The following is a 57,671-nucleotide window of genomic DNA, read 5'->3' as shown; positions in this document are numbered from 1 at the left end:
GCCGCCGATAGGCACGTGCCGCGCCTGATTTTGCAGCCGCTGGTGGAAAACGTGTTCGAGCACGGGATGCGCAGCCTGGCGGAGGAGGGAATCATGCAGGTTGGCTTTAGCGACTTGAATGGAACATTGACCGTGTGCGTTGAAGACAACGGCGTTATTTCCTCCGCGGAAATCGAAGCGATCCGGCAAAGCCTGACGCAGCCCTTCGGGGAAGTGAGCGGCATTGTCAACATCCACAAACGGCTGCAACTGCTCTATGGCGGGAACAGCGGCATCGGCGTGGGCCGAAGCGAACTGGGCGGCTTGAAAATCACGTTAACGATAGGTGGAACCCAACATGTATAAATTGTTGATCGTCGACGACGAACCGTTCATTCTCGACGGATTGGTCGATCTCTTTCAGGAAAATGAAGATCTCGACATATACAGCGCTGCCTCAGGGGATAAGGCACTTGAGTTATTGAGCCGGACTCGCATGGACATCGTGCTGTCCGATATCCGCATGCCGGGTACGAGCGGCCTGGAGCTGCAGAAGGAAATTCAAAAGCAGTGGCCTTACTGCAAACTGGTTTTCCTTACGGCACACAGCGAATTCACGTACGCCTACCAGGCGATTCAAAACAATGCGGTAGGTTATGTGCTCAAAAGCGAAGGCGAGGAGGCCATCGTCGAGGCCGTCAACCGCTGCATCCGGGAGATTCGCCGGGAGCGGCAGACGCAGGAATTCATCAAGGAAAACGAAGACTATATCGCCTCGGCGCTGCCGATGCTGCAAAGCGCCTGCCTGCTGAAGCTGCTGGAAGGCGAGCCGGCGGAAGAGTACCTGCGCGATTTCGGCAAATACCGGATCCGCCTGAACCCGGACACCCCAGCCGTTTTGGTGGCGCTGCGGCTCGACAAAAAAACGCTGCGCGGCACGTCGCACAACCAACTCCATCTTTTCCTGCAGATCAAGGCGGTGTTTCAGAAATATCTTTCGGACATATTTACCGGCTATGAGGCGACCTTCGAGGGTAAAAACATGATCTGGGTGCTTCAACCGAACGGGGAGCGCCAAGGCCTGCTGTATCTGAAGGAAACCCTGGAGATCGTTCAGGCGCATTGCCGCGAGGCGCTGGGCGCTTCGGTTTCCGTTATTTACGACGATTACGCCGAATGGCGGGAACTTCCGGGGCGATTCAGCTCCGTCAAGCTGATCCTGAATCAAATGACGGTAAACGAAGACGAGCTCGTTTTGGCGAACTCCCGGTTCTATTTGGAGCAGAAAGGCGAGGATGACGAACGACCGGAGCAGGATACGGAGCGCAAAAAACGGCTGTCCCTGTTGCGAAGCTGCCTTGAGGAAGAGGAGGATGAGCAATTTTTCCGGACGCTAGGCGAACTGTTGAACGAGGACGCAGGCCCGCGGGATGCGCTGCTGAACAACCTGGAGCTATACCACGCCTTGACCGACATGCTGCTATCCTACATCAACGCCCGAAAGCTGTCCAAAGAGCTGTTTGCCGACCAGGATCATTTCGAGCTGTTCTACCGATTCCGCGACAAAAGCGCCATGGAGAACGGCATCGTCAAGCTGGCCGGCCGGATTTTCGAGCTTCGCCAAAGAAAGCAGGCTACGCACGGGCGGAATTTCGCAGCGAAGATCAAGCACTATATCGCCGGGCACCTGTCCGAGGACCTCTCGTTGGCGGCGCTCGCCGAACGGTTTTATATCAACCCCGTGTATATGTCGCGTTTATACAAACAGACGACAGGCAGCAATTTGACCGACTATATCACCTTCAAAAGGATCGAGCATTCCGAGCGGCTGCTGCGGGAGACCGAAATCAAAATCCATCAGATCGCCAAAGAGTCGGGTTACGATTCGGCGGCTTATTTTACCCGGGTATTCAAGAAGCAAAACGGAATTACGCCTAACGAATACCGGGCGCGTTACGCCCCGTCAAGCCCGGACTAAGCTATAAATGCAAGCGCATTCAATTTGGTTGAGAGAAGACAAGAGAAGTAGATATCTTATTATGTTCAATGCGCTACCTGCGGGATTACACTGAAAGCAGAGGTTAGACATAACTAAAAAAATCAAGGGTGGTGCATGGCAATGAAAAGGATCAAACCTCTTGTTTCGCTGCTCGCGGCAGCGGCGGTGCTTCTCTCTCTGCTTGCTGGCTGCGCGAAAAGCGGGACGAACGATTCGCCGCAGGCGGCGGAAGGAACGCCGCAAAATTCCAATGAAATGACAGCGGTTACGGCGGTGAGACCGATCCCGGACGATTTGAAGTTCAGCGGCTCCGATACCCTGGACAACAACGTATGGACCCGGCTTTACGAATCGGAACTCGGCATCAAAATCAATTATGAATGGATGGTTCCGATCGCTCAATACGAACAAAAACTCAATATTTCGATCGCCTCCAACGATTTGCCGGACATTTTCCAGGTGAACGCCTCGCAGCTCAAGCAGCTGGCGACCGACGGTCAACTGGCGGATCTCACGGCTATCTTCGACGAACAGGCCAGCGACTATACGAAGGACGTCCTGGGTCAGGACGGCGGAAATGCGTTAGCCTCCGCGAAGTTTGACGGCAAGCTGCTGGCAATTCCGAAAATGGCCTCCGGGCTCGGGCAGGCTAACGTGCTGTGGATTCGCACCGATTGGCTCAAGAAGCTCAACCTGGAGGAGCCCAAAACGATCGAGGACGTCAACAAAATCGCCGAGGCGTTTACTAAGAACGATCCCGACGGCAATAAAGCCAACGATACGTTCGGACTTGGCCTGAACAAGGATTTGTGGGGAATGTTCGCGTCTCTGGAGGGGTATTTCAACGGCTACGGCGCCTATCCGAACGTATGGGTGCAAAATGCGGCCGGGCAGTTGGAATCGGGCAATATTCAGCCGCAGGTCAAAGAAGGGCTGCTACATTTGCAGAAGCTGTTTGCGAACGGATATATCGACCCGGAATTCGGAGTGAAGGACTCCTTTAAAGTGAGCGCCGACGCCAGTGCCAATAAAATCGGAATGTTTTACGGCCTGTTCTGGAACATGGGCTGGTTGTCCGAAGCCAAAACGGCCAATCCGGGGATGGAGTGGAAGCCTTACGCCTTGGTCGGCACGGAAGAAGACGGAGCCTTGGTTCAGGTGCCGTTCCCGATCAGCACGTATTACGTGGTCAGCAAAAACGCCAAACACCCCGAAGCGATTATTCAGATGCTTAACCTGCAGCTGGAAAAATGCTTCGGCGAAACGGCGGAGCCGGAAGTATACAACGTGGACGCCGCGGGCAACCCGATCTTTGAATACCCGCTGGTTTATTCCGAACCGCCGATGAAAAATCCGGACGCCCAGGTGAAGGTGACCGCCGCGCTGGAGCAGGACGACACCGGCTCCCTGAACGCGGAGGAGCTCAGCTACTATAACAGCATCAAAGCGTTCCGCGGAGGCGACCTTGCCGGCTGGGGAACGGAGATGATGTACGGCCCGGAAGGATCGCTTGCCGTCATCAATCAATATGCCGAAAACGGCAAGGTGCTGAACGACGCTTATTTCGGACCGCCAACTGATGCGATGACGCAAAAAGGAGCTATTTTGTCCCAAACGCAAATGCAGACCTTCACCGAAATTATCATGGGCGGAGACATCGGCAAATTCGACAAATACGTTTCCGATTGGAAGACGCTGGGCGGCGACCAGATGACGCAAGAAGTCAACGCCTGGTACGCCGATCACCAATAGATAGGCTAACGGTCCGGGCATTTGAGGGGAGGCTGCGCGCGGATCGGATCGGAAGACCCGCTTGCGGCGAGCGTCTCCCCCTGATCGCCCCCGGAGAGGAGGGTTCATCATGGCGCGTTTCAAAAGGAACTTGCCGCTGCATCTCATGATGCTGCCGGGCGTCATTCTCGTGCTGGTTTACGCTTACGGTCCCATGTTCGGCCTGGTGATGGCTTTTCAGGATTTTTCGCCGAGCAAAGGCTTTATTCATTCCGAGTGGGTGGGGCTGGACAATTTCCGCTACATCTTAAGCATCCCGACCATTTCCGAAGTACTTCGCAATACGCTGGTGATTTCGATTCTGAAAATCTTGCTTGGGATCGTCGTGCCGGTCGTCGTTACGCTGTTGCTGAACGAGTTGCGGCTACGCCGGCTAAAGAGGGGCATCCAAACGATCATTTATTTCCCGCATTTCCTTTCGTGGATCATCCTTGCGGGCATCTTTATCGACATCCTTTCTCCGTCGGAGGGGGTCGTCAATAAAATCATTACAGCGCTGGGATTCCAACCCGTTTATTTTCTCGGCGATCAGACCTGGTTTCCGATCAGCATGATCCTGACCGATACGTGGAAAGAATTCGGCTACGGCACCATCGTCTATCTTGCGGCCTTGTCGGGCATCAATCCGACGCTTTACGAAGCGGCGCAAATGGACGGCGCGGGACGTTGGAAGCAAATGTGGCATATTACCCTGCCCGGGCTGATGCCGATGATCATGCTGATGTCCGTGTTGGCTTTGGGGAACATTCTCAATGCCGGGACCAACGGGTTTGAGCAGATTTTCAACATGTACAGCTCCCAGGTTTATAAGACGGGCGACATTCTCGATACGCTGGTGTTCCGGGTCGGCCTGCAAAACGCCCAGTTTAGCGTGGCGACCGCGATCGGCCTCTTCAAAGCCGTGATTTCCTTTATCTTTATTTCCACGGGATACTTCATCGCGAACAAGGCTCTGGGCTATAAAATACTGTAGAAGAAGGGATAACGTGGGGAGAAAAATTTTTAATGCGGCCAATGTGCTTATCCTGACCCTGTTGGCGGTGTCCTGCCTGTTTCCGTTCGTCAATGTGCTGGCCGTGTCGCTCAGCTCCAGCGCGGCGGTGTCCACGGGCAAAGTGTTCCTGCTGCCGGTCGATTTCACGCTCGATTCTTACAAATTCGTCGTCGAGAAGCCGGAGTTTTTCCGGGCGTTTACGATCTCGGTCCTCAAGGTGCTCATCGGGGTGCCGGTCAATATGATCCTGACGATTATGCTGGCCTATCCGCTCTCCAAGACGAACAACGAATTCAAGTCCCGCAGCATGTATATGTGGTTTTTCGTGGTGACGATGGTATTCAGCGGCGGGCTCATTCCCTGGTATATGATCATCAACGCCACCGGTTTGATCGACAGCTTCTGGGCGCTGATCGTTCCCTCGGCGGTCCAGGTGTTTAACCTGGTCATTCTGACCAACTTCTTTCAGGCTTTGCCCAAAGGGATCGAAGAGGCGGCCTATATCGACGGGGCATCCCACTGGAAAATCCTGTGGAGGGTGTTCGTCCCGCTTTCGCTGCCGGCGATGGCTACGTTGATTCTGTTCTGCGTGGTCACGCATTGGAACTCCTGGTTCGAGGGGTTGATTCTGATGAATACCCCGGATAACTACCCGCTGCAAAGCTATTTGCAGACCGTGATCGTCAACCGCGACGTGAAGTTGATGACGATGCAGGACGTGCGCCTGCTGAGCATGGTGTCGGAGCGGACCTCGCGGGCCGCCCAGGTATTCGTGGCCACTTTGCCGGTGCTGTGCGTCTATCCGTTCTTGCAGAAATATTTTGCCTCCGGGATCGTGCTTGGCGGAGTCAAAGAGTAGACAGACTTTACAACAATTTGGAATGGAGCATGCCATATGTGGAAACTTTCATCGCCTAATAGCTCACTTAAACTATCCGTTTACCAGGATAATAATAATGGTCTTTTTTATTCCCTGTCGGCGGGTGCGCAGCCGATTCTTGCCGAGTCCAGGCTGGGGCTGGCCACCAATCTGGGGGACTGGTTCGATGGCTTTCGCTTCGTAAAGGCCGAAGAAGGCCGTATTTCCGAGAGCTACTCCTTGCCCGTCGGCAAAAAGGCCGTTTACGATAACGAGGCCCTTGAGCTGAAGCTGCATTTTACCGTAAACAATCTGGCGTTGTCTGTCAGCTTCCGGCTGTTTGACGACGGACTTGCTTTCCGTTACGGGTTTGAATCGGAACGGGAGCAGCCGCTTCGTGTTTATCGGGAATATACGGATTTCGTTTTTTCCGGCGGCTTCGATGATTTGTGGCTGCAGGATTGGGTGAATACGTACGAAGGCCCCTATAACCGCTGCGATTGGCAGGCGGCCGGGGAACGGGATTACGGCATGCCGGCCCTGCTTCGCGGCACCGGCGGACACTGGGTGATGCTGACCGAGGCGGGGATATTGAACACGGGCGGGGCTTATTGCTCCAGCCACCTGCAAAGCGCAGCCGGCCGGCGGATGAAGCTGGCGTTTGCCCCCGAGCAGATGGGGCCGCTGGAGATCGGGCTCCCCTCCGCAACCCCATGGCGGGTCGTCATGGTTAGCGACACGCTTGACGCTCTAGTGAATAGCCATCTGAACTACAATCTCAACCCCGCCTGCGAATGGGAAGATACGTCCTGGATCAAGCCGGCCCGCAGCATTTGGTCGTGGTGGTCGTTCGAAAACGGGGCCCAATTGTACAGCGAACAGAAGAAATACGTTGATTTCGCCGCGGCGACGGGGTTCGAGGCGGTGACCGTGGATGCCGGCTGGGACGACAGCTGGGTGAAGGATCTATGCGATTATGCCCGCGAGAGAGGCGTGGACGTCTGGTTGTGGTCGGATATGCAGGCCGTCGATACGCTGGAGAAAGCCCGGGAGAAAATCATCCGGTGGGCGGAATGGGGCGTCGTGGGCCTCAAGGTCGATTTCTTCATGAACGACTCCCAGCACACGATGTGGCAGTACAATATGATCGCCGATATCATGACCGAGCACAAGCTGATGATCAATTTCCACGGCAGCACCAAGCCGGCCGGCGAAGGCCGGACCTATCCGAACCTCATGACGGCGGAAGGCATCATGGGGCTTGAACATTACAAATGGAGCGGTTTGCCGCATGCCGAGCATAACTGCACCGTCCCGTTTACCCGCAACGTGGTGGGGCCGATGGATTATACCGTTACCGGCTTCTCCAATCCGAACCGGAACACGACGCAAGCCCATCAGTTGGCGCTTTCGGTCGTGTTTGAGTCCGGCGTCCAGCATATCGCCGAGTCGATCTACAGCCTGGAGCCGTGGATCGGCCTGGAGTTTCTGCGCCGGCTGCCGGCCCGATTCGCCGGGTTGAAGCTGCTCTCCGGTTTCCCGGGCGACCACGCGGTGATGATGCGCCATGCGGAGGAGCAGTGGTTCGTCGGCGGGATTGCGACGTCGTCCCGGGCCATGACCATACCGCTGGACTTCCTGCCGGACGGCCGGTATGCCGTGGACATCTACAAGGACGGCGCCAACGGAGATATCGTTACAAAAGAAACGCGAATCCTGTCCAACAAGGATAGCGTGCTCCTGCAGCTGCTGGAAAACGGCGGTTTTGCGATGTATATCTACAACGGCAACGTGCCGCTTAAAGCGGGAGCCTGCAGCGGTTACATGGACGATCGTTACCGGGATTATGCTTCCCGGGAGGCGGTTCTTCGGGGCAGCGCGGACCGGATCGCCTGCGAAAACGCTGCGGACGGAGGCATCGCGGTCCTGGGCGGTTCGGGCGAGCTTGGCTTTGAGCGTTTAACGGCGGGCCGGGAAGGGCGGCATACGCTCCGATTGTTCTATCTGTCGGCGATGCCGAGCGGCTTGCAGGTTGCCGTTAACGGGGGACAGCCGCAGCGCCTTGCGCTCGAATCGTCCGGCGGCGACCAAGTGGTACGGACGGCGGATATCGTGGTGAGCCTGAAGCGGGGCGAAAATACGATCGCTTTGCGAAAAGCCGGCGCGGAGGAGGCGGCGCCCGCGATCGAGCGCATCAGAGTCATCGATTACGCGCCCCATGAGGATGCGTATTATCCGGCAGAGGCGGGCGTTCTGTCCGGCGGCGCGGTGTTGTGCCGCGCGGATTCGCCGGACGGCGCTCTTAAAGCGGCGGGCATCGGCCAAGGCGGCGCGATCGCGTTTGAGCGCGTGCCGGCGGAAACGGACGGCGAATATATCCTGAGCATCGACTATTATTCGGGCGAGAACCGGGCGCTGCTCATCTCAGTGAACGGGGCTGCGCCGCTGCGTTCGGTATTGTTCAACAGCGGCGGATGGGGCCCTTCGCGTTGGGATATCGTCGGCACCAAAGAGGTAAAGATCCGGCTCAAACAAGGCGATAACACGATCAAGCTGTATCATGACGAAGAGGCGGCGCCCGAAATCGGCCGGATCGGCATCCGCTTGGAAAGGGCCGACGCATAGATGATTACATATGATCCGGCCGCGCGGCTGTTCCATATCCGTACCGCAAGCATGTCTTACGTCTTCCGGGCGGGGGACTATCTGCAAAACCTGTACTGGGGCAAAGCCCTTGCCGCCGACGATCTAGCCGATTTGCCGGCGGCCCGGTTCCACAGCTCGTTCGATTACGATACGCTGCTGGAACGCGAAGAGTACGGCTGCTGGAACGGCAGAAGCTACAGCGAGCCCTGCTTGGCCATCTCTACGGAGCAGGGCCGCCATCTGGCGACGTGCTTTGCCGGCCATGAAATATCCGAGGAGCGGGAGGGCATCCAAACGCTGCAGGTCTTTTTGTCCGGAAACGAAGGGTCGATTTCGGTCGCCCTGGAATACGAAGTCCATGCGGCCTACGACATCGTGGCGCGCTTCGCGACGGTCACGAATCACGGCGTTCCGGTGACGCTGGAAAACGCGAAGTCGGCGGCGCTCCATCTGCCGGAGCTTCCGCGTTACTCGCTGCGCTACACAACCGGCAAGTGGGCGGGAGAGTTTCAAATCGCGGATATGCCCGTCGAAACCGGCGCATTCACGATGCAATCCAAACGGGGCATCACGGGGCCGCATTTTAATCCCGGCTTTGCGTTGTCGGAGGCGGCGACCGAATCGGACGGCGAGGTTTGGTTCGGTTTGCTGGCCTACAGCGGCAACTGGAGGATCACCGTGGAGAAAACGATTTTCAACAACGTGAAAGTCGTTGGCGGCGTGAGCGATTTCGACTTCGCGTACACGCTGGAGAAAGGCGAGAGCTTTAGGACGCCCTCCTTCGTGTTCGGGTACGCGGAAGCGGGCTTCGGCGGCATGAGCCGCAAGCTGCACCGCTTTGAGCGCGATCGCGTCGCCGCGTCCGCGAAACCACGGCGGGTGCTGTACAATTCCTGGGAGGCGACCGCCTTTGCCGTGGACGTGCGGGAACAAAAGAAGCTGGCCGAGAAAGCGGCGCAAATGGGGGTTGAGCTGTTTGTGGTCGATGACGGCTGGTTCGGCGAACGGCATAGCGACAAGGCCGGACTCGGAGACTGGTACGCGAACGGAGACAAATTTCCGAATGGGCTCGGGGAACTGATCGATCGCGTTAATGGGCTGGGGATGGACTTCGGCATCTGGGTCGAGCCCGAGGCGGTCAACCCGGACAGCGAGCTTTACCGCAAGCACCCGGACTGGATTTACTGCTTCGACGGCATCGAGCCGCTGCAGTTGAGGAACCAATATGTGCTTAATATTACGAAGCCGCCCGTACGTCGGTACATTAAGGAGATGCTGCACAATCTGCTCCGGTCCGGGAACATCAGCTTCCTGAAATGGGATATGAACCGCTCGATCAGCGACCTGTCGGAAGGCGCCGGTACGAAGGACCGACGGCTATGGGCCCGGCACGTCGATGCGCTATACGATATCTGGAGCGAGCTGCGGCGGGATCACCCGGGCGTCGAACTGGAGACGTGCGCCGGCGGCGGCGGGCGCATCGATTTGGGCATTCTCCGATATGCCGCCGAGTGCTGGCCCAGCGATAACACGGACCCGTTCGACCGGCTGTTCATCCAGCACGGGTTCACCCAGTTTTACGCTCCGTCGATCATGATGTGCTGGGTAACGGATACGCCGTCCGGCTCGGCCAAAGCGAACAGGAGCATCGCCTACAAGTTTCACAGCGCCATGTGCGGGGGACTTGGCATCGGTACCGATATCAACCGTCTGACGCCGGAAGAGGCGGTAGAATATGAGCGTTATATCCGGCTGTACAAGGAAATCCGGGAGACGATATTATTCGGGGACCTCTATCGGCTTCGGCCGCCCGGACGATCCGGTTTATCGGCGGTGGAGTACATCGGCCCGTCCGGTGACGAGGTCGTCGTGTTGGCTTTTTTGCACACGCAGCAGTACGGCGATTCCTGCCCGAGGCTCAAGCTGCAAGGCCTGCAGGAGGACGCCCGGTACGAGCTGGTGGGAGACGGCAAGCGATATCACGGCAGCACACTGATGCATTACGGCTTGCCGGTCGGGCTGAAGGGCGATTTCGACAGTGCCTTGTTCCGATTGCGGCGGACGACTGGAGTTTGACGAATCAACGGTGGAACGGATCCGCATCATTCAGCTGTAACTTGGCTTAAGCTTTCGACACTAGTGTCATGGTCAACCCGTTTGTAGACGGCTCATCCGCAATGCGTTATCATTTATTAGAATATGAATCGATGTGGATTGGAGCAGGAAGATGATCGGTACGATTGTGAATACGGTGGCGATTTTGGCGGGAAGCGTCCTCGGCAGCATTTTTAAAAAAGGGCTCAAGGAAAAGTATCAAGCGGCCCTGTTTACCGCGATCGGCTTGGCGGCTACGGTGCTCGGGATCAACTCTGCGGTTACCCATATGAAGGACAGCGAGTTTCCCGTGTTGTTCATTATCAGCCTCGCGGCGGGGAGCTTGATCGGAACGGCGCTGGACATCGACGGCGGATTTCAAAAGTTGGTCGGGCGTTTCTGCAGCTCCAATTTGGGACAAGGGCTCTCAACGGCGATTTTGCTGTTTTGCATCGGCACGTTGTCGATCCTGGGGCCGATCGAAAGCGCGATTCGCGGCGATCATACCTACCTGTACATGAATGCCACGCTGGATTTGGTCACCTCCATGGTGCTCGCCTCGAGCTACGGCATCGGGATCGCCATCACCGCCGGCGTGCTGTTCGTTTGGCAGGGGGCCATCTATATGAGCGCGGATTATTTGGCGCCGTTTCTTACGGCTCCGTTGCTGACGGAAATCTCGATCGTTGGGGGCGTGCTGATCGCCAGCTCAGGATTATCCATCCTGAAGATCATCGATGCCAAGACCTTAAACATGCTGCCGGCGTTATTGGTTCCGGTGGTCTGGTTTTTGCTCAAAGGCTTATTTGGATTTTGACCGCGAGACAGCAGCAACCCGAAAAACCCGGTCCGTTATCGGACCGGGTTTTTCGGCGTTTGGCTTAAGCTTGGCGGGCCGCCGTCGATTCGCGACGGATCAAATTCGTAGGCAACAAAATCTCCTGGTACACTTCGTCGGGATGATCGATCCGCCAGAGCAACTGGACGAACGCTTTATGGGCGAACAAGTGCAGGTCGATTTCCATCGTGGTAATTTTCGGAGTGGCCATTTGCGAAAAATGAGTATTGTCGAAGCCGCAAACGGAAACATCCTCCGGGATCCGCAGCCCCAAGTTCCGCAGCTCGGAACAAACGTAAAAGGCGAAGCCGTCGTTCAGGCAAAACCATGCGTCGGGCTGGTCATCCATTACGCGGAGGGCGTTGGCCACCAAGGTTTCTTCCTCCAACGTATGCACGTGCAGATGATCCTCCCTAGGTTCGATACGATGCTCCCTCAAGGCGAGCATGTATCCCTCCCAACGTTCCTGATAGCTCGGGGAAATATCGACGTTCCCCAGGATGCCGATATCCCGATGGCCCAAATCGAGTAAATGCTTGACCGCGGTGTAGGCGCCAAAGCGGTTATTGGTCAACACTGCGTCCGTGCGGAGCAGCGGGTGGTGATGATCGATCAAGACAGTGGGGATGCCCTGGGCAATGACCTTCTCGATGAAGGCCGTACTGATATGGGAAAGAATGAGGAGCCCGTCCACCTGGTTATCCTCAATAAAGGAAGGCAAAACCAAACGGTCCCGCATATCGGGCGTAATCGATTGGATCAGCAATCGGATCCCGTGATTTTGCGCTTCCCGTTCGATGGAGAGATAGATCTCCCCGAAGAACTTCATGGAGAAGGCAAAATCGGAGGCAATGAGCCCGAACGTCTTCCCGTGCCGGTGCTCGTCGTCGGCTTGCTTCTTGGCATATCGGTAGCCCATGGCTTCCGCGGTTTCGATAATTTTGCGCCGCGTTTCCTCGCTGACTCCGTCCTTGCCGGATAATGCTTGGGAAACAGAGTTTTTGGATATGCTCAAGCGGTCGGCAATATCCTGCATCACGACTTTTTTACGCATCTACAGATCTCCTCATCTATGCTCCGTCATCAAACCTTGTGATTTGTAACGTTACAAAAACAATATACACGATATTTGCGGTAATGTAAATAATTAGTGGTGGATAGCCACTACTAGGCCGATTTTGTGAGATGAATAAAAGACTTGACAGCGCTATCATTTGATAAGATAATCTAATTGTAATCTAAATGTAACGTTACAAAAATTACTGTTTCGGATTGGTCATCTTAATCAAGTAGGGGGTCATTCATTTGAAGAAACGTTTTTCCTTGGCAATGGTCTTGGTGTTGGCGGCTTCCATGGCGTTGTCGGCCTGCTCCGGCAATAACGGAGGCGGCAATAACCAAGGCGGACAGAATGAGAAGAAAGCGGGGCAAAGCGCCGATCCCGCGAAGAAGGTAGAGGTTCGGCTGACGACTTGGGCCGGCGCCGATGAAGCGAAGGAACTGCAGCAGATCCTTGACGAGCTCAACGAGAAATCGACGGCCTACACGATCGTTCAAGACTCCAACCCGGCCGAGTACGACACGCGGCTGATTACCCAACTGACGGGCGACTCGGGTCCGGATCTGTTCTGGATCAGCGCGCAGCGGGCCGCCCAGTTCTCGGCCGAGGGCGCCATGCTGGACATTACCGACCGGCTGAAGGAATCCAGTCATCCGGCTGCCAACATCGAGGACTACTATGAAGCTTCGCTTCAGCCGTTTACCCATGACGGGAAAATTTACGGTTTGCCTTGGCTGCAGCAGCCCGTCATGCTCTACGCGAACAAAGCCTTGTTCGATGAAGCCGGCGTCGGTTATCCGGACGAAACCTGGACTTGGGAGCAGTTCACCGATGCCGCGACGAAGCTGACCAAGGACAAAAACGGCAAACATCCGGGCGAAGAAGAGTTTGACGACAAGTCCGTGGCGCAATGGGGCTTTACGCTGAACGGATGGCCGCCGTCCACCATGTTCATTTGGCAAAACGGCGGCGAAGTGTTGACCGAAGACGGCAAGTCGCCGATCGATTCGCCGGAGGCCACCGCAGCGTTGAACTTTTACTCCGAGCTGGTGAAAGGACCGTTGACCCCATCGCAGCAAATCGTGCGCGACCGCGGCTTCGACAAGATGTTCCGCGACGGACAGGTCGCGATGTTCATGGGCGGCGCCGCCGACGATCTGGATTCGACGGTGGAAAACGTGCAAGCCTTCATGGTACCGGCAGGACCGACGGGCATCCATGCAACGTTCGGCGACGTCCTCGGTATGGGCATCAACGCCAAAACGAAAAACGCCGACGCGGCCTTCGCCGCTTTGGTCGATCTGAGCGACGCGATCCATCATTGGAAAATCATGCCGCCGCGCGTCTCGCTGGCCGATCTGGCCACGCTGCAGGAGCTGCATCCGAAGAAATCGCATTCCCTGGAGGCGATTATCGCCTCGATGGAATACGCCAGACCGTATCGTTACTCCGAGAAATATCCGGAGTGGGACAACATTTTCTGGACGCAGCTGATGGACCCGATCATTAATGCGGGCACGGCTCCGGAGAAGCTGATTCCGGAGGTCAAACCTTTGTTGGAGAAAGCGATGCAATAACTTTAGCTGTAAGCGGAAGAGGAAAAGGAAAGGGAGGCACCGCCTCCTTCCTTTTCTTCATCAGGCTTTCTGGCTAACATGCGAAGAAAGGAGGGAACGGCATGGAGAACCATCTTGCTACCTTTGTCCGATGGCTGGCGGTGCCTATCGTCTTATTTGCCATCGCGGGCCTGCTCTATTTCGTATTCTCGAGGCTCGGCTGGAAGAAGAAACAGGCGATCGGTTTGGCGCTCGTTTCCCCATGGATTGTAGGTTTCCTGATTTTTACGGTGTATCCTTTGCTCGATTCCTTATACATGAGTTTTACAGAGTCCACGATATTCGGCAAAACGGAATGGGTTGGGCTAGGCAACTATATCAAGCTGTTCACGAGCGATATCGAGTTTTGGCCGTCCATACGGATTACGCTGCTTTACGCCGCCTTGTCGTTGCCGATCGGCGTCATCGGTGCTCTGTTGGTCGCGATGCTGCTCAATAACAAAATCAAAGGGATCGGCACGTACCGGACGATCTTCTTCCTGCCGGCCGTCATGCCGGAGGTAGCCGTGGCGCTGCTTTGGAGATGGATGTTCAACAGCGAGTCGGGGATTATCAACTATGCCTTATCGCCGGCATTATCCTTGTTCGGCATCGATAAGCCGAATTGGTTCGGCGATCCGCATTACGTGCTCGGCGCTTTTATCATCATGAGCCTTTGGGGGATATTCGGGACGAACACGGTGGTGTTCCTGGCCGGTCTGCAAGGCGTTCCGGGCTCTTTGTACGAAGCCGCCGAAATCGACGGGGCGGGCCGGTTCGCCAAATTCATCAACATTACGATCCCGCAGATTTCGCCGGTCATTTTGCTCCAGGTAATCATGGGCATGATCGGGGCGTTGCAGATCTTCACGATCGCGATGTTCGTCCGCCCGACTTCGTCCGCCGGCAAATTCATGAACCAGCTGGTATACGAACGCGGGTTCACGCAGCTGCACATGGGTGAGGCTTCGGCGATCGCCTGGGTGCTGTTCATCATCATCCTGGTGCTCACTTTGCTCGTATTCCGTTCCAGTCCGGCCTGGGTTCACTACGAATCGGATGTGCGGCGCTAATAAGGAGGTGTAACACATGGCGAATACTTCATCGGCAAGTTCCGGGGCCATTTCCGGCAAACAACTGAAAAGGTTTAATAAAGCTTTGGTTTACGTGGTCGTTACATTATTAGCCGCCGTCATCCTGGTGCCGTTTTTTTGGATGGTTTCGACCGCGCTGCAAGCAGACGGAGATATCTTTGCTTGGCCGCCGCAGTGGATCCCAAGTCCGCCGCAGTGGCAGAACTTCGCGGAAGCGTGGACGGCCATGCCGTTTAACCGCTATCTGTTCAACACGATCTTCATCGTGGTGCTGGGGATTATCGCCGAACTGGCCAGCGCGACGGTCGTGGCCTACGGCTTTGCCCGCTTCCGGTTTCCGGGAAGCGAGTTGATTTTCCTGGTGCTGCTGGCCACGATGATGCTTCCGTTTCACGTAACGCTTATCCCGACCTTTCTGATTTGGCAGAAGTTCGGCTTGGTGGGGCAGTTCGACCCCTTGGTGCTGCGGGCCTGGACGGCCTGGGGACCGTTCTATATTTTCCTGCTGCGCCAGTTTTTCATGACGCTGCCGCGCGAATTGGACGATGCGGCCGAAATCGACGGCTCGAACTTTTTTCAGACGTTTTTTTACATCATGCTGCCCCAGGTCAAACCGGCCCTTCTGGCCGTGGCGATCTTTGCGTTTCGCGGGTATTGGAACGACTTCTTGGGTCCGCTCATTTATTTATCGGACATGAAGCTGTATACGCTGAACGTCGGTATGTACTTCTTCATGGGCGGAGTCAACGAGGCGCCGCAATGGAATTACTTGATGGCGATGTCCACTTTGGTGGCGCTCCCGGTCATTTTACTGTTTTTCATGGCTCAGCGCTATTTTATCGAAGGCATTACGTTTACGGGAATTAAAGACTAACAGCCGAGGTTCGGATAGGAGGATACAACCAGATGACAATGATGCAGAACATAGAGATGGAACGCTCCGTAAACAATCCGTTGATTACGCCGATGGACGTTGTTCCCTCATTTCCGGATTGGGAGGTGCTTGGCGTATTTAACGCCGGCGTCGCCGAGTATCAGGGCGAGGTTATCCTGCTGCTGCGCGTGGCCGAACGCCCGCTTCAGAGCGATCCGCGGCACGTGCTCGTGCCGGTGCTGGATCTGAACCGCAAAGATGCTTCGCCGGAATCGATCATGGAGATCGTGAAGGTGGACAAGGAGGACCCGAATCTGGACTTTTCCGATCCCCGGGTCGTTCGCGACCGTGACGGCGGCACCGTCTATTTAACTTCGATCTCCCATTTGCGGGTAGCCCGCAGCCGGGACGGCCTGCGATTCGCGATCGACGAATCGCCAAGCATTTGGCCGGAAGGCCCGTTGGAGCGTTGGGGGATCGAAGATCCGCGGATTACGAAGATCGGGGATCGTTATCATATCGCATACAGCGCGATTTCCGAAAAAGGGGTGGCCGTCGGCCGGTTAACGACCGAGGACTTCTCTTCCTTCCGCCGCGAGGGCCTGATTCTGGCCCCCACGAACAAGGATGTGGCGATTTTTCCGGACAGGATCAACGGGCAGTATTATATGCTGCATCGCCCTGTGCCGGAAGGGATCGGGCAGCCGGAAATCTGGCTTGCCGAATCGCCGGACTTGGTCCACTGGGGGAACCACCGGTATCTGATGGGCTTAAGGGAAGGGAAATGGGACGGCACGAGGATCGGAGCGGGCTGTGTGCCGATCAAAACCGACGCCGGCTGGTTGATCCTGTATCATGGCGCGGACCGGACGCATAGATACTGCATGGGCGCCGCGCTGCTGGATCTTCAGGATCCGGGGCGGGTGATCGCCCGCATGGAGGAACCGTTGATCGTGCCCGAGGCCGAATATGAGACGAGCGGTTTTTTCCATAGCGTCATCTTCGCTTGCGGCGCTATCCTGAGGGGAGATCGGATTAGGATGTATTACGGCGCGTCTGACGACTCGATGGCCTGCGCGTCGTTCAATTTCTCGCAGCTGATGGATGCGTTGAAACCCCAAATCTAACAAAATGACGGAAGGGATTGCGAACGATGGGAGAATTGCGTAACAACGGCAGATTGTCGTGCGAAAAGCTGCTCGAAGCTTACCGCGGCAAAGGCAGCAAAACCGGCGAAGCCGTCAAACTGGCATTCGGCGGGGTGGATGGCCGGGACGTTTATAATATTTCGGCCCCGTTCGACGATGAAGGGGAGCAGGTCATAGCGGGACGCGTCGAGAGCCGGGACAGCGAAGAATCGGAGATCCGCTTTTTTGTTCGCCGGGAAGAGCAATGGGTGCCGCGGGAAGGAGCGCCGGTGTTCGTGCTGCAGGATCCGTTCTATACGAGGATCGGCGGCGAATTGGTACTCGGCGGGGTGCAGACCTTTCCTCACCCGGTGCATGAGGGGGCGTTAAGCTGGAGGACGGTGTTTTACAAAGGGCCGAGCCTAAACCGGCTGGATCCGTTTTTTCAAGGACCGGACCAAATGAAGGACCTGCGTCTCGTAGAGTTGCCGGGCGGAGCGATCGGCGTATTTACCCGTCCGCAAGGCGAGAAAGGCGGCCGAGGGAAGATCGGTTTCGCCAAAGTCGCCCGGCTTGAGGATCTGTCCGTCGAGGCGGTGATGGAAGCGCCGCTCCTGGAGCAATTCCTGGACGAGGAATGGGGCGGATGCAACGAAATCCACCTGCTGAAGAGCGGCAAGCTGGGCGTACTTGGCCATATTGCCCGCTTCGACGGGCAGGGGGATCGTCACTATTACCCGATGGCGTTTGGTTATGATCCGGCGACCGGCGAATATTCCGACATGGAGATCATCGCCGAACGCGCCGATTTCCTGCCGGGCCCGTCCAAACGGCCGGACCTGGCCGATGTCGTATTCAGCGGCGGGCTAGTCCGCCAAAGCGGCGGCAAGGCCGAACTGTATGCCGGCATCAGCGATGCCGAAGCGCAGCGGCTGGTCATCGACGATCCGTTTGCGGCAATGGAGAAGTGAACGAAACAAGCCCCTTTCGGATGGAAAGGGGCTTGCGGGTCGTTTAATGATTCATGCCGGCCATTCCGCTGACGAGCTCGGGATTCACCATCCCGAAGATCATGGCGATATGGGCTACGACGAGGAAACCGCTGACGAGGATAAAGTGCAGCTTCAGCTTTCCTTCGGGGGAGCGCTTGCGGCCGATGAGGCCCATTTCAAGCAGCGCGAGAGGCAGCAGGAAGAATACGCCGCTCAAATAAAATCCGACGGCAACCACGTCGACCCAGGTGTGCCATTCGCCATTGACGGTCAAAGGGACGAAGGCCGTGGGAAACAGGTATAAGAAGATACCCGTAAAATAAAGTCCCGCAAGGATGCTGCAGATCTTATTAAACGTTTTTAGGCCGCCTTGAACTCCCCGGTTAAATAGAATGACAAATTCGGTGACGGTGATCGTCTCGGCAAAGATGACGGGGATCGCCATAAAAATGATCAGGTTCCACGGCTGGTTGTCCGCAAGCAGGGACATATAATGCGTCATAGTCATGGTGTGTTCTCCTTTAATTAAGTAATTTCTTTCACAATTGATTTTAATGGGAAAATGTGTGGAAAGTATGTGGGGAGGCGCATCCAATTCCTCCCGATTTTCGTTGAAAAAAAAGGATGAAGAGACTACACTAGCGGTAGTCTCTTAATCTTTTTCTGACATATACGTTTTCTCGTACATAGAATACTCATATACGTAATTTTCTCTTATCATTCCGTACTCGGAGAGGTGGGGCAGGCGATGGGGATTTTTATGGTACTGGCAATCGGATGCTTGGCGGGATTTGCGCTGTTTCGGAGACGGGTGCTTCCCGGCGGAGAAGGTCGTTATGACGGCGGGGAGAAGGTGTCCGTCGTTATCCCTGCGCGAAATGAGGCGGCCAATTTGCCGCACCTGCTGAATTCGCTGCAGCAGCAGACTTATCCGCCCGACGAAATTATCGTGGTGGACGATTTCTCCGACGATGAAACCTATGAGACAGCTTCCGGCTATGGGGTAAAGGTGATTCGAAACGAGGCGCTGCCTCCCGGTTGGACGGGGAAAACATGGGCGGTCTGGAACGGCTATCTGCATGCGACCGGCGACGTCATTGCTTTCCTGGACGCCGATATCCGTCTGGCCCCCCGGGCGATGGAATCGCTGCTCCGCGAGCGGTCCAAAGCGGGCGGCGTCATTTCCGCCGTGCCGTTTCATGTGACGGAGAAGTTTTACGAACGGTTGGCGCTTGTCACCAACGTCCTCGGCGTATTTGCGTTTACTTCCCCGTTTGAACGGAATAACCCGCAGCAAGGGTTGTACGGCTCCTGCATCGTGACGACGCGCCGCGATTACGAGGCGATTCAAGGCCATGACAGTATCCGTTCGGAGCTGCTGGACGATCTGAACCTGGGCGCCAAATTTCGCGCGGCCGGGATTCGGGTGAGCAATTTTCTCGGCGGCGGGCTCGTTTCCTTCCGCATGTATCCGCACGGCATCCGCAGCGAGCTGCAGGGATTCGGTAAGGGCGCTGTGCTGAGCACCGCCAAGCTGTCGGTCGCGACAACCCTGCTGGCAGCCGTTTGGCTGCTGGGGCTGATCGCCTCCGAAAGCGCGATTTTCCTGTGGAACACGACTTGGGCGTATCCGCTGCTGGCCGGGTACCTGCTGTACTCGGCGCAACTTTATTACCTGGTGCGTTACGTGGGCCGTTTCGGCAGGTTCATGCCGCTGCTGCACGTGTTGTCTGCGTTGTTTTTCTTGGTCGTGCTGGCGTATTCCGCCTATCAGGTGACCTTTCGCGGGTCCGTAACCTGGAAAGGCAGGGACGTGCAGGTGGGAGGCAGGGGAGACCGATGATCCTGTTACTGACCGCAGCTTCGTTCCTGTGCGGCTCGCTGATGTTCTCCTACTGGCTTGGGCGCATCGTCCGCAAGGACTTGAAGGCCGTCGGAGACGGCAATCCCGGAGCGTTTAACTTATGGCGCGCCGCCGGCTACCGTTGGGGGATTGCCGGCATTGCGCTCGATTTCCTGAAGGGATATGTGCCGTTGGCGTTTTTGGTGGAAACCGGAATTCTGGGGCAGGATTACGGAATAGCGATCGTCGCCGCGGCGCCGATTTTCGGCCACGCCTTTTCGCCTTTTTTGAAATTCAAGGGAGGCAAGGCGATTGCCGTCACCTTCGGCGTATGGAGCGCCTTGACCCGGTTCGAAGCGGCCCTGGCCTATGCGGTGATTCTGGCGGTGCTGCTTGCGGCGTTTACGTTTTATAAAAAAGGGAAGTATTCGTCGAGGGAAGCGGACGGGTTCCAGGTTGTGGCTGGCATGCTGCTGTTGTCGCTTTACCTCGCAGCCGCGGGCTATCCGTTGGCCCTATGGGGCGTTTGGCTGGCAAACCTGTTGGTGTTGGCTTATACCAACCGGCATGCCATCATGGCGTTCCTTACGGGCAAGGGCGGAGACGTACCTCGTTCCGGCGACGGCGTCGCGATGTGACGCGTACGTTGCGGACGCGGCTTTGGCTGTTTCGGGGGAACCCATGCCATTTGGTATCGCACGTGAAAAGGGGGCAAATCCGCCCTCTTTTTTGTTGTTCCGCCGCTTAGCCAGGCAAACCGGCTGTCGCATCAACGACTTGCCCCATGGTGAACGATACGCAGGGTAGCCGCTCCGAACCTACCGCTTCCTCGCGATCAAACACGTTGAGCAACTCGTATTTGCCGTCTTCCAATACATACTGCTCCAGGGCCTCATGGGCCGGATCGATGATCCAATATTCCGGAATGCGATAAGCGGCATATACCTTGAGCTTCTTTTGCTTGTCCCGTTTTACGGAATGGGGGGACAATATTTCCGCGACCAGGTCGGGAATGCCTTCGATTCCCCGGCGGGTGATGATTTCGAGGTTGCTGCGTCGTACCATGACGAGATCGGGCTGGCGAACTTCCGTTTTGGACAAGATGAGATCAATCGGTGATGCAAAGATAATATACTCTTGCTGGCAACTATTCATCAGCAAATTCTGAATTTGTGAACTGATTGCTTGATGCTTGGGTGTCGGCGCGGGAGACATCAGCTCCAGAACACCGTCCGCCAATTCGTAGCGTGTTCCATCATCGGGCAGCCGGGCGTAATCGTCATAGGTGGCGGGCTGCTCCTTAACGACAGGATTACGTTTATCATCCCTAGCGTTCATATCATGGAATCCTCCTTGATTGCCGGTTTACCCGTATTATACCACAGCGGCGAGAGCCGCAAGGATGCGGATGCCGGGCCGATGAGACTGAAACAAAGCAAAAGCGGACAAAGAATCACAAGTTTAAACAAAGCAATGTAAATAAATGTATGTTAGCATTATCTTTGTAAGCGCTATCAAGAAATTGTCGGAATTTCAGCAAGCCTCATTTTGACCATTATGTTGAAAAGGACGGTGCAGAAAAATGAAACCGCTGCGAAAAACGGTGATCGGATTGATGATCATGCCCTTGGTGCTGGGGGCCTTAGGGTCCGGCAGCGCCGAAGCCGTTTCGCCATCCGGCGCGACGATGATTTCACGGGTTACGGGGACGGCGCCGGAAGGCGAAACGATGCCGAATCCGAACAGGACGGATGTGAATTACCAGATCACGGGAACCGATCTCGGCATCGTGTGGGACAAAGGCGGGGGGCAATATTTCGTGCTGTTCGGAGACACGAACGGGCATGGGCCAAACGATTGGCGCAGCAACACGCTGGCCATCTCATCAGACCAAAACCTGGAGGACGGGCTGGCGTTTGACACGATGATCCAGGACATGCCCGGCCATGCCAAGGAGGTTTTGCCCTCGAAAAAGATCGATTTCGACGAAATCACGGTCATCCCGACGGCAGGGGTGACGGTCGGAAACCGCCATTATATCCATTACATGTCCGTCAATCATTGGGGACCCGCCGGCGTCTGGTACACCAATTATTCGGGCATCGCCTATTCCGACGACAATGGAACCACCTGGACGAAACATCCCACGGCGAGATGGACCAACAATACTACGAATTGGAACAACAAATTCCAGATGGCCGCATTTTTGAAGGACGGCGGGTATGTCTACATGTATGCGACGCCGAACGGCCGATTCGGGGATATCTATCTGGCCCGCGTACCCGAGAACGGTTTGCTCAACATCAACGATTACCGGTATTGGGACGGGAACGGGTGGTCCGCTTCGCAAAGCGCGGCCCGGGCGGTCGCGGGTGGCGTTGCGGGAGAGCTGTCGGTCGCTTATAACCGCCATTTCGGCAGGTACATCATGACATATCTTAACGAGCATCGGCAGGCGATCGTCATGCGCGACGCGCCAACGCCGAGCGGGCCGTGGAGCGGGGAGAAGATTCTGGTTCCCGGCGATTTTACCGGATTAGGGCAATATAACGCCTTTATTCATCCCTTGTCCAATAACGGCACGACGATGTATTTCATCATGTCGACCTGGTACCCCGACTACAACACCCATTTGATGAAAACAACGCTGACCGGCGATATGTTTGAAAATAATCTCGTCAGCGATCCGGGGTTTGAAACGCAGACGGCCACGCCGACGATGGCTCCTTGGTACGTAACGGGCGAAGGCGGGATCGACCGCAATCTGGGGTTTGCCCGGACCGGCCAGGATAACGGTTACGTCAGAAACGGCAGCGGCTGGAACGCGATCAAGCAGCGTGTGGTGGTGCAGCCGAATACGAATTATACGCTGAAAGGCTGGATCAGAACATCGGCGAACAACAGCGACGGGTATTTCGGGGCCAGGGTGCCGTACGACGGCCAGGTGATCGGCGAGGTTCCCTTTGATGCTTTGGCGGACTATACCGAGCATACGGTGACGTTCAACTCCGGGCCGAATAATTTCGTCGAACTGTACGCCGGGTTATGGGCCAACGGCGATACCTGGCTTCAGCTCGATGATATCAGCCTCGTAAAAAATTGAACGTCTATTTCCGTTCGAGGTATATATAGGTAAAAAACACCAATACTAAAAGCAACTTTATACGGAAGGAGCAAAGCTGAATGGATGCTACTCTTGGAGCAGATGAAGTTGTCCGCAGAATCAAACAGTTGCAGGATGAAGGGGTCTCGCTTAGCAAAAAGCAGGTCAAGCAAAATGATCCGGAGTTGATGCGCAACGCTTTGTTTTATTTTCCCAGCTGGGACCATGCCGTAAAGAACGCTGAAGTTTTATAGGTGGAAGCGGGAGCTTTCACGCCGATGTTTTCGAAACCTGTGCCAAACCGGCCGGTGGATGTTCGCCTCCGCCCCGGTTTGGTCTTTTTTTTGACACTAGTTCCTCCCTGCTCGACTGGAGCGATATCGCACCGAAAACCCGCAGTATGATGGCGGAGGAGTCTTATTACCTGATTTGGTGACGATTTCGTTCATCCGACGGGCAGTTGCAGCTAAGCAGCCCCCCGGTCCGGCGTGGGAGTGTATGAAAAATCATACAAAACACTCGCGTAATAGCCCAATGCAGTGGGTTTGTACGATAAATCGTACAAAAGCGTTCGCGTAACGGCCAGATGCAGGGCTTTGTACGAAAAATCGTACAAAAGCACATGTGTAGCGGTAAAACGCAGGGATTTTGTATGAAGAATCACACAATGCCACTCGCATAGCAGCCTCATGCCAGCGGAACAGAACGAAGAGGAAGCCGAACTACTCATCCCATGAGAAGATATATCCCCTTTACGTACAAAATGCTGATTCCGTACCTGCTGCTCGTGCTGCTGACGGACGCCATTATCGGTTACGTTTCGTATTCGATGCTGATCCAGTCCCGGACGGAAATGGCCGAAACGAACATTCGGACGGGCATGGAGCAGGCCCGGAACAATATCCGCTACCAAATGGACGAAATCCAGCGGATGTCGGATACGCTGTTCAGCAATCTGGCGTTTCAGCGCGCGTTGCAAACCAAAGGCGAACCTTACGATATCTATCTCGTGATGCTTGACGAGATCGTTCCGCAAATCACGGCGCCGCTCAAGCTGTTCGGCAATGACATCCGCTTGATGCTGTATACGCTGAACAGCGACTTGTATATCGTCTCGGGGGATAATTTGGAGGAGCCGATCAAGGATAGCGATTATTATATCCTGCCGTTTGAGGACATCAAAGACAGCGGTTGGTGTCGGGAGTTCAAAGATTCCGAGCGGGACAATGTCTGGCTGCAGATCGACACGGACAAGCGGCTCCGGAACATTTCCCTTATTCGCAGGCTGATCTCGTACAGCGGCACGATGGCCGTCATCGGGTATGTCCGGATTACGGAAGGCTCCAAGGTACTGGGCGTGTATCGGGACGATTTCTACGCCGGCAAACCGGCGTTGACCGTCAAAGAGCTTGGGCAAGGCAAAGCGTATTATTTGGCGGCCCGCGTCAACGATCCGGCCTTTTACGAAGCGTTCTACGGCAAGCTCGTCCAGGACGCCGGCGTTCGCCGCGCGCTGGACGCCGCGCTGCCGGCGGGAGTGACCGCGCAGCTGCGCACGGACGGCGAACGCGAGTACGTGTTCGTGCAGAACTTCTCCGGCCAAACGGCCCGCGTCGAATTGGACGGACGGAGTTACGCGGATGCCGAAAGCGGTGCCGCGGTGGCCGGCGTTCTTGAGCTGCCGGTGAACGTATCGCCATTTTGAAGCGTAAAGTATTGGCGTAGAGGGGGCGCACGTTTCCCTCCTCTGATCATCCTCTGACAATTCTCCGTTACGCTTACTCAATAACTGCAAGATTGAGTGAGAAAAGAACGGAGGAATTACCTTTGAAGAACAACCCTTCCCCGTCCGGACTGCGGGCAAACCGCAGCTTCCGGCACATATTTGCCGCTTATGCCCTCGCTACCTTTGGCGACTGGTTTGATGCTTTGGCCATTCAGGTGCTGGTAGCCTATCGTTGGGGAGCCGACCCGCTTCTGCTTGCGCTCATCCCGGTATCCATGGCGCTGCCGGCGGTCCTGCTCGGCTCCTTTGCCGGCACCTTGGCCGACCGGCTGCAAAAAGCAAAGCTGATGTTTCTATGCGACTTGCTGACGGCGGGATTAACCGCGGCTATCCTGGTCGCACCGGGGCTGCTGTGGCTGTTGCCGCTGCTTGCTCTTCGCGCGGCGGCGGGCGTATTTCATGTACCGGCCCAGCAGGCCCTTACGCGCCAGGTCGTATTGCCCGGCCAACTGCTACAGGCTACCTCGCTGAACGGCCTGGTGGGCCAAGGCTCCAAAGTCGCCGGACCATTGCTGGGGGCGGTGACTTTGGCTGCGCTGAGTCCACAAGCTTGCATCGTGATCAACATTGCCGCGAGATTGTTGTCCGCGGCGCTACTGTTTCCCTTACGCCGGTTGCAGGGCTTACCGGTGCCGGCAGCGGAGACGGACCGCGGCAAGGTTGGCGAAGGGCAACGGCGGCCTAAGCTGGCCGAATTTCTGGCCGACTGGCGCGAAGGGTGGTTGTTTATTGCCCATACCAAGCAGGTGCGCAATACGATGGTGTTCGGATTTATCGGCATGATCGTACTGATGATGATTGATTATCAGTTTCCCACCTTGCTCCGCGTGATCGCGCCGGAGAATGAGTCGCTGATCGGCTGGCTTGTGTCGGCGATCGGGGCGGGAGCGGTGATTGTCCTCCTCTTGCTCAAGCGTTTAAACCGGGTCAGCAGCGGTTTTGGGCTTGGCGGCGGCTGCGCGGTCATCGGAACGGGAATTGCCCTGCTGGGATGGTGTCCCCCCGGTACGGGCGTAGGTTTGCTGCTCGGACTTGGCCTGTTGATCGGCATCGGGAACGGGGCATACCTGCTGACGCAAAATTACGTTCTGCAGAAGGAAACGCCCGAGCATGCAGTGGGCCGCGTGTTCGGCATTCAGAATACGATGTCCAGCCTGATCATGCTGACCGCCCCGTTGGCCGGAGGTTTCCTGATTCGGTCGGTTTCGGCAGGCAAGGCGTTTCTGCTGATCGGCTTGGCTTTGGCCCTGATAGGCATTATAGGCGTGTTGTTCCGCCAAGCCTTGTGGCCTGAGAAGTTGGGCGTTTCGCCGGATCCGCATTCCGGAATAAAGCAGCCCGAAAAGGAAGTTGCTCACTGAAATAAATTGATTTCCTCCAATTGGCCAAGCTTCCACCATAACACCAGACTTTTGATATATGCTATGTATGAAGTAAAAAATCTGGAGCTGGTTGGGTATCATGAAGACTTACAAAACAGCGGAAATCGCAAGCATCATTGGAATCCATCCCAATACGGTGCGTCTTTACGAGGAGCTTGAACTGATTCCGAGGGCCGAGCGGGCACCGAACGGATACCGTATGTTTACCGAGTTCCATATAGAGCAAATCAAGCTCGCGAGAACGGCTCTGAAAGTGGAAATTGTGCAAAACGGGCTGCGAAAAAAAGCGATCGAGATCATCAAGACCTCCGCTGCAGGTGATTTTGACCGGGCTTTGGAATTATCGGAGGGGTATTTGCGGCAAATCGGAAAAGAGCTAAGCAATGCGGAGGAATCCATCGCCGTTGTGGAGGGACTGCTGTCAGGCAGGAAGCTGGAATCGGACCCTATATACTTGACCCGAAAAGAAACGGCCGACCGTCTGCAAATCTCCATGGATGCTTTGAGAAATTGGGAAATGAACGGTTTGTTAACGGTCAAGCGCAGGCAAAACGGCTATCGTGTCTATACGGCCGAGGACATTCGCAGGCTGACCATCATCCGTTCCCTGCGCTGTGCGAATTATTCCCTTGCCGCGATTTTGCGAATGCTGCGAGCCCTGTTCAAGAGGCCCGAGGCCAACCTGCGCCAAGTGATCGATACGCCGGAGGAGAACGACGAGATCGTTTCCGTATGCGACAAGCTGCTCACCTCCCTGCAGGAAGCCGAGAATAACGCCAGGCTCATGCTGGAACGCCTGGAACAAATGAAAAGACGGTTTCGGCCAAACCCTACACTTTAACACCAGACCTGAGGTCTGGTGTTATTCTTTGGATACACAAATGAAGAGGAGGGGTTTCCGAGTGGAAACAACCATCGAAGTCAAACGGCTTAGCAAGTCCTATGCCGGGGTCAAAGCGGTCGAAAACGTCGACATTACCGTCGGACGCGGCGAGGTATTCGGCTTGCTCGGAGCCAACGGCGCGGGAAAAAGCACATTAATGGAATGCATATTGGGCATCCAAAGGCAGGATCGCGGAACGGTATCCATTTTGGGAATGAATCCGCAGGCCGACCGCAGGGCCTTGTTCGAGCGGGTTGGCGTGCAATTTCAGGAAGCCGGTTACCAAGATAAAATCACGGTAGCCGAGCTATGCGAGGTGACGCAAGCGCTGTATAAATCCTCGCTGGACTACTTGGCCTTATTAAGGCAATTGGGGCTTGCGGACAAGTCGAAAAGCCCGGTAAACGAGCTGTCGGGCGGGCAAAGGCAGCGTTTGTTCATTGTACTTGCGCTCATTCCGGATCCTGAGGTCGTCTTTTTGGACGAACTGACCACCGGACTGGATCCCAAAGCGCGGCGGGAGGTATGGAAAAGCCTGTCCGCCCTAAAAGCAAAAGGACTGACCCTCTTTCTGGTGTCTCACTTCATGGATGAGGTGGAGACGTTGTGCGATAAGATCTGCATCTTGAAGCATGGAAGCATCGTCTTTTACGGAACCGTACAGGAGGCGATCGCGGCCAGTCCCCATGAAAAATTGGAGGATGCCTATCTATGGTATACGGACGAGGAGGAACAATTGTATGCGTGCGTTTAGCAAGCTGTTCAAAACGGAACTCAAACTATCTTTGCGCGGCATGGATATGTTTATTTTCGCCATCTGCATGCCCGTCGTTGCGGTCATTATTCTCGGCATCATTTTCGGCGACAAACCGGCTTTTGAAGGGGCGGAATACACCTTTCTGGAGCAGTCTTTCGGGGCAGTGGCGACGATCGCCATCTGCGCGGGCGGCGTCATGGGCCTTCCTCTAGTCGTATCCGATTACCGGCACCGGAAAATCCTGAAGCGGTTCAAGGTAACGCCCACCAGCCCGGTGCTCATTTTGGTGGTGCAGGTGGCCAACTATTCGCTTTACGCCATCTTTTCGCTAATCCTTGTTTATGCGTCGGCCGCCGTGTTCTTCGGCTATCAATTAAGCGGCTCGTGGCTGCGGTTCATCGGCGCATATTTGCTGGTGATGCTGTCGATGTACAGCATCGGGCTGCTGGTGGGCGGATTGGCGAAGAACAGCAAAGCCGCTGGCGTCATGGCCAGCATCCTGTACTTTCCGATGCTCATTTTCTCGGGAGCCACTTTGCCGTACGAGATCATGCCGGCGACTTTGCAAAAAGCAGCCGACCTGATGCCGCTAACGCAGGGCATTAAGTTGTTAAAGGCGGCTTCGCTAGGCCTGCCGAGCGATAGCACACGGGTTCCCGTCATTGTAATGATTGCCCTGGCGATCGTTTGTACCGTAGCTTCCGTTCGTTTATTCAAGTGGGAGTAGGCGCGGAAATCGCACCATCGTAAGCCAACCCTCCTTTTCTTTTGGTACACAAAAGAGGGGGAGGGTTTCCGGATCTCCCTAGCGCGCCGGCCCTTCTGTCCAAAGCGCGGTGTTCGCCGCCTGACAGTTGTGTGGTCTAGGTAAAGTGACTCTTGCAGGCCGAGTCACCGTCAGCAAAATCATAAGCACCCGTCCAACAGGTGGTTTGCCCTTATCGTTTGAAGATTTCGATTAAGACTTTCCTCACTTGATTATAGATTTCTTTCCGTCTAAAAAAGGACAGCATAGCCGTCCTCGAAGTTATTTATTCACGTCAAAAAAATCAATAGTTGCAGCTGCTTGGTCCATTTTTTCCAATTGTTCTTGATAAAGGCTGTGTGCCATCTTCATGACCATTTCCATAAGTCCGATATTTTGAATTACTTGAAAGTCAACTAACTCCATAAGACCTGGGTTTAATTCTCCTAAATACTGGTCCATCCAATTGCGGTTTACCGGCATATCGCCCTTCCCTTTGAGCTTTTTCCACTCATATTTTGCCGAAGTTATCGGTACGATTAAGGCAATGTCTTTCCTGATATCCGGAGAATCTTGATCGTGTAGTACGATCGACATATGTTTGCCAGATAAGAAAAAACCCGGCTTTGGTGTATCAGCTGTATGTATTGTTTCCGGAATGCTTGTCCAAGACACGTATCCACGCTTAAAAAAATCCAATGTTTCTCCTCCTAGAAAATAAAAAACCCACATTCCTGTGGATTTTATTAATTATTTATGAGATTTGTTGCCATTATTAAAGTCTCTTTTCTCATCGCATGATCAATTTTACTCTGCACTTCTTCAGATCGTTTCCCACCGGAGCCAATGTACTCTTCCATTGTGACTCCATAACGCTGTTCAATCTTAGCTCTTAATCCTTTTAAAGGGTCAGCACTCAATTTTTGATTAGGAAATGTTACGACATTATCCATGACTAATCCCTCCACTTCTTAACTTGATTATATCATGAGGGGATCACAAATTAAATGAAAACAATAACAAAAAGAGTGAAAAAGCATAATTAACTATAGTCGATTTAATCAAATGATATAGTTCCTCTAGCTAGAATAAATATCAGCGTAGTCCTAATTAGGACTACGCTGATATTTATTAGTGACGTAAGCCAGTTGAGTATGATTTCTCCTTAGATTTTTCATTGTCCTCAACCGATACAATGAGCTGGTTCACAGTGATGTCCAGAGCCTCGCAAATTTGCTCCAAAGTGCGAATGTAAACTCTATCGACCGAATCGGAACAAAGATGGTTAATAGTAGGATGACGAATTCCCATTCTCCGGGCAAGTTCTCTTTGAGAGATGCCTTTTTCGGCAAGGATTTCTTTTAACCGTAATTGGATTTTCATAGGCGTTCCTCCGAGGCGCTTTCATGACAATAATATATCATGATTGTGATCAAAATGCATTGACCGGTAGTCTTAAGCGTACTATAATAAAGCAATGGTAGTCATAAGAGTAACATCTAGATAGGATTTTCTTGACTATGATCAATAACCAAGTTTGGGGGTGAAAGCAATCATAAAAAAGTTTGAATAAAAAAAGGAAGCGGCGCACTCTCCGCAAAGAACTCGCCGCTTTCCTCCACGCAACTACCTGAGGGGCAGACTGCACATTCACTCTATCTTGTGTACGTCTTTCTTTCAAGAAGTTGCAGTTGATACGAAAGGAAGATGAAAAAATGAAGAATTTCTTGGAGGCTTATATTGCGGCGAAATTCGCCCGGAAGAAAAAATGGCCCCGGTAAATCCTGAGTATCGCAGAGTAAACAGAAGGATATCCGGGCTTTGGGAAATGTGGAGAGAGAAGCTGTCTGCCGATGATTTCAATCAGCTTGAAGTAATGCTTGATTTGCGCAGCCAATCTGAATCCATTTATGCCACCGCTTCGTTTATGAACGGGTTTCAGCTTGGAGCGTTAATGATGATGGAAGTATACACAGCTAGGGAAGAGATTTTGAATGGGACCATGACACAAAATTAAGGGTAAAAAAGGATGCTATTTTGGCTCCAAGCAGGAGTTCGAGAATCTATATGAAAAATCGAATAGAACGCGTACTTTTTGCCGTTAGAGACGAATTGTATTCGAAAAATCGATTACAATTCAGAGCCTACAGGTGCTTTGTAGATTTAATTCACTATTTTCGCCAGGAGGACCGCCAGAGTGAATCTCGGGCGGTTTTCATATGATTACAGATCAAAACCCCTCCGGGTTCCGCAGCTTGTCTTTCAGGCAGAGCCTAACCGGTTCGAGATGATGAAACGGGGAAGCTTCTCCGTTCAGTTGGTCCTTCAGCAATTCCACGCTTTTTCGGCTGATTTCTTCAATGTTCTGCACGACGTAGGACACGCCGGGCAATTCAGGGTTGTCAAACGTCATAAGCTCGATTCGGTCCAATAAACGATGCTCGCTCAAGTAATCGTATACATAGTGGGCCAGTTGGACATTGACGGTAAAAACGGCGGTAATCTGCTCCTTGGATTGTAGAAAACTCGTTATTTCCCTCTTGGCCTGATCCTGCTGAATCGTTTGCAAATCCAGCATGCACCACAACGTTTTATCAATGGGAAACTGTTGTTTCATATAGGCTCTCTCGTAGCCGGCGGCCCGGTCCTCCGTGACCGAATTCGTGATTTCCGGCGAGATATAGGCAATATGGCGATGTCCCTTAGCCAATAAATGCTGGATGGCATCAAAGGTGCCTTGCACATTATCCGACGTTGCGCTGGCCACACGGATATTTTTAAAGAAACGGTCTACCAGCACGATGGGAAACTTGTCAAACGCCAGTTGAATAATGGTTTCGTTGTAATTTTCCGCTTCGGTCGGAAAAACAATCAGGCCTTTGGCCCCCAAATCCAATAACTGACGCACCGATTGCGTCTCCCCCTCCACGGATTCCCTGGTGATGCGAAGTAAAATTTGAAATCCTTCCTCATAGGCGTATTTTTCAATATAGTTAAGCAACTGCTGATCTATCCGCGTTTTCATGCTGGGGAAAACGACCCCGACCAGCATCGGAGAGGCGGAAACCGGGCGTAATTGCGCGGATTGATGGGAGACGAAAGTCCCTTTTCCTTGAACGCGTTCGACCCAACCTTCCTCGGCGAGACCAATCAACGCGTTTTTGGTCGTAATTTGACTGACGCGATATAAATGGGACAGCTCCTTTTCCGATCCGACCCGATCGCCCGGACGGAGTACGCCAAGCTTGATCTGTTCTTTGATCTTCTCCTGGATTTGCTTATAAAGCGGCTGTTCTTTCATGATACGGCCTCACATCTATATAAGATTTATATACTAAGTTAATTATATATTTTCCGAGAATGAGTGTCTACAGAAATTGGAAATGAATTGATTATATTATCTCGTATTGACTAATGCGTTATATATAAAGGGTTATTTGGTTGCGCCATAAACTTTATACTATATTTAGTATATATTATTGGAATGGTATATACTAATATAGATTTTGAAGCCGGACTGAATAAACGACATTGTGGCAAGGCTTACAGCTAGGGGGTGGCCCGAGAATCCTATTTACAGTGAAGGCGAATCCGGAAATATTGTAATTTCGAGGAATTGTAAGCGCAACCAGAAAGGGGGGGAGGGGAATAATATGAAATCGGATACGGGGTATGTCAAAAAACTTTCAGAGAGAACGCTACCCTACATCTTTATCGGACCGGCCGTCATACTCATCACATTATTGGCTATCGTGCCTTTGTTCTACTCCGTTTATATAAGCATGCTGAATTATAACTTGTCTCTGCCGAGCGCGCTGATCAAGTTTAGCGGGCTGGACAATTACCGGTATATGTTCAGCAACGGTCCTTTTATGAAATCGATCGGGTGGACGCTGGTCTTTACCTTTTTTACGGTATTGTTGAACGTGACGTTGGGGATGGTCCTGGCGCTTATTTTGAATAACGAAAAAGTAAGCAAGCAGACGCGGATCTTCAAAAGCTTGTTCATTCTTCCGATGATGCTGGCCCCGGTGGTTTCAACGACCATGTGGAAAATATTGTTCGGCGCCATCTACGGTCCCATTAACTATCTGATCGAGTCCCTTGGACTGCAAGCAGTTGCCTGGACGGGAGAGACGCTGCCGGCGAAGATCGCCGTCATCATGATCGATGTGTGGGGATCCACGCCTTTTTGCATGCTGATCCTTATTGCAGCTTTGCAAACGGTGCCAAAGGATATTTATGAAAGTGCGTTCATCGACGGGGCGAGCCGGTTTAAAATCTTCTTCCGGATTACGCTGCCGCTGATTCGGAATTTTATTGCGCTCGTCGTTTCTTTACGCGTGATGGATGCTTTGAAAATTTTCGATTCGATCATGATTTTAACCGATGGCGGCCCCGGGGATACGACGGAAACGATGGGGACGATGATCTACAAGACCGCTTTCCGCTACATGAACGTGGGCGCCGGTTCCGCCGGAGCGATCATTTTCTTTGCCATTATCGTGGTCATTACGCTTGTGTTCCTGAGATTGATCCGTAACGATCGGCAATAGCGAGGGGGGAGAACATGAAAAAACATTATGCCGAAAAAAGCATGCTTTATGTGCTGCTTCTTATCTTTATTGTCCTGTTTTTGTTTCCCATTTATTGGGCTGTGACGACTTCGTTCAAATCGGTCGGCCAGATTATGAAGGTGCCGCCCGAATTTTTTCCCTCCAAATGGGTTTTGCAGAACTATGTCGAGGTGTTTACGGAGCATCAGATCGGAACCTACTTTATCAATAGCCTGATCGTTGCCGTTGCGACAACGCTGTGCGCCGTCATTGTAGCCACTTTTGCCGGGTACGGGTTTTCGCGCTTTAAGTTTAGGGGCAAGGCTTTCTGGCAGTACGCCATCATTGTGATGCGCATGGTTCCGGGACTGGTGTTCATTATCCCCTACTACATTATTTTTCAAAAGCTGGGGATCCTCGATACCTTGTTCGGGCTTATCATCGTTTATATTACCGCTGCGCTTCCGCTGGCCATATGGCTGTTTATGGGGTTCTTTGACGAATTGCCGGCAGAGATGTTCGAAGCGGCCAAAATCGACGGCTGCAGCGAATTCGGCACGTATTGGAGGATCGCCCTGCCATTGATCGTGCCTGGGATCGTCGTAGCGTCCATATTGGTGTTCCTGGCCGCCTATAACGAGTTCAGCCTTTCCCTGGTATTGGTCTTTACGGACCAGAACAAGACGCTTCCGCTCGGCATCAGCGGCATGATTCAACTGCAGAAGGATACGCCGTTCGGTACTTTGGCGGCTGCCGGCACCATTGCGTTCATACCGGCCCTCATTCTGGCGTTAACGACGCAAAAATACGTGCAGGCCGGGATTACGGCCGGGGCGGTCAAAGGCTGAGCCTGTGTATACCGTATTTCATTGAACTTTCAATTAATAAGTCCATTAAATATTCCAGGAGGTTTATTACATGAAAAAGAGACTGCAGTTAACCACGGCATGCTTGTTGGCCTTCACGCTTGTCCTCAGCGCTTGCGGCTCCAATAAAGCCGAGCCCGCAGCCCCAAAAGGCGAAATCAAGGAAATCACGGTACAAGCCCCGGACGTGCTTGGCGTTAAGTTGAATGATTTGAACGGGGGAGGAACGCTCGGCGGCCAGTACGCGGGGCAAAAGATCGTGGTAGCGACGAGAACGGGGGATTTTGCGGATGCCCTTAAGAATGCCGCGAAGTATTTTGAAGAGGCTTCGGGAGCAACGGTAGAAGTTCAAAGCTTTCCGGCCGGTACCGACGTCGAGAAAATTCAATTGGATTTGAATACGGGCAATCATTTCGATGCCGTACTGATGCCGGTTGCGAATGTACACGGCTATGCGGAGGGAGGGCTAATCCAAGATTTGCAGCCTTATGTCGATTCGATGGCAAGTCCAAATCTGGCTCTTGACGATTTTATTCCAAGTCTATTGGAGAGTTACGGCAAGTATAAAGGCAAACTGGTCGCATTTCCTTACAAGCCGGATTCGCAGTTGTTCTTCTACCGCAAGGATCTGTTCGAGGATCCGGAAATCCAGAAGCAGTATAAGGAGAAGATGGGCAAAGACCTGGTTGTTCCAACCACGGTTGAAGATTTCTTGACGACGGCTGAATTCTTCACGCAGAAGTTTAATCCGGATTCTCCGACCAAATACGGGTATAGCTCGATGGCTTCCAAAACCAACAGCCGCTTGATTTGGCAGAACCGCTTGGCGGCATTTGGCGGGAAAGACGTGGATGAAAACTTTAAGCCCGCGTTTAACAATGAGGCGGGTCTGAAAGCGATGCAAACGATGCTGGAGCTGCGGAAATTCGCGCCTTCCGAGTGGCTGCAATTAGGATGGGACGAAGCAAACACGCTGTTCGCCAGCGGCGAGGTTGCCATGATGGAGCAATGGCCTGGATTGTACAGCACCATTGAAGGGGATCAGTCGAAAGTGAAAGGCAAGGTCGGCTTCGGGGTTACTCCGGGCGGATCGCCAACGATGGGCGGTTGGGCCATTGCGATGACGAGTACGACGAAAAACCCGGAAGCCACTTACAAATTCCTGGAGTACGTCACATCGAAGGATGGGGAATTGCTGAAAATCGACTACACCATGGATCCGACCCGGACTTCCAATTACGAACGTCCGGAAGTCATGGCATCCAATCCGATGTATCCGGCATTGCTCGATTCCTTGTCCGCCGCTAAAATTTTGGTGGATCCGGACGTGCCTTTCGTATCGGCAAAATTGAACGATGTCATGGAGAATGCGATTCAAGCCGTCTTGAGAGATTTCCTGACTCCGCAAGCCGCGCTCGACGAAATGGAGCAAGAATTCGAAAAAGAAATCAAATATGCCGGCTTGAGCAAATAAACGAGGGGGAGTAGCAACATCATGAGTAACATGGAACCGCGTGGAGATTATCCCCGTCCGCAATTTGAAAGAAGTTTATGGCTAAGCTTGAATGGCGAATGGCAATTTCAGTTCGACGACGGGCAGGTTGGGGTTGCGGAACAATGGTTCAAAGACAAGGTTCTGGAGCAAAAAATCTGCGTGCCTTTTTGCTATCAAAGCAAACGGAGCAGAATAGGAATATCCGAATTTCACGATACGGTCTGGTATAAGAGAACCATCGACATTCCCGGAGAAATGAAGGGGAAGCGCATTATCCTGCATTTTGGAGCGGTCGATTATGCTTCCCGGGTTTGGGTGAACGGTCAGATGGTCGCGGCCCACGAAGGGGGGCACACCCCGTTCGCGGCGGACATTACCGACGTGCTGAATGAAGACGGTCCGAACGTCATCACGCTGCGTGCGCAAGATTTCAGCAAGGATGTCACCTTGCCGCGGGGCAAGCAATACTGGAAGGAAAAATCCGAACTGATTTTTTATACTTCAACGACGGGAATCTGGCAACCTGTGTGGATGGAGGCGGTAACGCCGATCCATTTGAATCGCGTCTATTATTATCCCGACATCGACCGCAATGAAATCGGTATTCAGTACGTAGTACAGGGCTGGGCGGAAGAGAGCGACATCACGGTCCGGACCCTGATCTCCTTTGGCGGGGAGAGGGTTGCGGAGGACGAGTGCAAAATGACGGCTTCCGAGCAAAAGCGCCGGATCGAGCTGCATGATTTTAACGACCACGGGATGGGACGCTGGTGGAGTCCGGAGCATCCGCATCTGTACGAGGTGGAATACCGTCTCTATGCCGGCGGGGTTCTGATGGATACGGTCCGCAGCTACTTCGGAATGCGCAAAGTGTCCGTGGACGGCGGCAAGCTGTGCTTGAATAACCGGCCTTTTTATATGAAAGCCGTGCTTGATCAGGGTTATTTTCCGGAAGGCCTATTAACTGCCCCGACGGACGGCGATTTAAGAAGAGACGTAGAGCTCACCAAGCAGATGGGTTTCAACGGAGTGAGAAAACATCAGAAAATCGAAGACCCGCGCTTCTTGTACTGGTGCGACAAATTGGGGCTCGTCGTTTGGGGCGAGGCCGCGAATGCCTATGCCTTCAGCGAAAGTTATGTGAAGAAATTTACCTCGGAATGGACCGAGGCGGTGGACCGCGATTTCAACAGTCCTTCGATTATCACCTGGGTCCCGTTGAATGAAAGCTGGGGGATTCCCAACGTGAAGGTGGATGAGCAGCAGCGGCAGCATGCCATTGCGATGTATCATCTCACGAAATCGCTGGATCCGACGAGATTGGTTATTTCTAACGATGGATGGGAGCATGCGCAGTCGGATTTATGCACGATTCACGATTATCAGTGGGATTACGGCAAATTGACCCGAAAATACAGCACGATCGAAACGGCGCTGGATGCCCCGCAAAATCGCGATATGTATGTGAAAGGCTATCAATATGAGGGCCAACCGATACTCATGACGGAGTTTGGAGGGGTTTCCTTCCAGACCGGAGAGCAGGGCGGATGGGGCTACTCCGGAGCAAGCGATGAGAATGATTTCAAAAAGCGCGTACAGGCCGTGATCAAGGCCATGCTGGATTCGCCGTTGATTCAGGGCTACTGTTATACGCAATTGACCGACGTGGAGCAAGAGATCAACGGTTTATTGACTTTTGACCGCGAACCCAAAATCCCGCTGGAGACGATTCGCCAAATTAACGAAGGGCTACTTGAGCCGGAGGAGGGCTTATGACCGCAGCAAGAGCAGAATATCCGCGCCCGCAATTCGTCAGGGACTCCTGGCGCAGCCTGAATGGGACATGGTCTTTTTCGTTCGACGACCAGAACTTAGGGATCAAGGAAAAGTGGTATCAAGGGACAAAGGAATTCCCGCATGAGATCACGGTCCCCTTTTGCTACCAAAGCGGGCTGAGCGGGATTGAAGACAAGGGAATACATGATCGGGTATGGTACCAAACAACATTGACGCTTCCCGACGAATACGCCGGAAAACGCGTAATCCTGCATTTCGGCGCGGTGGATTACGAATGCGGGGTTTGGGTGAACGGCATGCCGGCCGGGAAGCACCGCGGGGGATTTTCCTCTTTTTCGTTCGAGGTCACCGATCTAATCGCCGGCAAAGATAATCGAATTACCGTGATGGCCCGGGATTATTTGCAGGATCTCACCATTCCCCGGGGCAAGCAGTATTGGAAGGACAAGGGCGAAGTCATGTGGTTTACGAACATGACGGGCATCTGGCAATCGGTCTGGGTGGAGTTCGTCGAAGAAATTTACTTGGAGAAGGTACGATTTACGCCGCATTTGGATACGAATGAAATCGAAATCCAGGCTTTGATCGACGGCTGGGATGGCGGGCATCGGATTCAGTTGGATACGCGCATCGAATTCGCCGGCGAAGTCGTCGCGGAAGAGAGCAGGAGGATCCTTGCAGGCACGGAAGCCTGGCGCGTGAATTTGCGGGATTTCAACGATCATGGCATGGGGCGCTGGTGGTCGCCCGAGAAACCCAATTTGTACGATGTGAGCTTTGAATTGAAAGTCGATGGAACGGCGGTCGATCAAATCGAAAGCTACTTCGGGATGCGCAAAGTATCCGTCGATGAAGGGAAGCTGTGCCTGAATAACCGCCCTTACCGCATGAAGCTTGTGCTGGACCAAGGGTATTTTCCGGAAAGCTTGCTGACGGCCCCGACGGAGGAGGCGCTCCGCCGCGATGTCGAGCTTTGCAAGGAGATGGGATTCAACGGAATGCGCAAGCATATGATGGTGGCGGACCCGCGGTATTTGTATTGGTGCGACAAGCTGGGCGTCCTGGTTTGGGGGGAGATGGCGGCCGCTTACATTTATACCGAGCAGTATGCCTACCGGATGATGGAAGAGTGGAAGGAAGTCATCGACCGCGATTACAATCATCCCTCCATCGCCGTTTGGGTGCCGTTGAACGAAAGCTGGGGAGTTGCGGACATTTATTATAACGAAAAGCAGCAGCATCATGCCCAATCCCTGTATCATATGACCAAGTCTGTCGATTCTACCCGATTGGTGATTTCCAACGACGGCTGGGAGCATTGCAAATCGGATTTATGCACGGTGCATGATTACGCCAAGGATCCCGAAATCCTGCATCGGCGCTATTCAAGCATCGAGAATATCATTGCCGACATGCCGGGCCTGGAAGGACGGAAGTTTATTTATAACCCGGGTTTTTCCTATCAAGGGGAACCCGTGCTTTGTACGGAATTCGGCGGGGTAAACTACCGGGTTGAGCCGAGCTCTCCCGTCGTGGAGCCGAAAGCGGAGAACAGCGAGCAGTTTATCCGGCAGTTGGTGGACGTGATTCATCCTTTCGTGGTTTCGGGGCTTGTCCAAGGCTATTGCTACACGCAATTGACCGACACGGAAACGGAAATCTGCGGCTTGCTGACCTGGAGCCGGGAGCCGAAGGTGCCATTGGAGGTCATCAGGAGAATTAACGAAGGTTATACCGACTTTTAAAACGAATCCATGCGAAGCAGCAGCCCGCCCCCGGCCGAGGGGCGGGCTGCTTTGCTATAGGCGTGCTGCTCCGTATACCGATTATTCCAATTTCATTGATTTAATCCGGCGATTTGTAGTAAAGTACATAAGAGATTGTTTAGTGAATGGTTAGAGGAGGATACGGGATGTTGGAAGTCGGTATTCAGGAACCCGAAAGACTGGTTCAGGTGGCCCATGCGCTCTCCACTCGATCACGGGTCGATATCCTTCGCCTCTTAAATACGCGGAGCATGAACGTGATTGAGCTCGCCGAAGCGCTGCAGCTTCCGGTTTCTACCGTAGCCAACAACGTCAAGGTTCTGGAAGCGGCCAAACTGATCAACACGGAGCTGCTACCCGCCGTGCGGGGCGCAATGAAGGTGTGCAGCCGAAATTACGACGATATATTGATTTCGTTGAACAGTACGGTACGGTCTACGAAAGACGGAATGCGTGTGTACGAAGTGGAAATGCCGATCGGGCATTACAGCGATTGCGAGGTTCATCCCACATGCGGCATGGCGAACCATGAAGGCATGCTCATGAGAGAAGACGAGCCGGCCAGCTTTTACCATCCCAAGCATGTAGGCGCCCAGATCATCTGGTTTCGCAAAGGATACGTGGAATATTTGCTTCCGCTGGAGATTCCCCAGAACGCGAGAATCCAACTGATCGAGTTGTCGATGGAAATGTGCTCGGAAGCCCCTAACTATGATAATGATTGGCCTTCGGACATTTCGGTGTGGGTCAACGGCATCGAGATTGGCATGTGGACCAGTCCCGGCGATTTCGGGGACCGCCGGGGGCTGATGAATCCGCCTTGGTGGCTGGATTGGGCGACGCAGTACGGGTTGTTGAAAACCTGGCGGATCGACCATGAACGGACCACGCTGGATATGCAGAAAGTATCGGATGTTACGCTCTCCGAATTGCGGCTAAACCAGCGTCCGGGCCTCCGGGTGCGAATCGGCGTTAAGTCGGATGCCATGCACAAGGGCGGGGTAAACCTATTCGGGAAGCAATTCGGCGATCATGAACAGGATCTTGTCATGCGCGTGACGTATATGTTGGACGAAAACGAATGAAAGCCATTAATTCCTGCGAGTTGGGGAATAATGGCTTTTTTTTAAGGCATGCCCAAAGCATGCCGAACATTTTCCAGATGGTGGATCTCCTGCGGAGCTTGTCCATTTGTTATAAAATGAAGGAAGTCTCCAGTTTAATTATTACAAGATATATGTAATATACAATGAAATACTAAATAATATTACAAAAAAATAGTTTGAAACCGTTGACAAAATGCATGACCGACTTTATATTTAGGTTCAAAGGAATGAAAAATATGTAATAAAACACGATTGGTGTATTGTTCCTTGAATCACACGAATAGGGGAGGTCACTATGAAAAAGAGCTTTGCCATGATGCTCGTCTTATTGCTTTCGGTATCCTTATTGTTAAGTGCGTGCGGGGGCAATAACGGGGGAGGAAACAACGCGGGAGCGCCTTCCGGGAATGAAGGAACTGCCGGCCAGGAAAATGGAAGCGCTTCAAACGGAGGCGGGGAGAAGGTTGAATTATCCTTCTGGACGCTGTTCTCCGGCGGTGACGGCGACAATATGCAAGCGATGATCGATGCCTTTAACAAAGAACACCCCGATATTCAAGTGAAAAATACGAAGTTGGAATGGGCAGAGTATTACACCAAGCTGATTACCGCGGTGGGCAACGGCAACGGCCCGGATGTCGGGATCTCCCACATTTCCCGGCTGCCCGATCTCATCGACCAAGGGGTTGTGTCGGAGCTGGATGACGTCGCCACTGAAGCGGGCGTGAATTGGTCCACTTTCAACCAAAACATCCTTGACGCATCCGTAGTGGATGGCGTGCACTATGCCGTGCCGATCGATACGCATCCGTTCATCATGTATTACAACAAGAAGCTGCTGAAAGAGGCAGGGTTGCTCGGCGATGACGGCAAACCGGTCATGGAGCAGTCGGCAGACGGCTTTGTCGCTTTCCTGAACACGCTGAAGGAAAAACTGCCGCAGAAAGTTACGCCGTTTGCTTTATCCAATGCGAATGACGACCCTTTCCGTTTATGGTGGGCGCTCTACTCCCAATTGGGCGGCAATGACGTCGTTTCCGATGATCTGACCTCCGCCCAGGTGGATACGGATAAAGCGGTGCAGGCGGCTCAGTATATTCAGGATCTTTTCCACAAACATAAAGTGATCAAACTGAACGATCCGGACTTCTATAAAAATTTCCAAAGCGGTACGGCCGCCATCATGATGACCGGGGTTTGGGCGACGGGAACGTGGGAATCCACGGAGGGATTGGAATTCGGCGCGATGCCGATTCCCAAAATTTTCGATCAGGAAGCGACTTGGGGCGATTCCCATACCGTGATCCTGCCGGTAACGAAGAAAGAGGATCCGGCCAAACGCAAAGCGGCGATCACGTTTGCCAACTGGCTGGCCGACAACGGCCAGGTTTGGGCGAAGGCGGGCCACATTCCATCCAAACCGTCCGTATTCGAAAATGCCGACTTCAAAGCGCTTCCTTACCGCAGCGATTACGTGTCGGTGGCCTCGACCGTCAAGTTCAGCAAACCGTCCACGAAAAACTGGCAAATCCGCGACTTGGCCATGTTCAAATATTTGAACGAGGTTTGGGCGAATAAAATGACGCCGGCCGATGGCATCGCCAAGATGACCGACGAAGTGCAAAAGGTATTAAGCGAATAGCAGATCAAGATCACGAATCCGGCCGGCTTTGCGGCTAACGCCGCAAGCCGGCCGGTCTTATGGGGAGGCATGAAGCGATGAAGATGAACAAACTGAGAGCAGACGTGCAGGCATTCCTGTTCCTGCTCCCCTTCTTGATCGTTTATTTCCTGTTTACGATCTGGCCGATGATCAAGGGCGTGGAGATGAGCTTCTATAAATGGACGCTCATCAAGAAAATGAAATATCTCGGCTTCGGCAATTACGAGCGCATGTTTCAAGACCATGACTTTTGGGCGTCCATTTGGCACTCGACGATTTTCGTGCTGATCACGACGCCCGCGATGATCATCCTCGCCATTATTTTAGCGCTGATCGCTAACCGCAATTCCCGTCTGCAGCGCTTTTACCGCAGCGTATTTTTTATCCCCAGCATCCTTTCCGTGGCGGTCGCCTCGTTCTTGGGCTTGTTTATTTTCCAGCCCTATACGGGACTGGTCAATTCGCTGCTCCATTGGATGCAGATGCTTCCGGAAGGGTCGGAAATTTTCTGGCTGTCGGAAACGAATCTCGCCTGGATCGCCATTTCGCTGTTGACATTGTGGTGGACGGTCGGGTTTAACTTCATTTTGTATTTGTCGGCGATGCAGGACGTGCCGGATGAAGTATATGAGGCGGCGAGGCTGGACGGGGCGACCGATTCCCAGGTGTTTTGGCGAATCACCCTGCCTTTGCTGAGCCCGATTACCAAAACGATTACCATGCTGCAAATCATCGCTTCCTTTAAAGTGTTCATGCAGATTTACGTCATGACCGGCGGCGGCCCCCTGGACCAAACGCGCCCCGTCATTCAATTGATTTGGCAAACGGGCTTCCGCAAAAACGACCTCGGTTACGCAGCGGCCATGTCCTATATGCTGTTCGTTATTTTGCTGGTATTGTCCGGTCTGCAGTATTGGATGAATAACCGGAAGGAGGCGTGATCGGGCATGAAATGGTTTTATCGGATTTTCTCACTGTTGATGGCGCTGCTGTTCGTTTTCCCGCTCATTTGGATGCTGGTCGTTTCGGTCAAAAAGGAAGGCATGAAAATCACCTCCGTCGTCGACTGGTTCACGCCGCCTTATTCGCTGGCGGTCTACGACGAAATCATTACCGGGACCAAGTTGATGAGCTGGTCGTGGAACAGCTTCTTCATCGCTGCCTGCGTAACCGTTTTGACGCTGATCATCGCGGCGATGTCCGGTTTCGCCATGTCCAAGATTCCCTTCCGGTACCGGACGTTCATGTTCTTCTTCATTTTGGCGGGCCTGCTGATTCCGGGCGAAGCGATCTTGATCCCTTTGTATCAGGTCGCCAAGGATATGGGGATTTTGAATTCCTATATGGGCCTCATCCTTCCGGCTCTGGCTTCGCCGTTTGCCATTATCGTGCTGAAAAGCTTTTTCGACGGCATCCCGAACGATCTGCTGGAAAGCGTACAGATGGATGGCGGCGGAGTCTTGCGGATTTTCGCGAATATCATGCTTCCGTTGACCCGCCCGGCTTTGGTTTCGATCGCGATCCTGACGTTTATCGGCTCGTGGAATAACTTTCTGTGGCCGTTCCTGTCCGTCACCGACGACAATCTGTTTACGCTGCCGATGGGGATTCCGACCTTGATGAACCAATACACGGAAGATTACGTCAAGCCGATGGTCATCAATACGGTATCGTCCCTCCCGATCATGGTGCTGTTCCTGATTTTTGAACGGCAGATCATTAAAGGCGTCAGTCTTTCGGGGATCAAGGGATGAGCGGAGAGATCAAGACGGTTCGCCAGCGGGAAAGGGCAATCGATTTATTCAAAGGCTTGCTGGTGCTTGGGATGGTCTATTGCCATGCGCTGCAGTTTTTCAGCGACCCGCTGGTGTTTCCGGAAGGGCAGAAATTCATTGAGGGCATGAACCTGATTACGTTTTCCGGCTTCGTTTTCAGTTTCGGTTATGTCTGTCAGCTTGCGTACTACAGCAAATCGTTTCAGCAAGCCTGGCGGCGGATGCTGACGGCCGGCGTGAAAACGTTGTTTGCCTTTTATATCTCGGGTGCGGCCTTCCGTTTGCTGATCGACAAACGTCCGCTGGAATGGGCGACGATCCGGCCGATCCTGCTGCTGGACGACATGCCGGGATGGTCGGAGTTTTTAGCCTCGTTTACTTATTTGATCTTGCTGGGACTCTTGTTGTTTATGCCTCTGAAACGGGTGACGGAAAAGAAGTGGACCGGCTTTGCGCTGGCCGGCATGTTGCTCCTGACGACGTTGATCCCTTACGGTAACATCCATGCGCCGCAGCTTGCTCCCTTGTTGGGAACCCGGGATTTCGCTTCGTTCCCGGTACTGCCGTATTTCCCGTATTATCTGCTGGGCATGCTGTTTGCCCGCCACCGGATCGTTTGGGACTGGAAGGTGCTGTCGGGAGCGGCGGCCCTGTCGGGAGCGTTTGCCTGGAAATGGCTGTTGGCGGCGGATGCGGCCTGGCCCGAGCGGTTTCCACCGTCCATGTGGTGGATCCTGGGGCCGGCGTTGCCGCTGTACGGCTACTATCTGTTATCCCGCGGGATGCAAAGATACCCGTTGCCGTTCGCCCCGCTGGAGGCGATGGGGCGGAATGTCCTTTGGTTCCTGGTGATGAGCAATGTGCTGATCTTTGCCCTGGAATCGGCCCAGCCGCAGTTGATCCTGAGCCTGCCCGATGCGTTGTGGGTGGAACTGGCTTTGCTGGGGACCGTCGGCTTCAGCATTTGGGCGATTTATAAACCAAGTACCAAGAAATTAAACGGATGAGGTTGCCGCCATCCGTACAATCATGAGTTCAACCTATATTTAGAAAGCATTTATTGTGAAGGAGCAGAGAAGAATGACGTACCAACTTATGCGCAGTGAATACCCCCGTCCCCAGTTTGTCCGCGACGCGTGGATGAGCCTGAACGGGGAATGGGATTTCGATTTTGACGATGCCGGGATCGGTGAACGGGATGCCTGGTATGAAGGTGAGGGGCATGACTTTAGCCGGAAAATCAACGTTCCTTTCTGTTACCAGAGCCGACTCAGCGGCATCGGCGACCCGGCCGTTCATGACCAAGTGTGGTACCGGAAGGCGTTTTGCGTACCGCAGCAATACAAAGCCGGACGGCTGCTGCTGCACTTCGGCGCCGTCGACTACGAAGCCAAGGTTTGGGTAAACGGGAAACTGGTGGTGACGCATGAAGGCGGACATACGCCGTTTTGTGCCGAGATTACGGACGTGCTCGCCGAAGGCGAGAATACGATCGTCGTGAAAGCGACCGACTATAGCCGCGACGTTTCCTTGCCGCGGGGCAAGCAGTATTGGGAGGACCAGTCGGCGGGAATTTTCTATACGCGGACGACCGGAATTTGGCAAAGCGTATGGCTTGAGCCGGTGCCGGAAACGCATATCGAACGGATCCGGTTGATTCCCGACATCGATAAGAACGATATCGGGCTGGAAGTATTCTTGTCGGGACATCGGCCGGCGGCAAAGGCCAGCATAAAAGCCGTCATCACCTTCGGCGGCGAATTCGTCGCCGAGGATTGCTTCTCCTTGAATCATGAGTCCGCCCGCCGCCGCATTCACCTGGACGACTTTAACGATCATGGGCTGGGACGCTGGTGGACGCCGGAGAAACCGAATTTGTACGACCTGGAATTGACGCTGCTGGTTGACGGCGTGGCCGTGGATAACGCCAAAAGTTACTTCGGCATGCGCAAAATTTCCATTGAAGCGGGCAAGCTGCTCTTGAACAACCGTTCCTATTATATGAAAATGGTGCTGGATCAGGGGTATTTTCCGGAAGGACTGCTCACCGCTCCGAGCGACGACGACTTGCGCAGGGATGTGGAGCTAACGAAAGAAATGGGCTTTAACGGGGCGCGGAAGCATCAGAAGATCGAAGATCCCCGCTATATGTATTGGGCCGACCGGCTTGGCTTGCTGGTCTGGGGGGAAATGGCGAATGCGTACCACTTCACCGAACCTTACGTGGCCCGGGTAACCCGCGAGTGGATCCAAGCCGTGGAGCGGGACTTCAACCACCCCTGCATCGTCGCTTGGGTGCCGCTCAACGAAAGCTGGGGCGTCACCAACATCATGGTTGACAAACAGCAGCAGCAGCACGCCCTTTCGCTGTACCACTTGACCAAATCCCTGGATCCGACGCGCCCGGTCATTTCCAATGACGGATGGGAGCTGGTCACCACCGACCTGGTCACCATCCATGACTATGAATGGCGCAGGGAGGTGCTTGCCGAACGGTATGCCGCTATAGATACGGCATTGTCCGCGCAGCCCGGCAACCGGATGATCCTGGTTCCCGGCTTCCCCTATGAGGGCCAGCCTATCTTGGTGACGGAATTCGGCGGGATCTCATACAAAGTGAACGAGTGGGAAGGATGGGGCTACTCGGGAGCCGTGAATGAAGAGGATTTTGCCCTGCGGCTGCAGAATGTAATCGTACCCATGCTGCAATCCCCGGTGGTTCAGGGTTTTTGCTATACCCAGTTTACGGACGTGGAGCAGGAAATCAACGGCCTGCTGACGTATGACCGCCAGCCGAAAATTCCGCTGGAAGCCATTCGTAAGATTGTAGCGGGAACCTAAAGAACAGAGGAGTTCGAAATGACGGAGCATAACAGAAAAGGCGCCGCCTTGATCGACGAAATCGGCCGTACGGAAGTTCCCTACGGCACATTGGCATTATGGTTTCTCGGCCAGGAGAGCGTCATCATCAAAGGAGACGGGATTACGGTTTACGTCGATCCGTACGTCTCGGGGGATTTGGACGATGGCGACTGGCGGCGGACGTATCCCGCGCCGATAACGCCGGAAGACATTCAAGGCGTCGATCTGTGCCTGATCACGCACGAGCATAACGATCATATGGATGCGAATACCTTGCCTTCGCTGCACCGGCAAAACCCGGAGGTGCCGATCGTGGCGCCGGTTTGCTGCAAACCGGCTTTGCGGGAGATGGGCATCGCGGAATCGCAAACGGTGGAGGCGGACGACCGCCGGCCGCTGGAGCTGTTCTCCAAGCTGCGCCTAACGACGATCCCCGCAGCCCATGAACAGCTCGAACGGGATGCGGACGGCAGCCCAAGGTACGTCGGTTACGTCCTGGAGCTGAACGGGGTCACGTTATACCATGCCGGAGATACGCTGGTGTATCCCGAATTGATCGAGCGGGTAAGCGCCCTGAAGCCGGACGTGGCCCTGCTGCCGATTAACGGACGGGATTATTTCCGGGCGCGGCGCGGCATCGTCGGCAACATGGATTACCGGGAGGCGGCCCACTTCGCCAGGGAGATCGGCGCGGACACCGTCGTCCCGCTGCATTATGACCTGTTTCGGGTTAACGCGGAGAAACCGGGTCACTTCGTGGATTATGTTTACGAGCATTTTCCCGAACAAAAATGCCATGTCATGGCCCGCGGCGAGCGTTTCGTCTATGTTTCGCCGCGCGCATTGCTGAAGCGCTAAACGACGAAAAGCGGGCCGGGTCCTAACCCGGCCCGCTTTCGTACAAGGACAAGATCGCCCGGGCTTCGGAGCCGACCCGTGCGCGCAGTTCCGGCGGCTCCAGCGCCTCGATGTCCCGGCCGCCGGCGAGGATCACGCCGCAAGCCCAATCCAGCGTTTGAAAATCGACGTCGGCCAATATCCAGCCCCGGTTGTCCGGCTCTTCCGTGTGGAGCACCTTGATGAATCGCTCCTGCCGCAGCCGGTTCAGCCGGGGTTCGGTCGTTTTGACCCGGGCCGGGTAACGGGGCAGCTCGGATTTGAAGCGGGCGGTCGACTGCTCCCAATACGCAGCCAGATCGAACCCGGCCGGCCGTTCGAAGGTCTCCTCCAGCAGGCGGGCTTCCTCCAGACGGGAGACGCGGAAGGTACGAAGTTCACCGTCCGGTTCCTGCTCGGCCGCCACGTACCAGACGTTCCGTTTGGCGACGAGCCCAAGCGGACGGATCGTCCGCTCTACCGTCCCGTCCTCTTTGCGGTAGCGGATGCGAAGCTTCCGCTGCCCCCATACGGCCTCCTGAACGATGGACAACCAGGGGAAGGCCTCCTTTGAGGCATGCCAACCGGCCCCGTCGATATGGATGCGCTCGCGGATCAGCTCGGCGTCCTGGCGGATCGGCGCGGGAGTCACGGCCAGCAGCTTTTGATAAGCAGCCTGGAAATGCCCCTGGATCCCGAGATCCCCCAGCAGATCGCTGTGGCTGGTCAGCAGCAGGGAGACGATTTCCTCCGGGCGCATGCCGGTCAGGTTTGTCCGGTAGCTGTCCGCCAGCACCCACCCGCCCCGGGAGCCGCGCTCCGCGTAAACCGGGATGCCCGCCGTGCTTAACGCCTCGACATCCCTCGCGATCGTCCGCTCCGATACCTCCAGCCGCTGGGCTAGCTGACGCGAACTCATTTTCCCCTGGTTCTGCAATAGCAGCAAAATAGACAGCAAACGGTCCGCACGCAATCGAAACTCCTCCTTGGATGGTCGTTGATTCTATTCTTCCCTGATTGTATCACGGATATAAGACAATAGATGTCATATATGGTTTGTTAAGCTGCTAGTGCAGGAAGAATAATCGGGAGACAGAAAGGATGGATGAGGAAAAATGAACACCTTGCAGGGAAAAGTGGCCGTCGTGGCCGGCGCCACGCGCGGGGCGGGCCGGGGTATCGCCGTTATGCTGGGAGCGGCGGGGGCAACCGTCTATTGCACCGGACGGAGCGTCCGGGGCGAGGTCTCGGACATCGGACGGACCGAGACGATCGACGAAACGGCCGAGCTGGTGACCGCCCGCGGCGGGATCGGCATCGCCGTACGTACGGACCATACCTCGCCGGAGCAGGTGCGGGCTTTGTTCGAGCGAGTGAAGGCGGAACAAGACGGCCGGTTGGATCTGCTCGTCAACGATATTTGGGGCGGGGAGAAGCTCACCCACTGGAATACGCCGTTCTGGGAACAGCCGCTTGCCGATGGGCTGCTGATGCAGGAACGCGCCGTGAAGGCCCACCTGATTACCAGCTATTACGGGGTTCCGTTAATGGTAAAGCGCGGAGAAGGGCTGGTTATCGAAATCACCGACGGCTCGACTTACAACTACCGTGGCAACCTCTATTACAGTCTGGCGAAAATATCGCCGATCCACTTAGCCGCGGCCATGGCGGAGGAGCTTAAGCCTCACAACGTGACGGCATTGGCCGTAACCCCCGGTTTTTTGCGCTCCGAGCAGATGCTGGAGTATTTCGGCGTCCAGGAATCCAACTGGCGGGACGCCGTGCAGCAGGAGCCGCATTACGCCGAATCGGAGACGCCGTATTTCGTCGGGCAGGCAATAGCTGCCTTGGCCGCCGACCCGAACGTCCGCGAAAAAGCCGGTCAAGCGTTGACCAGCTGGGATTTGTCCGATGAATATGGGTTCGAGGACGTCGACGGACGTAAACCGCACTGGGGTAATTACGCGCGGGGGCAGGGGCTGGCGGTCAACTGAGGCCTTACCTCAAACCTAACAAGGTACTCTATGTGCTTAGAAAACTTGCTCATATTGCACGAACCGAACGCCGTATTTTGGCGTACAGATACGAATAACTGCAAAAGTGTAGGAATTTCGGATACGGTGAACGCAAGCAGACCGCGATGCGCCCCGAAACTTAGAACCGGCCGCCTCCTTTCCGGAAGGCGGCCGGTTTTACGTATCAACGGGTCAAAAGGACCCGCCGCTCCCGCTCTGGCGCCCTGCCATATCGCGCTCGAACGCCACGATCCAATCGCCCTGGACGGCGGCGTACCCGACATCGCCTTCGGCGACGAGGCCGTACAGATTTTTGACGTCCAGATACTCCTTGCGTTCCCCGTTATCGAACTCCAACGTGATGTAATAGTACGTCCGGGAGGATGAAGAGTGAGTGATGTTGTCTCCATGATGGCTGGAGCTGTGGTGTACATCCATTCGTTTGGAGATGATGCGCGCATACTGCGTGGCGCGCGGAGAGCGGGCATTTTTTGCGTATCGTACGCCGTTCGAAATGATGAGGACGATAAAGATCACTACCATAATAACCATGATAACGGGAACGATCGTAAACATGATGTCGCCCCCGCCGCTCCCAAACCCGCCCCCGCCAAACGGGGAAGGACTGAAATTACCCATGCTTTGGCCTCCTTTATTCTGCTTAACGCGTTCATTGCCGGTTAGGTCTGTCGATGTTCTTTTCTTTTTTACGCAAATGAGGAAAATATGTTTCAGCATACCATGGAACCGGGCCGGATTGTGAACGAATACGAATTGTGTTAAACTGGAATTATTATGATATGAACGGAGGGTTCCCAGTGTTGTACATTAAATTCCGTTTTACCACTTTGCGCGGCTAATTGAATACTGCCAAAGGCTCTGCACCTGTGCAGGGCAAACGGGATAGGTGTGCTATGATAAAGGGAACCGCTTGGAACTTTAGAATAGAATATGCCTTTTGGCTGACGCCGCGGACGGCGAGCTTTATTTGTCTGCAGCGGCGTTAAGCTGGAATTGGAGCCGTTTGCGTAAACACAGGTGTGGTGCCTGTGTTTTTATTTTTTTCTCAAGGGAGGAACCGCTATATGATGGAACAAGATCAATTGGAGCAAAAGGCCGTTCTCGTCGGCGTGAATTTGAATCATCAGGAAGATTTCGATTATTCCATGGAAGAACTGGCGAATTTGACGGAGGCCTGCGACATTGAAGTCGTGGGCACGCTGACGCAAAATTTGCCGAAAGTAAACAACTCGCATTATATCGGCACGGGAAAAATCACCGAGGTGCTTGCCCTGCTGGAAGCGCACGGAGGCAATCTGGTCATCTTCAACGACGAATTGTCCCCTTCGCAAATTCGTAACCTGGAGGCTGATTTGCAATGCAAGGTGATCGATCGCACCTTGCTCATCCTCGATATTTTCGCGCAGCGGGCCAAAACCCGGGAAGCGCAGCTTCAGGTCGAGGTAGCGCGGCTGAAGTACACGCTGCCGCGCCTGGTCGGGCTGCGGGAATCGCTTGGCCGGCAAAGCGGCGGCGTCGGCACGAAAAACCGCGGGACGGGCGAAACGAAGCTGGAGCTCGACCGCCGGCGGATCGAGGAGAAGATTACGGCGCTCAGCAAAGAATTGGAGACGCTCGTCGCCCATCGCCAAACCCAACGCAAGCAGCGCAAGAAAAACGACGTGCCCGTCGTCTCGCTGGTAGGCTACACCAACGCCGGCAAATCGACGATCATGAACGCCATGCTGGAGCTGCATAGTCCGGGCCAGGAGAAACAAGTGCTGGAAAAGGATATGCTGTTCGCTACGCTGGAAACGTCCGTCCGCAGCATACCGCTGCCGGATAACAAAGCTTTTTTGCTGACCGATACGGTCGGTTTCGTTAGCAAGCTCCCGCATCACTTGATCAAGGCGTTTCGCTCGACGCTGGAAGAGGTGGCCGAAGCCGACCTGCTGATTCATGTCGTCGATTATTCCAACCCGGAATACGGGCGGATGATTGAGATCACGAACCAGACGCTGAAGGAAATCGGCATTTCCGGCATTTCGGTCATTTATGCCTACAACAAGTCCGATCTGACGGACCAGGCCATTCCGGACGTGCAGGGGGATATCGTCTATCTGGCCGCCAAACCCCGTATCGGCCTCGCCGAGCTGGTATCCGAAATCCGCGGTCGCATTTTCAAGGATTATGTGTCGTGCACGATGTTGATCCCCTATGATCAGGGAGCGTTGGTGTCCTACTTTAACGAGCATGCCAACATTACGGAAACGAGCTATGAAGCGGAGGGCACGAAGCTGGTCCTGGAATGCAAGCAAAGCGATTACGGAAAATACAAGGAATACGTGATCGAAGCGGAGGATCAGGCGCAGGCCGTCGAATAGGTAAAAATGGGTTGTCGGTGGACGGAGGAAGACGTATAATAGCCCTCAAAACCACGTCTTTTCCAAAAAAGGAGACTTTGGCATATGTCCGATATGTTGGTAAAGTTATACGATCTGCCTCCGTTCGAACCGGTGGAGCAGTATGAAGCGCGTACGGGCGTCACGATCCGCCGGGCGATCGCGCCGGAGAAGCATGTCGTCGCGAAATGGGTCGGCGAGCATTTCAGCCCGTTTTGGGTGAGCGAATGCGAAGTGGCTTTCGCCCGGGCGCCGATTACCTGCATCATCGCCGTCGAGAACGGCAAGCTGCTAGGTTTTGCCTGTTACGATACGACGACGAAAGGCTTTTTCGGGCCGACCGGGGTGGACGAACAGGAGCGCGGCCGGGGCATCGGCAAGATGCTGCTGCTTTATACGCTTTATCTGATGCGGATGGACGGCTACGGCTATGCGGCGATCGGCGGGGCGGGGCCGAAGGATTTCTACGCCAAGGCGGCCGGGGCGGTCGTCATCGAGGGCTCGGAGCCAGGTATATACAAAGGGATGCTGCGTTAACGCAAGCATCCCTTTTTTTGCCATTGAAGACGAAGAGGTAGGCCGCAATCTTAACGGACGCCAGGGACGTTATTTGCCTCAACATGACGTCCTCCCAAATGTAAATGTGCGTATCCGGTTCGCCGTCCGCGTGCGCGATACTGGAAGTCCCGACCTACAACGCCGGCAGCGTGACCCTAAAGGACGCCCCTTTGCCCGGCGTGCTGCTGGCGAGGATCGTGCCGCCATGGGCCTCGACGATCGACTTGGTGATTGCCAGTCCCAGCCCGGCGCCGCCCTGCTTGCGCGTACGGGAAGCATCGCTGCGGTAAAAGCGCTCGAATACATGCGGCAGATGCTCCGGGGCGATGCCCTGACCGTTGTCCCGAACCTCGAGTTCAGCCTGCCCGGTATGGGCGGACAAGCACACTGCGATTTGTCCCAGCCGGGGATCGGTGTGCTGCACGGCATTGTGGAACAGGTTCAGCACGACCTGCTTGATTTTGTCGCAGTCGCACATCGCATAAAGTTCCGTATGCAACTCGAACCGTACGTCCCGCTCCCCGGCCAGGATGCGCAGGTGCGGCTCCATTTCCGATATCAACTCGTCCAGCCGCACCTGCGACCGCTGCACGACCGGCGTGCGATCGAGTTTGGCTAGCGTCAGCAAATCCTCGACCAGCTTCTTCATCCGCTTCGACTCGCCCAGCATGCTGTTCAGCGCGGTGTTCAGCTGCTCCGGCCGATCGGCCGCGCCGCGCAGCAGCACTTCCAGAAAGCCGTGGATCGAAGTAAGCGGCGTGCGCAGCTCATGGGAGGCATCGGCGACGAACCGGCGCATCTGCTCCTTGGCTTCCCGTTCCGCTTCAAACGACTCTTCCAACCGCCCCATCATCCCGTTGAAGGAAACCCCCAGCCGGTCGATTTCCGATTGGCCCGAATCAGCCGGGAACCGGTTGCCGAGATTGCCGGCATTCGTATCCTCCACGGTTTTGACCATTTGGTTCAACGGAGTCAACGTCCGGCGCAAGATCGGCATGTACAAGGCCAGGCCGCCGGCTAAAGCCAGGAGGGACAAGGCCACGAACGTGAGCAGTTGCCGCATCACGACCTCGCGCAGCGGTGCGGTGTAGGTGCCCATCTGCAAGAGAAGGGAACGTTCGCCCATCTCGCCGGGCAGGCCCACGGAACGGAAAACGACCAGTTGCTGGTTGCCGTCCGCGTCCTCGATGACGCGGTAGCCCTCGAGACCCTTGCGCCCGTCCTTTCCGGTCAATAGAGAGGCATATTCCTTCTCCGACAGACGCGGGGCAGCCACACCGGAATCGGAGGTTAAATCGATAAACCCGCTTTCGCCGTTGACGATTGCCAGCGAAGCGTCAGGCAGGAACAACATCGGCTGGCGCTCGCCGTTCACGTTCCTGTTCCCGCCTCCGCTGCCGTTCCCGCCCGCTCCGGCGGCCTCCGGCGGCGGATTCATCATGTCCCACCGCTCGGCCAACTGACCTGCCCGGGCGAACATGTCCCTGAGCGGTCCGCGCATTTGGGAGATCATCGTCTCGGCCTGATTCTTATACAAAAAATCCTTCATAATAACGTATTGAAACGCGCCGATCAGGATCAGGAGCGCAGCCAGCATGAACAGGGAGCGAGCCAACAGTTGAAAACGAAGGGAGCTTGGGGCAAGCAGGTTCCGCAAACGCTGCATCGTATTGACTCGGATAGCCGTTAGCTGCTCCTTCCCCAGCCGGCGATTGCCGGCAAAAGGGCGCTTCATGGCAGATCGACGCGGTACCCCGCGCCCCGCAGCGTACGGATCAACCGATGCTCCCGGTCATTCAGTTTTTCGCGCAAGGAGCGGATATAGACCTCCACGATATTTTCCTCGCCGCCGAAATCATAACCCCATACTTTGTCCAATATCGTCGTTTTACTGAGCACGATCCCGTGGTTCAGGATCATATATTTAAGCAGCTCGTATTCGGTAGGAGATAGCTCGAGCGCTTGGTTCAGATAGGAGATTTCCTTCCTGCGGTCGTCCAGCCGGAACGGGCCGATCGACACTTCGCCGAACAAAGCGGGAAATTGGTTGCGCAGCCGCGCGCCGATCCGGGCGAGCAGTTCCTCGAAGCTGAACGGCTTGACGACGTAATCGTCCGCCCCGATCGTCAAACCTTTGACCCGGTCGTCGACTTCATCCTTGGCCGTCAACATGATGATCGCGACGTTCTCCCCGTTTTTCCGCAGCAGCCGGCATACTTCCCAACCGTCCATTCCCGGCATCATCACGTCCAGCACGATGACATGCGGCTGAAAATCGGCCGCTATGCTTACCGCCGTCATTCCGTCGCCGGCCGTTCGGACGTCAAACCCCTCGTTCAGCAGCCCCAGCTCCAGAAATTGCACGATATGCGGCTCGTCGTCCACCAACAAAATTTTTGCTCCTTTTATTTGCTTCATCGATATTGCCCCCTTGCGGATCTTACCGTTGATGTCTGTCATGGATAGCCCTATTATGAAGGGTCACGCTGAGCGTTTGCTGAATACCGCCTGAAGGCGTACTGAAACTGCAGCGCCTTACGGCTTTCTTTTCCTGATGGTAACCGCTTTGTCCGGGGAAGTAAACCGATGATTTTCGCCGGTTGCCGCTCTTGATTGCCCATCTGTTTATAGGCTATACTTTTGTCATTAAGTATTGTTAAAAGGGGAGTAATGAGATGGAAAAAGTATTAATTTTCGGACATAAAAATCCCGACACGGATACGATCTGCTCGGCGATCGCATACGCGGACCTGAAGTCCAAGCTAGGCTGGAGCGTAGAGGCCGTGCGGCTTGGCGAAGTAAACGGGGAAACGGCGTTTGCCCTGGAGCGGTTTGGCTTCGAAGCGCCCCGGTTGGTGGAAGCGGTAGCCGCGGAAGCGAAAGAGGTCATTCTGGTCGACCATAACGAACGCCAGCAAAGCGCGCCCGATATCGAGCAGGTGCGGGTCGTCGAGGTCATCGACCATCACCGGATCGCCAACTTCGAAACGAGCGGACCTCTGTACTACCGCGCGGAGCCGGTGGGCTGCACCGCCACGATTTTGAACAAACTGTACAAGGAAAACGGCATCGCCGTACCGTCTGACATCGCCGGCCTGATGCTTTCCGCAATCATTTCCGATTCGCTGCTGTATAAATCGCCGACCTGCACGGAGCAAGACGTTGCCGCTGCGCGCGAACTGGCCGGCATCGCCGGAGTCAACGCCGACGAATACGGGCTGGACATGCTGAAAGCGGGCGCGGATCTCAGTGACAAGACGATCGGACAGTTGATTTCGCTCGATGCCAAAGAATTCGATATGGGCGGATCCAAGGTGGAAATCGCCCAAGTCAACGCCGTGGACGTGAACGACGTATTGTCCCGTCAGGGCGAAATCGAGGCGGCCCTGAACGGCATCATCGCCAGCAAAGGCCTGGATCTCTTCCTGTTCGTCGTAACCGACATCCTGAACAACGATTCGGTCGGTTTGGCGCTGGGTAAAGCGGCTGACGCGGTGGAGCAGGCTTACAGCGTGAAGCTCGCCGACAACAAGGCGGTGCTGAAAGGCGTCGTTTCCCGCAAATCGCAGATCGTGCCGGTCTTGACGGACATTTTCAACAAACGCTAATCGATGGAAAGAATAAATGAAAGAGCCTTGTCATTGCTGCGTCGTGCCGCTTTCCGGCAGGGCTCTTTTTTTTTCTTTTGGCTTATCGGCAGGAAGCGGATTAAATTTAAAGTATTCCTGGGCAATGGAGAAGCATTTGCGAGTATACCTGACGGTTAAGCGCTTTTATGCAGGGATTTGCATTTGAAGCGGGCTGCGGAACTTTTATATAATCGAGACCGTGAGCGTTGCATCGGACCCTAAAGCTATCCCTAAATTCGACGAGGAGGTTGCTAGCTTGTTTCAAAAACTTCATATAAAACAGACATGGTTTTCTAATACCCGGAACGATGTGTTGTCCGGTTTGACGGTTGCTTTTGCCTTAATTCCCGAAGCGATCGCGTTTTCGATCCTGGCCGGAGTCAGCCCGATGGTCGGCCTGTACGCCTCATTTTCGATTGCCGTGGTCATCGCCTTTGCCGGCGGCCGGCCGGGCATGATCTCTGCGGCTACCGGCGCTATGGCGCTGCTGATGGGCGGACTCGTCCGCGACCATGGCCTCGAATACTTATTTGCGGCCACCATTTTGGCCGGGATTCTGCAAATCGTCATGGGGTATCTCAAACTGGGGAGATTTATCAGCTTTTTGCCGCACTCGGTGATGACCGGGTTCGTGAACGCGCTGGCGATCCTGATCTTTTTGGCCCAGTTGACGCATTTCTCCGGCCAAGGCTGGTTAATGTACGCGCTGGTGGCGTTAACGCTGGCGATCATTTATCTGTTCCCTCGCTTGACGAAAGCCGTTCCGTCGGCTTTGGTGGCGATCATCGTCGTCTCTGTGCTCACGATTTCGCTGAATCTCGATGTAAGAACGGTCGGCGATATGGGAGCGATGACGTCGGCGCTGCCGGCGTTCCACCTGCCGGATGTAGCGGTTTCCTGGGAAATGCTGAAGGTCATTTTCCCGGTATCCTTATCGCTGGCGTTCGTCGGTTTGCTGGAATCACTGATGACTGCCACGCTGATCGATGATATCACGGATACGTCCAGCAACAAGAACCGCGAAATGAAAGGCCAGGGCTTGGCCAATATCGTCGCCGGGTTCTTCGGCGGGATGGCGGGCTGCGCCATGATCGGCCAATCGATGATCAACATGAAGTCCGGCGGCCGAACCCGGCTGTCGACGCTCGTGTCCGGTGTGGGGCTGCTGTTCCTCGTCATCGTGCTGGGCGACGTGGTCAAACAGATCCCGATGGCGGCGCTCGTCGGCGTCATGTTCATGGTGTCCATCGGAACCTTCGATTGGAGCTCATTAACCTCGCTGCGCAAAATCCCAGTATCGGATGCGCTGGTTATGGTGATCACGGTCGTCGCGGTAGTGGCGACGGACAATCTGTCCATCGGCGTCGGCATTGGCGTTTTGCTGAGCGCCCTTGCCTTCGCCTGGAAAATGACCGGAATTCGTGCAAGTTCCAGTCTTCGGCAAGGAGAGAACGTGTATACCGTCACCGGGCAGCTGTTTTTCGGGACGGTTACCCGTTTCCTTCAGGAATTCGATCCGGCCGGCGACCCGGAGCAGGTTACCGTTGATTTTTCGCATTCGCATGTTTGGGATCATTCGGCGGTGAACGCGATATCCAAGTTGATATTCAAGTACCGGCAGTACGGAAAGGAAATCACGATTACCGGATTAAACGAGGAAAGCACCCGGCTTGTCGAGCGGATCGGTTTATCCGTGCCGGCCGGGCATTAAAATGGCGGCAAATCGAATACCAATCCCATATGCGCCAAAAAAGGCTGTTCGAAAAGGTCGGGAAGACCTGAACTACACCCCGTCAAGTAGACAGTACAAAAAATGAAAAACCAATTAGGCGGCCTTTGTCCTGAATTCCATGGGACTGAGGCC

General features: G+C 54.4%; 50 protein-coding genes and 1 pseudogene (1 of these 51 running past the window's edge). 40 read left to right on the top strand and 11 right to left on the bottom strand.

Annotation, left to right across the window (positions count from 1 at the left end; genetic code table 11):
• From ACQ4N8_RS14075 to ACQ4N8_RS14040, 8 genes are all read left to right on the top strand, one after another.
• Positions 1 to 345 carry the final stretch of a sensor histidine kinase gene (locus ACQ4N8_RS14075; protein ID WP_430705006.1) on the top strand. The gene continues 1,377 nt to the left of window position 1, outside the view, so 345 of the gene's 1,722 nt are visible here — the last part of the coding sequence; its start codon lies off the left edge, out of view; its stop codon occupies positions 343 to 345.
• Positions 338 to 1,957: a response regulator transcription factor gene (locus ACQ4N8_RS14070; RefSeq protein WP_430705005.1), complete on the top strand. Its 1,620-nt coding sequence runs from the start codon at positions 338 to 340 to the stop codon at positions 1,955 to 1,957. Before ACQ4N8_RS14075 ends, ACQ4N8_RS14070 begins: the two co-directional genes overlap by 8 nt.
• A gap of 141 nt (positions 1,958 to 2,098) precedes the next feature.
• Positions 2,099 to 3,730: an extracellular solute-binding protein gene (locus tag ACQ4N8_RS14065; RefSeq protein WP_430705004.1), complete on the top strand. Its 1,632-nt coding sequence runs from the start codon at positions 2,099 to 2,101 to the stop codon at positions 3,728 to 3,730.
• Positions 3,731 to 3,839: 109 nt separating this feature from the next.
• Positions 3,840 to 4,742, top strand: coding sequence for an ABC transporter permease (locus ACQ4N8_RS14060; protein ID WP_430705003.1), 903 nt, complete (start codon positions 3,840 to 3,842; stop codon positions 4,740 to 4,742).
• Positions 4,743 to 4,755: 13 nt separating this feature from the next.
• The gene (locus ACQ4N8_RS14055; protein WP_430705002.1) at positions 4,756 to 5,622 is read left to right on the top strand and encodes a carbohydrate ABC transporter permease; all 867 of its coding nucleotides are present in this window, start codon (positions 4,756 to 4,758) and stop codon (positions 5,620 to 5,622) included.
• Positions 5,623 to 5,658: 36 nt separating this feature from the next.
• Positions 5,659 to 8,247, top strand: coding sequence for a glycoside hydrolase family 97 catalytic domain-containing protein (locus ACQ4N8_RS14050; RefSeq protein ID WP_430705001.1), 2,589 nt, complete (start codon positions 5,659 to 5,661; stop codon positions 8,245 to 8,247).
• Positions 8,248 to 10,344, top strand: coding sequence for an alpha-galactosidase (locus tag ACQ4N8_RS14045; protein ID WP_430705000.1), 2,097 nt, complete (start codon positions 8,248 to 8,250; stop codon positions 10,342 to 10,344).
• A gap of 151 nt (positions 10,345 to 10,495) precedes the next feature.
• Positions 10,496 to 11,179 carry a DUF554 domain-containing protein gene (locus ACQ4N8_RS14040; RefSeq protein ID WP_430704999.1) on the top strand — a complete coding sequence of 228 codons (684 nt, stop codon included), beginning with the start codon at positions 10,496 to 10,498 and terminating at the stop codon, positions 11,177 to 11,179.
• 64 nt (positions 11,180 to 11,243) lie between these two features.
• Here ACQ4N8_RS14040 and ACQ4N8_RS14035 read toward each other — a convergent pair whose 3' ends face one another.
• Positions 11,244 to 12,254 carry a LacI family DNA-binding transcriptional regulator gene (locus ACQ4N8_RS14035; RefSeq protein ID WP_430704998.1) on the bottom strand — a complete coding sequence of 337 codons (1,011 nt, stop codon included), beginning with the start codon at positions 12,252 to 12,254 and terminating at the stop codon, positions 11,244 to 11,246.
• A 251-nt stretch (positions 12,255 to 12,505) separates the two neighbouring features.
• On the opposite strand from ACQ4N8_RS14035, the gene ACQ4N8_RS14030 reads away from it, so the two are divergent.
• The 5 genes from ACQ4N8_RS14030 to ACQ4N8_RS14010 all read left to right on the top strand — a co-directional run bounded on the left by ACQ4N8_RS14030 (position 12,506) and on the right by ACQ4N8_RS14010 (position 17,921).
• Positions 12,506 to 13,837, top strand: coding sequence for an ABC transporter substrate-binding protein (locus ACQ4N8_RS14030; protein WP_430704997.1), 1,332 nt, complete (start codon positions 12,506 to 12,508; stop codon positions 13,835 to 13,837).
• Positions 13,838 to 13,938: 101 nt separating this feature from the next.
• Positions 13,939 to 14,928, top strand: coding sequence for a carbohydrate ABC transporter permease (locus tag ACQ4N8_RS14025; protein ID WP_430704996.1), 990 nt, complete (start codon positions 13,939 to 13,941; stop codon positions 14,926 to 14,928).
• Between the two features lie 16 nt (positions 14,929 to 14,944).
• Complete coding sequence (locus ACQ4N8_RS14020) at positions 14,945 to 15,823, top strand: carbohydrate ABC transporter permease (RefSeq protein ID WP_430704995.1); 879 nt, start codon at positions 14,945 to 14,947, stop codon at positions 15,821 to 15,823.
• Positions 15,824 to 15,855: 32 nt separating this feature from the next.
• On the top strand, positions 15,856 to 16,950 hold the full coding sequence (locus ACQ4N8_RS14015; RefSeq protein WP_430704994.1) for a glycoside hydrolase family 130 protein: 1,095 nt from the start codon (positions 15,856 to 15,858) through the stop codon (positions 16,948 to 16,950).
• A 26-nt stretch (positions 16,951 to 16,976) separates the two neighbouring features.
• A complete protein-coding gene (locus ACQ4N8_RS14010; protein ID WP_430704993.1) occupies positions 16,977 to 17,921 on the top strand; it encodes an MTP-1 family protein in 945 nt (314 codons plus the stop codon).
• A gap of 43 nt (positions 17,922 to 17,964) precedes the next feature.
• On the opposite strand, the gene ACQ4N8_RS14005 is transcribed toward ACQ4N8_RS14010, so the two are convergent.
• Positions 17,965 to 18,450: a DUF6803 family protein gene (locus tag ACQ4N8_RS14005; RefSeq protein WP_430704992.1), complete on the bottom strand. Its 486-nt coding sequence runs from the start codon at positions 18,448 to 18,450 to the stop codon at positions 17,965 to 17,967.
• A gap of 240 nt (positions 18,451 to 18,690) precedes the next feature.
• Between ACQ4N8_RS14005 and ACQ4N8_RS14000 the strand changes: the two genes are divergently transcribed.
• Both ACQ4N8_RS14000 and ACQ4N8_RS13995 read left to right on the top strand, forming a co-directional pair.
• Entirely contained in the window at positions 18,691 to 19,785 is a 1,095-nt protein-coding gene (locus tag ACQ4N8_RS14000; RefSeq protein ID WP_430704991.1) for a glycosyltransferase, read from the top strand.
• The gene (locus tag ACQ4N8_RS13995; RefSeq protein ID WP_430704990.1) at positions 19,782 to 20,423 is read left to right on the top strand and encodes a glycerol-3-phosphate acyltransferase; all 642 of its coding nucleotides are present in this window, start codon (positions 19,782 to 19,784) and stop codon (positions 20,421 to 20,423) included. Before ACQ4N8_RS14000 ends, ACQ4N8_RS13995 begins: the two co-directional genes overlap by 4 nt.
• A gap of 106 nt (positions 20,424 to 20,529) precedes the next feature.
• Here the strand turns inward: ACQ4N8_RS13995 and ACQ4N8_RS13990 are convergent, their stop codons facing one another.
• On the bottom strand, positions 20,530 to 21,123 hold the full coding sequence (locus ACQ4N8_RS13990; RefSeq protein WP_430704989.1) for a Uma2 family endonuclease: 594 nt from the start codon (positions 21,121 to 21,123) through the stop codon (positions 20,530 to 20,532).
• 244 nt (positions 21,124 to 21,367) lie between these two features.
• Between ACQ4N8_RS13990 and ACQ4N8_RS13985 the strand changes: the two genes are divergently transcribed.
• The 7 genes from ACQ4N8_RS13985 to ACQ4N8_RS13955 all read left to right on the top strand — a co-directional run bounded on the left by ACQ4N8_RS13985 (position 21,368) and on the right by ACQ4N8_RS13955 (position 28,423).
• A complete protein-coding gene (locus tag ACQ4N8_RS13985; protein ID WP_430704988.1) occupies positions 21,368 to 22,888 on the top strand; it encodes a DUF4185 domain-containing protein in 1,521 nt (506 codons plus the stop codon).
• A gap of 80 nt (positions 22,889 to 22,968) precedes the next feature.
• Positions 22,969 to 23,142, top strand: a complete 174-nt coding sequence (locus ACQ4N8_RS13980) for a hypothetical protein (RefSeq protein WP_430704987.1) — start codon at positions 22,969 to 22,971, stop codon at positions 23,140 to 23,142.
• 479 nt (positions 23,143 to 23,621) lie between these two features.
• Entirely contained in the window at positions 23,622 to 24,593 is a 972-nt protein-coding gene (locus tag ACQ4N8_RS13975) for a beta-galactosidase trimerization domain-containing protein (protein ID WP_430704986.1), read from the top strand.
• Between the two features lie 122 nt (positions 24,594 to 24,715).
• Entirely contained in the window at positions 24,716 to 26,035 is a 1,320-nt protein-coding gene (locus ACQ4N8_RS13970; RefSeq protein WP_430704985.1) for an MFS transporter, read from the top strand.
• A gap of 100 nt (positions 26,036 to 26,135) precedes the next feature.
• Entirely contained in the window at positions 26,136 to 26,897 is a 762-nt protein-coding gene (locus ACQ4N8_RS13965; protein ID WP_430704984.1) for a MerR family transcriptional regulator, read from the top strand.
• 61 nt (positions 26,898 to 26,958) lie between these two features.
• Positions 26,959 to 27,693: an ABC transporter ATP-binding protein gene (locus ACQ4N8_RS13960; protein WP_430704983.1), complete on the top strand. Its 735-nt coding sequence runs from the start codon at positions 26,959 to 26,961 to the stop codon at positions 27,691 to 27,693.
• Complete coding sequence (locus ACQ4N8_RS13955) at positions 27,680 to 28,423, top strand: ABC transporter permease (RefSeq protein WP_430704982.1); 744 nt, start codon at positions 27,680 to 27,682, stop codon at positions 28,421 to 28,423. The genes ACQ4N8_RS13960 and ACQ4N8_RS13955 overlap by 14 nt, the downstream gene beginning before the upstream one ends.
• A 300-nt stretch (positions 28,424 to 28,723) precedes the next feature.
• Here the strand turns inward: ACQ4N8_RS13955 and ACQ4N8_RS13950 are convergent, their stop codons facing one another.
• The 3 genes from ACQ4N8_RS13950 to ACQ4N8_RS13940 form a co-directional block, all read right to left on the bottom strand.
• Entirely contained in the window at positions 28,724 to 29,140 is a 417-nt protein-coding gene (locus ACQ4N8_RS13950) for a hypothetical protein (protein WP_430704981.1), read from the bottom strand.
• A 47-nt stretch (positions 29,141 to 29,187) separates the two neighbouring features.
• Entirely contained in the window at positions 29,188 to 29,394 is a 207-nt protein-coding gene (locus ACQ4N8_RS13945; RefSeq protein WP_430704980.1) for a hypothetical protein, read from the bottom strand.
• 178 nt (positions 29,395 to 29,572) lie between these two features.
• The gene (locus ACQ4N8_RS13940) at positions 29,573 to 29,824 is read right to left on the bottom strand and encodes a helix-turn-helix domain-containing protein (protein WP_430704979.1); all 252 of its coding nucleotides are present in this window, start codon (positions 29,822 to 29,824) and stop codon (positions 29,573 to 29,575) included.
• Between the two features lie 352 nt (positions 29,825 to 30,176).
• On the opposite strand from ACQ4N8_RS13940, the pseudogene ACQ4N8_RS13935 reads away from it, so the two are divergent.
• A pseudogene (locus ACQ4N8_RS13935) lies at positions 30,177 to 30,458 on the top strand (DUF6809 family protein); the annotation flags it as partial.
• A gap of 213 nt (positions 30,459 to 30,671) precedes the next feature.
• Here ACQ4N8_RS13935 and ACQ4N8_RS13930 read toward each other — a convergent pair.
• Complete coding sequence (locus ACQ4N8_RS13930; RefSeq protein WP_430704978.1) at positions 30,672 to 31,742, bottom strand: GntR family transcriptional regulator; 1,071 nt, start codon at positions 31,740 to 31,742, stop codon at positions 30,672 to 30,674.
• Between the two features lie 352 nt (positions 31,743 to 32,094).
• Between ACQ4N8_RS13930 and ACQ4N8_RS13925 the strand changes: the two genes are divergently transcribed.
• From ACQ4N8_RS13925 to ACQ4N8_RS13870, 12 genes are all read left to right on the top strand, one after another.
• Positions 32,095 to 32,997 carry a carbohydrate ABC transporter permease gene (locus ACQ4N8_RS13925; RefSeq protein WP_430704977.1) on the top strand — a complete coding sequence of 301 codons (903 nt, stop codon included), beginning with the start codon at positions 32,095 to 32,097 and terminating at the stop codon, positions 32,995 to 32,997.
• A gap of 14 nt (positions 32,998 to 33,011) precedes the next feature.
• A complete protein-coding gene (locus ACQ4N8_RS13920; protein ID WP_430704976.1) occupies positions 33,012 to 33,845 on the top strand; it encodes a carbohydrate ABC transporter permease in 834 nt (277 codons plus the stop codon).
• Positions 33,846 to 33,915: 70 nt separating this feature from the next.
• Complete coding sequence (locus ACQ4N8_RS13915) at positions 33,916 to 35,337, top strand: ABC transporter substrate-binding protein (RefSeq protein ID WP_430704975.1); 1,422 nt, start codon at positions 33,916 to 33,918, stop codon at positions 35,335 to 35,337.
• 21 nt (positions 35,338 to 35,358) lie between these two features.
• Positions 35,359 to 37,134 carry a glycoside hydrolase family 2 protein gene (locus ACQ4N8_RS13910; protein WP_430704974.1) on the top strand — a complete coding sequence of 592 codons (1,776 nt, stop codon included), beginning with the start codon at positions 35,359 to 35,361 and terminating at the stop codon, positions 37,132 to 37,134.
• Positions 37,131 to 38,900 carry a glycoside hydrolase family 2 protein gene (locus ACQ4N8_RS13905; protein ID WP_430704973.1) on the top strand — a complete coding sequence of 590 codons (1,770 nt, stop codon included), beginning with the start codon at positions 37,131 to 37,133 and terminating at the stop codon, positions 38,898 to 38,900. The genes ACQ4N8_RS13910 and ACQ4N8_RS13905 overlap by 4 nt, the downstream gene beginning before the upstream one ends.
• Positions 38,901 to 39,067: 167 nt before the next feature.
• Positions 39,068 to 40,006, top strand: a complete 939-nt coding sequence (locus ACQ4N8_RS13900; protein ID WP_430704972.1) for an ArsR/SmtB family transcription factor — start codon at positions 39,068 to 39,070, stop codon at positions 40,004 to 40,006.
• 316 nt (positions 40,007 to 40,322) lie between these two features.
• Positions 40,323 to 41,669, top strand: coding sequence for an ABC transporter substrate-binding protein (locus ACQ4N8_RS13895; RefSeq protein WP_430704971.1), 1,347 nt, complete (start codon positions 40,323 to 40,325; stop codon positions 41,667 to 41,669).
• A gap of 77 nt (positions 41,670 to 41,746) precedes the next feature.
• Positions 41,747 to 42,631, top strand: coding sequence for a carbohydrate ABC transporter permease (locus tag ACQ4N8_RS13890; RefSeq protein ID WP_430704970.1), 885 nt, complete (start codon positions 41,747 to 41,749; stop codon positions 42,629 to 42,631).
• A 6-nt stretch (positions 42,632 to 42,637) separates the two neighbouring features.
• Entirely contained in the window at positions 42,638 to 43,444 is an 807-nt protein-coding gene (locus ACQ4N8_RS13885) for a carbohydrate ABC transporter permease (protein WP_430704969.1), read from the top strand.
• Positions 43,441 to 44,472: an acyltransferase family protein gene (locus ACQ4N8_RS13880; RefSeq protein WP_430704968.1), complete on the top strand. Its 1,032-nt coding sequence runs from the start codon at positions 43,441 to 43,443 to the stop codon at positions 44,470 to 44,472. The genes ACQ4N8_RS13885 and ACQ4N8_RS13880 overlap by 4 nt, the downstream gene beginning before the upstream one ends.
• A 73-nt stretch (positions 44,473 to 44,545) precedes the next feature.
• Entirely contained in the window at positions 44,546 to 46,306 is a 1,761-nt protein-coding gene (locus tag ACQ4N8_RS13875) for a glycoside hydrolase family 2 protein (protein ID WP_430704967.1), read from the top strand.
• A gap of 18 nt (positions 46,307 to 46,324) precedes the next feature.
• Positions 46,325 to 47,185 (top strand): MBL fold metallo-hydrolase, encoded by an 861-nt coding sequence (locus tag ACQ4N8_RS13870; RefSeq protein WP_430704966.1) that lies wholly within the window; start codon positions 46,325 to 46,327, stop codon positions 47,183 to 47,185.
• A gap of 22 nt (positions 47,186 to 47,207) precedes the next feature.
• On the opposite strand, the gene ACQ4N8_RS13865 is transcribed toward ACQ4N8_RS13870, so the two are convergent.
• Positions 47,208 to 48,176 carry a helix-turn-helix transcriptional regulator gene (locus tag ACQ4N8_RS13865; RefSeq protein ID WP_430704965.1) on the bottom strand — a complete coding sequence of 323 codons (969 nt, stop codon included), beginning with the start codon at positions 48,174 to 48,176 and terminating at the stop codon, positions 47,208 to 47,210.
• A gap of 142 nt (positions 48,177 to 48,318) precedes the next feature.
• Between ACQ4N8_RS13865 and ACQ4N8_RS13860 the strand changes: the two genes are divergently transcribed.
• Complete coding sequence (locus ACQ4N8_RS13860; protein ID WP_430704964.1) at positions 48,319 to 49,197, top strand: SDR family oxidoreductase; 879 nt, start codon at positions 48,319 to 48,321, stop codon at positions 49,195 to 49,197.
• Between the two features lie 213 nt (positions 49,198 to 49,410).
• Here ACQ4N8_RS13860 and ACQ4N8_RS13855 read toward each other — a convergent pair whose 3' ends face one another.
• Positions 49,411 to 49,857: a DUF2500 domain-containing protein gene (locus ACQ4N8_RS13855; protein WP_430704963.1), complete on the bottom strand. Its 447-nt coding sequence runs from the start codon at positions 49,855 to 49,857 to the stop codon at positions 49,411 to 49,413.
• Positions 49,858 to 50,306: 449 nt separating this feature from the next.
• Between ACQ4N8_RS13855 and hflX the strand changes: the two genes are divergently transcribed.
• Together hflX and ACQ4N8_RS13845 are read left to right on the top strand one after the other, a co-directional pair.
• Positions 50,307 to 51,602 (top strand): GTPase HflX, encoded by a 1,296-nt coding sequence (gene hflX / locus ACQ4N8_RS13850; RefSeq protein WP_430705029.1) that lies wholly within the window; start codon positions 50,307 to 50,309, stop codon positions 51,600 to 51,602.
• Between the two features lie 84 nt (positions 51,603 to 51,686).
• A complete protein-coding gene (locus tag ACQ4N8_RS13845) occupies positions 51,687 to 52,157 on the top strand; it encodes a GNAT family N-acetyltransferase (RefSeq protein WP_430704962.1) in 471 nt (156 codons plus the stop codon).
• Between the two features lie 154 nt (positions 52,158 to 52,311).
• On the opposite strand, the gene ACQ4N8_RS13840 is transcribed toward ACQ4N8_RS13845, so the two are convergent.
• A complete protein-coding gene (locus ACQ4N8_RS13840; protein ID WP_430704961.1) occupies positions 52,312 to 53,913 on the bottom strand; it encodes a sensor histidine kinase in 1,602 nt (533 codons plus the stop codon).
• Entirely contained in the window at positions 53,910 to 54,596 is a 687-nt protein-coding gene (locus ACQ4N8_RS13835; RefSeq protein ID WP_430704960.1) for a response regulator transcription factor, read from the bottom strand. Before ACQ4N8_RS13835 ends, ACQ4N8_RS13840 begins: the two co-directional genes overlap by 4 nt.
• 257 nt (positions 54,597 to 54,853) lie before the next feature.
• On the opposite strand from ACQ4N8_RS13835, the gene ACQ4N8_RS13830 reads away from it, so the two are divergent.
• Entirely contained in the window at positions 54,854 to 55,786 is a 933-nt protein-coding gene (locus ACQ4N8_RS13830; protein WP_430704959.1) for a manganese-dependent inorganic pyrophosphatase, read from the top strand.
• Positions 55,787 to 56,063: 277 nt separating this feature from the next.
• A complete protein-coding gene (locus ACQ4N8_RS13825; protein WP_430704958.1) occupies positions 56,064 to 57,518 on the top strand; it encodes a SulP family inorganic anion transporter in 1,455 nt (484 codons plus the stop codon).
• Positions 57,519 to 57,671: the final 153 nt, after the last annotated feature.

Origin of the sequence: Paenibacillus macerans, assembly GCF_050565405.1 — a bacterium.
Classification (GTDB): domain Bacteria; phylum Bacillota; class Bacilli; order Paenibacillales; family Paenibacillaceae; genus Fontibacillus; species Fontibacillus macerans_B.
This window is presented reverse-complemented; position numbering and strand designations above follow the sequence as displayed.

Excerpts from the sequence above, each read along its gene's own strand:
- ACQ4N8_RS14070 (WP_430705005.1), top strand. The coding sequence starts at position 338 with ATGTATAAATTGTTGATCGTCGACGACGAACCGTTCATTCTCGACGGA.
- ACQ4N8_RS14065 (WP_430705004.1), top strand. The coding sequence starts at position 2,099 with ATGAAAAGGATCAAACCTCTTGTTTCGCTGCTCGCGGCAGCGGCGGTG.
- ACQ4N8_RS14060 (WP_430705003.1), top strand. The coding sequence starts at position 3,840 with ATGGCGCGTTTCAAAAGGAACTTGCCGCTGCATCTCATGATGCTGCCG.
- ACQ4N8_RS14050 (WP_430705001.1), top strand. The coding sequence starts at position 5,659 with ATGTGGAAACTTTCATCGCCTAATAGCTCACTTAAACTATCCGTTTAC.
- ACQ4N8_RS14045 (WP_430705000.1), top strand. The coding sequence starts at position 8,248 with ATGATTACATATGATCCGGCCGCGCGGCTGTTCCATATCCGTACCGCA.
- ACQ4N8_RS14040 (WP_430704999.1), top strand. The coding sequence starts at position 10,496 with ATGATCGGTACGATTGTGAATACGGTGGCGATTTTGGCGGGAAGCGTC.
- ACQ4N8_RS14035 (WP_430704998.1), bottom strand. The coding sequence starts at position 12,254 with ATGCGTAAAAAAGTCGTGATGCAGGATATTGCCGACCGCTTGAGCATA.
- ACQ4N8_RS14025 (WP_430704996.1), top strand. The coding sequence starts at position 13,939 with ATGGAGAACCATCTTGCTACCTTTGTCCGATGGCTGGCGGTGCCTATC.
- ACQ4N8_RS14020 (WP_430704995.1), top strand. The coding sequence starts at position 14,945 with ATGGCGAATACTTCATCGGCAAGTTCCGGGGCCATTTCCGGCAAACAA.
- ACQ4N8_RS14015 (WP_430704994.1), top strand. The coding sequence starts at position 15,856 with ATGACAATGATGCAGAACATAGAGATGGAACGCTCCGTAAACAATCCG.
- ACQ4N8_RS14010 (WP_430704993.1), top strand. The coding sequence starts at position 16,977 with ATGGGAGAATTGCGTAACAACGGCAGATTGTCGTGCGAAAAGCTGCTC.
- ACQ4N8_RS14005 (WP_430704992.1), bottom strand. The coding sequence starts at position 18,450 with ATGACTATGACGCATTATATGTCCCTGCTTGCGGACAACCAGCCGTGG.
- ACQ4N8_RS14000 (WP_430704991.1), top strand. The coding sequence starts at position 18,691 with ATGGGGATTTTTATGGTACTGGCAATCGGATGCTTGGCGGGATTTGCG.
- ACQ4N8_RS13995 (WP_430704990.1), top strand. The coding sequence starts at position 19,782 with ATGATCCTGTTACTGACCGCAGCTTCGTTCCTGTGCGGCTCGCTGATG.
- ACQ4N8_RS13990 (WP_430704989.1), bottom strand. The coding sequence starts at position 21,123 with ATGAACGCTAGGGATGATAAACGTAATCCTGTCGTTAAGGAGCAGCCC.
- ACQ4N8_RS13985 (WP_430704988.1), top strand. The coding sequence starts at position 21,368 with ATGAAACCGCTGCGAAAAACGGTGATCGGATTGATGATCATGCCCTTG.
- ACQ4N8_RS13980 (WP_430704987.1), top strand. The coding sequence starts at position 22,969 with ATGGATGCTACTCTTGGAGCAGATGAAGTTGTCCGCAGAATCAAACAG.
- ACQ4N8_RS13975 (WP_430704986.1), top strand. The coding sequence starts at position 23,622 with ATGAGAAGATATATCCCCTTTACGTACAAAATGCTGATTCCGTACCTG.
- ACQ4N8_RS13965 (WP_430704984.1), top strand. The coding sequence starts at position 26,136 with ATGAAGACTTACAAAACAGCGGAAATCGCAAGCATCATTGGAATCCAT.
- ACQ4N8_RS13955 (WP_430704982.1), top strand. The coding sequence starts at position 27,680 with ATGCGTGCGTTTAGCAAGCTGTTCAAAACGGAACTCAAACTATCTTTG.
- ACQ4N8_RS13945 (WP_430704980.1), bottom strand. The coding sequence starts at position 29,394 with ATGGATAATGTCGTAACATTTCCTAATCAAAAATTGAGTGCTGACCCT.
- ACQ4N8_RS13940 (WP_430704979.1), bottom strand. The coding sequence starts at position 29,824 with ATGAAAATCCAATTACGGTTAAAAGAAATCCTTGCCGAAAAAGGCATC.
- ACQ4N8_RS13930 (WP_430704978.1), bottom strand. The coding sequence starts at position 31,742 with ATGAAAGAACAGCCGCTTTATAAGCAAATCCAGGAGAAGATCAAAGAA.
- ACQ4N8_RS13925 (WP_430704977.1), top strand. The coding sequence starts at position 32,095 with ATGAAATCGGATACGGGGTATGTCAAAAAACTTTCAGAGAGAACGCTA.
- ACQ4N8_RS13920 (WP_430704976.1), top strand. The coding sequence starts at position 33,012 with ATGAAAAAACATTATGCCGAAAAAAGCATGCTTTATGTGCTGCTTCTT.
- ACQ4N8_RS13915 (WP_430704975.1), top strand. The coding sequence starts at position 33,916 with ATGAAAAAGAGACTGCAGTTAACCACGGCATGCTTGTTGGCCTTCACG.
- ACQ4N8_RS13910 (WP_430704974.1), top strand. The coding sequence starts at position 35,359 with ATGAGTAACATGGAACCGCGTGGAGATTATCCCCGTCCGCAATTTGAA.
- ACQ4N8_RS13905 (WP_430704973.1), top strand. The coding sequence starts at position 37,131 with ATGACCGCAGCAAGAGCAGAATATCCGCGCCCGCAATTCGTCAGGGAC.
- ACQ4N8_RS13900 (WP_430704972.1), top strand. The coding sequence starts at position 39,068 with ATGTTGGAAGTCGGTATTCAGGAACCCGAAAGACTGGTTCAGGTGGCC.
- ACQ4N8_RS13895 (WP_430704971.1), top strand. The coding sequence starts at position 40,323 with ATGAAAAAGAGCTTTGCCATGATGCTCGTCTTATTGCTTTCGGTATCC.
- ACQ4N8_RS13890 (WP_430704970.1), top strand. The coding sequence starts at position 41,747 with ATGAAGATGAACAAACTGAGAGCAGACGTGCAGGCATTCCTGTTCCTG.
- ACQ4N8_RS13885 (WP_430704969.1), top strand. The coding sequence starts at position 42,638 with ATGAAATGGTTTTATCGGATTTTCTCACTGTTGATGGCGCTGCTGTTC.
- ACQ4N8_RS13880 (WP_430704968.1), top strand. The coding sequence starts at position 43,441 with ATGAGCGGAGAGATCAAGACGGTTCGCCAGCGGGAAAGGGCAATCGAT.
- ACQ4N8_RS13875 (WP_430704967.1), top strand. The coding sequence starts at position 44,546 with ATGACGTACCAACTTATGCGCAGTGAATACCCCCGTCCCCAGTTTGTC.
- ACQ4N8_RS13870 (WP_430704966.1), top strand. The coding sequence starts at position 46,325 with ATGACGGAGCATAACAGAAAAGGCGCCGCCTTGATCGACGAAATCGGC.
- ACQ4N8_RS13860 (WP_430704964.1), top strand. The coding sequence starts at position 48,319 with ATGAACACCTTGCAGGGAAAAGTGGCCGTCGTGGCCGGCGCCACGCGC.
- ACQ4N8_RS13855 (WP_430704963.1), bottom strand. The coding sequence starts at position 49,857 with ATGGGTAATTTCAGTCCTTCCCCGTTTGGCGGGGGCGGGTTTGGGAGC.
- hflX (WP_430705029.1), top strand. The coding sequence starts at position 50,307 with ATGGAACAAGATCAATTGGAGCAAAAGGCCGTTCTCGTCGGCGTGAAT.
- ACQ4N8_RS13845 (WP_430704962.1), top strand. The coding sequence starts at position 51,687 with ATGTCCGATATGTTGGTAAAGTTATACGATCTGCCTCCGTTCGAACCG.
- ACQ4N8_RS13840 (WP_430704961.1), bottom strand. The coding sequence starts at position 53,913 with ATGAAGCGCCCTTTTGCCGGCAATCGCCGGCTGGGGAAGGAGCAGCTA.
- ACQ4N8_RS13835 (WP_430704960.1), bottom strand. The coding sequence starts at position 54,596 with ATGAAGCAAATAAAAGGAGCAAAAATTTTGTTGGTGGACGACGAGCCG.
- ACQ4N8_RS13830 (WP_430704959.1), top strand. The coding sequence starts at position 54,854 with ATGGAAAAAGTATTAATTTTCGGACATAAAAATCCCGACACGGATACG.